The organism is Streptomyces sp. NPDC052101, from assembly GCF_040680235.1.
GTDB lineage: Bacteria > Actinomycetota > Actinomycetes > Streptomycetales > Streptomycetaceae > Streptomyces.
In genome coordinates this window covers 1-44,708 of the sequence record NZ_JBFAWH010000044.1, presented here as the reverse complement: position 1 = coordinate 44,708, position 44,708 = coordinate 1, and the positions used below count along the sequence as shown (strand labels likewise).

Sequence of the window (44,708 nt, the reverse complement as noted above, 5' to 3'; positions counted from 1 at the left end):
AGCGCCTCCACCAGAGCGGCCGTATCAGAGGCCACCACACTCGCCCGCGACTCGAAATGCGACCGATGACGAGCAGCCGTCACCGCCACCCGCGCGGGGGAACCGGAGCCACGGCGCCGGGTCCGATGACCATGAGCGAGCTGGCCGGGCGGATGAGCTGCGAACCGTCGAACGCCACCGTCGTGATCGACAAACTCGAGAGTCAGCAGCTGATCGAACGGCGCCCCCACCCCACCGACCGCCGGGCAAAGCAGCTGAACCTCACCCCTGAAGGCACCGAGCACCGGGAAAGGCTGCTGAAACTACTGCACCCACGCTGAAAGCCCCCAGACCTGAAACCTCCGGGACAGCAGGTCACACTGACGGGTACAACACGCTGACGTCACGCAACACACACGCCGGCGTCAGGCGTGCTCGCCTCCCCCGCTGAGGGGAGGCGAGCACTGTGCTGTGGGTGGATGCCTCCCATGCGGCAGTCTCGGCAGGATGACCGCATGAGGCGATCACTTGACTGCGGCACGCTCTATCGCAGCCCTTCACGGGCCGTCGTATGGACGGCAGTTGCGGGAGCTGCTGGAGCCTTCCCCTATGTGGCGATGAAGGTCTACTGGGCGTGGGGTGGGACGGCGGGCAAACCGGCTGGGATGAACCTCGCCGACGAGTTCGCCAGGAACGGGGCTCCCCGGGTGCTCGTGTGGCTGGAGCGGCACGGCATCGACTTCACCGCCGTCGGCATCGTTCTGGCCATCACTTTGCTCGGCGCCCTCACCCGGCCATGGGGCCAGGTCTTCCCGCGCTGGATGCCCATTCTCCGGGGCCGCGGGGTGCCGCGATGGCTCCCGTTGGCATTCGGCTGGGCCGCCGCGCTGACCCTCGGGCCCTACGGCAGTCTCGGCCTAGCGGTCATCGTGACCGGTGGGCTTGCGAAGGTGAACACCGCGGGGATGTCACCACTGGTGTTCGTCGTGGGGTTTCTCAACTTCTTCTCGATCGGGGTGTCCCTCGGCGTCTGCTCGCTGTCGTACCAGAGGCGGACCAGGCCAGGGAGCGCCTGACGCTCCAGCAGGACTTCGCCCCGGTGGCCCGGACTACGTGTGAACAATCCGTCCCGTTGGGCTTCGCGGGACGCCGGCTGGCCTGCCCAGGCCATCAAGCGCTCGACCATCCAGCGGCGGGGCAGGACGACGAACTCCCTGGCCTCCTTGGCCCGATCGACGAGCTGTCCGCCATGTACCCAAGGATGTTGCACAAGGCTCTGCCCTGGCAGGTCAGAGCCCGTGAACCCGGTTGTCTGCTCATGACGCGAGGGCCAGGTTGTGCATGTGTGAGCAGCGGTCCCAGCCGCTGGATGACACAGCAAACCGTTACACCGCGACCATCAGCACTCGCCCGGCCAGCGGCAAGGGCCACGGCCGACCGGCCGACCCTGAAGAGTGCCATTGCCACGCCGCTCCCGCACCACCTTCAACACAGGCGCGAAATGCGTCACCTGCAGCCCGGTGAACGCCTTGCCCTCACACCCGCGCAGCACGTAACACCCCGGCCATTCCAGGGAGATGTCCTGCCCACGCCCTTCTGCAACACCCTTTAGCCTGATGCATCCGTCAACTATTTGCACAGATGGAGCGACGCCATTTCGGGTGGTTGCCGTGCGAGCGAGTCGCGTTTTCAATGAATGGGGCTGTGAATGGGGCCGGCAGGGAGGGCACTTCCGGCCGGTGGGCCGTTTTTTGACTGGAAGGAGTTGGTCTGCCTCTTGCGGTTCTGGTCCGGCGAGGAGAGTATCTCGATGCTCAGCAATTCCCTTCGGTTCGATCTTCGAGGAGTTGCTCCATGAGGTTCCTGAACGTTCCGCTCGCGGTGGCCAGTGCTGGTGTGCTGGGCCTTTTGGCTCTCGGTGCCCCTGCCGCACATGCTCAAGAAAATCGCCCGGGTGCGCAGTCGGATAGCGGGTACAGTGTCCTGTCGAACGACTCCAGCCCTCAGCAGGTTCTCGACGCCTACGGGTTCGGCACCATCAGCGGGACTCCGGTTGTCACCTGGGCTGCCAACGGGGGGATCAACCAGAGATGGTCTTTGGCCGATCAGCCGGATGAGACCGTGGCCATTGTGGGCGCCCAGAGCGGAAAGTGCGTGGCTCCTTCCGGCTCGCACGGGGCTCTCATGCTGCAGGACTGCACTGCTGTGCAGTTCGGGCAGCGCTGGTACAAGGAACGGCGTCCCGGGGGCCGCATCATCTTCGAGAACGCCTTGTTCGAGGGGCAGTGCCTGGACATGGCGGGAAGCTACAGCCAGGCCGTCATCAGGGACTGCAACGGAAGTGCAAGCCAGAATTGGCGGCTTTTCGCTTCATAGACGCCACAGCCTTCGGCCTTGCGCCGGAGGCTATCGGGCACGGATCCCTGTCGGGTAGCTTTCTGTTTCCTGACCACCGGGAAAAGATGGTGAGTTCTACCTTCAGCAGGGATTTCATCTTCGTTGCTGCGACCGGCTGGTCACTGCAACGAAGAAACCGGTAGGTATTTTCGCCATACCCCCTGGTTCCCGGGCCCGATGGCCTGGGAACCAGAGGGCGTCTGAAAAGGGCGGCCAGCGGGGCACGCAACAAGCTACTGAACTTGCACTCGTGATGTCAGTCTTGCGGGCCCCACCCGTGTGGGACGGGGAATCCGTTCGCGTTCTGTGTGGCGGCGACCTGCGATCGTGAAGACGTACTCCTCAAGCGGGGCAGCCTGATGAGCCCCCGTAATCCGACCAGTAATCGACGGGAGACCGGCGTCTGGATCAGGTGGAACAAGGCCTGGATCGCGGGCTTGTGCGTGGGTAAGCTGCCCGTCCGGATGACCTTGACTTGCCGAGGTGACCGTCCTTGTCCCCCACATCAACGTCCTCTGCCGACTGACCAGGACGTTCACTCTGCGATCCGGACAACCTGCACCCCAATCGTCACACGGAAGACGCCCACGCATGAATACGCCACCACCGCCACCTGGAGCGAAGCCGGCTGACGGACCATCCGTCCAGATCGGCGCTCTCGTTCCGCTGACTCGGCCTGGCTGGGTCGAGGCGGGCCAACACTTGCTCGCTGGACTTGAACTGGCCGTTCGCGACGTCAACGACGCCGGCGGGATCGGCGGAAGACCACTCGAGCTGGTGGTCCGAGACACCGCTGCTGATCCCCAGAGGGCCGCGGCGGCCGTAGACGAACTGGCTCGCCTGGGCGTGGCCGCCTTGGCGGGGGAATATCACAGCGTCGTCGCTCGCGCCGTTGCCACCAGGGCTGACGCCCTCGGCCTTCCGTACCTCTGCTCGTCAGCGGTTCTCGACGGGCTCACCGAACAGCCGACGGAATGGGTCGCGCGCCTCTCCCCGCCGCAGTCCCGCGGCTGGCAGCTCTACGCAGACTTCCTCCTCAACGCGGGCCACAGACGAATAGCCGTAGCTGCCCAGCCGAGTGTCTACTGGGCAGCTGGGGCCCGCATCCTGCAGGACTACCTCGCTCCACGCGGCGGCAGCGTCATCCAACTCGACATGGGCGCGCTCGCCCCCACGGCCCTGTGTGACGCACTCGTCGACAATCGCGCGACAGCCCTCCTCCTTCTGGTCGGCCACCCGGAGCCGGCAGTGTCGATCGTCAAGTCCGTCCGCCGCGACCAGCGCCTCGCCCAGATGATGATCGGTGCTCCGGCCGGGCAACCGGAGTTCGCCGAATGGGCGACGTCGCTCGGCGACGACAGCGCCGCGATCCCGTTCCTTCGCTACCTGCCCGAGCGCCTCAGCCCACTCGGTGCACGAGTCGAGACGGCACTCCGCGAACGGCTGGCCGCAGCGCCCTCCTTCGTCGCCTTCGAGGGCTACGACACCATCGCCGTCCTCGCCGACGTACTGCGGTCTCACGGCACGGACCGGGCGAGCACTGCCGCATCCTGGCCTCGCGTCGCAGTCGAAGGCACCCGCGGGCAAATCCAGTTCTCCCGCACACCAGGCATCAGCGTTTGGCAATGGGCTGGGACGCCCATCCAAGTCGTTGACCGAGATCCAGCGGAACCCGATCGCTTTCGGATCCTTCACACCAGCTAGGAGAGCAACAAGGCCGTCAAGGAGGCTGCGTCCTGCCAGCCTGCCTGCTGGCGGACGTCGGCGCGCTGGGGGTCGGCATCGTGCTCGACCTCGATCCGCCCGACTGCGCCCAGTCCCGGAGGTCGGCCGCGGCGAGGTTGCGGATGTCGCCCTTATTCCGGCGGCCAGGTGGAGCTGGGCGGTGTCCCAGACCAACACGATCGGGCCGCCGCGTCGGATGCGGGAGCGGACGATCAGATCGTGGAAGTCCCGCCAGCTGAAGCCCTTCGGGCGTCCTCGCGGCCCCGGTACTCGGGGATCGCATAGATCAGACGGGACCACTCGCCGAGCTTGAAGCAGGCTCGGCAGCCTGCCGGGAAGCCGCCTGGATCCGAATCCCATTGCTCCTTCGCGGTCAGCCGCGCATCCTGCTGGGATGCGCTTCTCCATCAACATCCCCAACTTCGGTGACTTTGCTGACCCGCGAAACGTCGCGACCGTTGCGGCTGCCGCCGAACAGGCCGGCTGGGACGGGCTGTTCGTCTGGGACCACGTACTGCATCGGCAGCACCAGGGGCGTCCTTTCGGTGATCCATGGATGCTGCTGACCGCGGCCGCGTTGGCGACCTCACGGATCCGCCTGGGCACCCTGCTAACGCCGGTCCCCCGCTACCTCCCGCAACAACTCGCCCGCCAAGTGGCCACCCTGGACCAACTCAGCAACGGCCGAGTGATCTTTGCCGCCGGCCTGGGCGGTCCGGTCGAGGACGAATACCGCAGCTTCGGCGACGCCGCCGAGCCACGCCTCCTCGGCGAGAGGCTGGACGAGGGACTGGAGCTGTTGACGCGCTTCTGGTCCGGCGAACCGGTGAACCATGACGGCCAGAACTACAAGGTCCGGGATGTGACCCTGCTGCCTGCCACCGTGCAGCGGCCCGGCCCGCCGGTATGGATCGGCGGGTTCTGGCCGCGTCGCCCTCCCATGCGGCGGGCAGCGCGGTGGGATGGCGCGGTGCCGCTCTTCGAGACGGCCCGGCATGGGCATGTGCCGGACGTGGCGGAGGTACGGGACCTGGTCGGCTACGTACGCAAGCACCGTGCGGCCGGAGCCGAGCGCCCCTTCGAATTCGTGCTCGGCGGTGCCACGCCTCCGGCCCCGGCCAAGGCCAGGGACCTGATCGGTCCGCTGCACGACGCCGGCGCCACGTGGTGGGACGAGCGACAGGTGCAGACCGGCCCCGACCTGGACCGCCTGGCCCCGGTGCTGCGCCGCATCGACGCCGGGCCGCCGGTGGTCTGATGGGCCGATCGGGTGTGCGCCGGGCGCAGTCGCACACTCCTCGTGGGCGAGTGCTGTTCCCCGCAGGGGCGGGGAACACATCACGGAAACCATGGAGGCAACCATCCTCATAGGACCAACCCCGCGGGTACGGTGACCACTTCGCAGCGGAGTCCCCCTGCTACGGTGGGCCGATGGCATCGGTCAAGCAGTTCCAAGTCACCTTCGACTGCGCAGAACCTGAGCGCGTCGCTCGTTTTTGGTCCGAGGTGTTGGGGTACGTCGTACCGTCGCCGCCGGAGGGGTTTGCCACTTGGGACGATTTCAATCACTCGCTACCTCCTGAGGATCAGGATTCATGGTTCGCATGCAGTGATCCCTCAGGTGTGGGCCCGCGACTGTACTTCCAGCGTGTTCCCGAAGGCAAGGTCGTCAAGAATCGGGTGCATCTCGACGTGCGGGTCGGCACCGGACTCGTGGGTGAAGAGCGCCTGGCCACGCTTGAGGCCGAATGCGCACGACTGGTCGCGCTCGGCGCGGAACGCGTGCGACTACTGCCTGCCGATGACGAAAACGAGTCGTGCCTCGTGATGCAGGACATCGAGGGCAACGAGTTCTGCCTCGACTGACCAGCCTCCGAGACGGCGAGGCTGTGAAGTCCGGCGATGCCGAGCGAGGCCTGATCGAGTCCACCACTGCTGTGTTCGCAGCGGTGGACTCGACCCCTACCGCCACGCTGACCCGCTTCATCGACACCCACCGCAACCGGTTCGGCGTCGAACCGATCTGCCGCGCTATGGCCATCGCCGTCGCGACGGACTACGCGGCCAAGTGAGGGTCAGCTCTCCGATGCGCCATTCCACTCAAGAGTCACGGTGAAGTTCGCTTCGCTGGTGGCCTTGGCGACGACCACGCCCGCCTCAGCCGCAAGCTTGATCCCGAACTCGACGCTCACCTTGTCCGGACGGTGAACCATCTGGCGCACACTGCCCGCCATGGTGTCCAGCGCGGGGCGAATGTGGTCGAGGGCTTCCTGCAGAGTCTCGGCCGACGAACGCGCCAACCCGCCCGGGCCACGTCCGACACGGTCGAAGCCGCTCTCCCCGTCCGCCAGTTCCACTCGCACCGACGTTCCGTCACCAAGCTGCATGTCACCGACTGACGTCACCGCTGCCCCCACCGGCCTCAAAATGCACAGACTGCTAACTCGGCCCGCATAGTACGCCGTTGACGCACCTCCTGGGTACGCTGAGACACGGTGCACTGACCCGGCGGCAGCTTCTGAAGAAGGATCAATGGTCCAAGGAGAACCTGGAGCATCACTCAGAGATACCGGTCACCCTGAACCAACAGGAGGCTGCCATTGAACCCCGCACTGGGCCGGCTGGCGGCGAGCGTCGTGCGAGTCCGCTCTGTCACGGGTGAGGTAGCTGGTGCCGGGTTCGTGGTCGGTGACGGTCTGGTCTGCACCTGCGCGCATGTAGTAGCACACGCTCTGGGCATTGAGGGGCAGGAGGTGAGGGCCCCTGACGAAGCCGTTCGGGTCGATTTTCCACTGCTGGAGGAAGCCGGCGCGGTTGCGGCCCGCGTGCACCATTGGGAGCCGGTGAGGCCGGACGACAGTGGCGACATCGCCCTGCTCGAACTGGTCGAGCCCGTGCCGGGGGCCCTTCCGGCACCTCTCGTCGCTGGTGGCGATGTATGGAACCACGCCTTCCGGGTTTTGGGCTTCCCTCGCGATCGTGACCACGGCATCTGGGTGCAGGGCTCGCTGCGTGGCACGCAGGGGCTTGGGTGGCTTCAGATGGACACCGTGCCCGGAGCCCCTCGGATCGAGCGCGGCTTCAGCGGCTCGCCGGTTTGGGACGACGATCTCAACGGCGTTGTCGGGATGACCGTAGCCGCGGACGGGCCCGCCCGCCCCGGCACGGCCTACCTCATTCCGGCATCCGCACTGGGCGAGGTGGCGCCGCAGCAGTGGCCCAACCCGTACCGCGGACTGGAGCCCTTCAGCGAGGGCGATGGTGGGGTGTTCAAAGGCCGAGACGACGACATCGAAGAGCTTGTCTCAGCGATCCGCGGACGGGCCTTGGTGGCGGTGATCGGACCTTCAGGCTGCGGCAAGTCATCGCTGATACGGGCGGGTGTGCTGCCTCGGCTGCAGGCGTCCGGCATGACGGTGACCAGGCTCCGTCCGTTGCCAGGGGTCAGACCGGAGTTACTGCTGGCACAGGCGGTGCTGCCGCATCTAGAACCTGGCCTCGACGAAGTCGAGCGTCTGACGCATGCGCGTACGCTCGCTGATCTGTTCTCCGGCGAGGAGGTGGGCCTTCTCGCGGCGCGGTTGGTCGAAGGCCGGGACGTACAGCGAGGCGAAGGCGGGCACCTGCTGTTCCTCGACCAGTTCGAGGAAATCGTCGTCAGTGAACCCCAGGCTGCGAGGGAACTGCTGCGCATTCTGGCGGTGATGACTCGGGCGGTTTCAGGGCTGCGCGTGGTCATGACGCTGCGGTCCAAGTTCGTGGACGATCTGCTCACCTCTGACGTGGCACGCTTACTGCGGACCGTGCTTATCGCCCCTCTCGAGGGTGAACAGTTGAGGACGGCAATCACTGAGCCGACTGCTTCCGTACCAGGGTTGGTCTTTGAATCCGGCCTGGTGGAACGGCTTGTCGCGGACGCCGGTGAGGAGCCGGGGCGCTTGCCGCTCATCGAGTTCGCTCTCACCCGGCTGTTTGAGCACCAGGTCGCCGGGATGCTCACCCACGCCGCATACGATGCCATCGGCCGCGTGGGCGGGGCGCTGGCGGCCTACGCCGAAGACAGCTGGTTCAACCGGCTCACCCCACAGGAACGCCCAGTGGCGCGGCGGGCCTTCACTCAGCTGGCCCGCCCAGACGACCGCGGTGGCTTCGTGCGCCGTCCTGCGTCTGCAGACTCTTTCGACTCGCAGGCGTGGCAGCTCCTGCTGCGGCTGAGCGCTGAGACCCGCCTCGTGGTGGTCAGCCAGGGCGCGTCCGCCCAGGAACGGATTGTCGACCTCGCTCACGAGGCACTGATCCGCCAATGGGGGCGATTGCACGACTGGTTGGTGGAAGACCGGGACTTCAGAGCGTCGCAGGAGCAGCTGCGCGAGCGCATCGGCCAGTGGAACGAGACCGGCCAGGACCCGGGCGGCCTGCTGCGTGGCGCGGCGCTGGCCCAGGCCGCGGAGTGGCTCACTTCGCGCAGCGAGGACCTCGCACCGGCCGAGCGTCACTTCATCGTCATCAGCCGCCGTGCTGAGCAGCGTGGGATCCGGCGCTGGCGGGCGGTGACCGCCTTCGCGATCACCCTCGCCCTGGTAGCGGGCGCCCTGGCGGTACTCACGTTGCGCAGCAACAACGTCATCCACCGGCAGTTGCGCACCCAGGCTTCCCGCCTCATCGGGCAGGAGGCACAGCGTCAAGCGGGCGCGGCGCCCGCCACAGCGCTGCAACTGGCCCTCGCCGCTTGGCACAACGACCCCAGCACCGGGGAGGCGTACGCGGCTCTCCTGCAGCAGCAGCTCACGGCGGGGGCAGCGGAGAAGGTTCTGCCCGGCCTGTGGCCGGGAGGTTTCAAGCACTGGAATTCGTCTGCTGACGGCCAGACCGTCGTCGTCATATCCCTGCTGACCAACGGCAGAGAAGCCATGACGGTCTGGACCGGAATGCTCGGCGATCACCCGCGCCCCTGGCACGTTCCGGAAGGGTCGGGCGGCGTCTGGACGGCTCTGAGCCCCGACGGACGTACCCTGGCCGTGGCTCGGCGGGACGGCAGTGTGGGCCTGTGGGATGTGCCGGGCCGGCGCGGCCCCACCGTCCTTCAGCGGCCCGACGCGGAGCCAACGCCGTCGGTTATCGATACCGGAGTTCTGACCTTTTCCAGCGACGGAAGTCGACTGCTGCAATTCCGTTACGGGACCGAAGGCTATATTGCCCAAAAGCGCGGACCGGCCATACGGGTCTGGGACATGAAGCGCAGGCAGCCGGTGGCAGCCGGCGGTTCGCTCCTGACCCTGGGAGGCTCACCGGACCAGGTAGCCTTCGCACCAGGTGCCCAGTCGGTCCTGACGACGTATGGGCACCTCCCTCATCGCGTGGACATCGCCACCGGCAAGGAGGAGCATGCGATCGCCGAGAAGGACACCATCTCCATCGTCCGAGGCGGCCAGTCGCTGCTGACCTGCGGGTACGGCAAGGGCTTCTCCCCCACACTCAGAGTCGTGGATCTCGACTCGGGAGTCAGGCGCGAGATCGACGGGGTGACCAGCTGCCCGAACACCGCTGTGGAAGACCCTCAGTGGTTGGACGCCACGGGCCGGTTCCTTGTCACTGAATCGGAGGCGACCGGCGAGCGATATCAGCTGCTCGTCCTCAACGACCTCGCCACCGGGCGCGCTTATCAGACCACTGTCCCTTCCACAGACACCGCCCCCTCTCAAGGGATGGGGTCGAACTTGATCGTGCTTCCCCAGCGAGACGGACGCCCGGTGGTGCTCGCAGCCGTCGGCCCGGACCTGATGCGGCTGAGGGCGGCGCAAATCAGCACGCATACGCTTGAGGGAAGCCCTACTGCCATCACCTCGGCCGACACGGTGACCGAAGGGCTGACGCCGCTCAGCCCGAGCGGTCGCTATTGGGCGAGCGGGTTCAACAAGCAGCTGACGATCATCGATGCGCACTCACACCAACAGCTGAGCACCGAACCGGAGCCAGCCGGAACCGCCGATGACAGCCAGTTGGCCTTCAGCGGTGACAACGCGTCGCTCGGCCTGCTGTCCCGCCACACGCTGACCGTGTACAGCGTGCCGGAGCTGACCCGCCGCTTTCAGGTGCGCATCCCCGATCCTCCTCTGGCCGGGCAGGAAGACACCACCAGCGTGCAATCCATGTGGTACGACGGCATGATGCCGGGCGAAGGCAGCGAGTTGGTGGTGCTGCGTGGAGGGGCGTTCACCCGCTGGTACACGCGTACCGGCCACATGGCCGCCCCCCAGCTCACCGTCGCCCGCACCAGCACGGAGGCCAAGGACGTGGCGAGTCACGGCCGTGCCTTCCCGCGGCTCGGGCACCCCGGCCAATGGCTGCTCGCCATGCCGGACGGCACCGTACAGCTGTGGGATCTCCCACGCAGGCGGCTCCTGTCCCAGTTCCAAGTGGGCACCCATCTCGACGCGGGTCACGTGAACGAGCCGCTCGTGACCGACAGCACTGGCAAGCGTCTCGCCGTGGTCGGTACCACAGGCACCGTGACCGTCTGGGACATGAATGCTCGCCGTCCCTCCTACGAGCCGCTGCCCGTCAAGGGCATCACCAAAGTCGTCGGGTTCGGCCCCCCGGACACACTGTTCGTGCTCGCCGGCAGCAAAACCAACGACAACGGCGAACTGCAGATCTGGGACCTGCCTCACCACCGGCAGATCGCCACCGTCGACGCTCCCGACAGGGTGCACCACTGGATGATCCGCGACGGGCGACTGTACGCCTACCTCGCCAGAACCGAGATCATCACGGAACTGAATCCCGACAACTGGTTCCGCACCCTCTGCGCCGCCGCTGACCGCGGGTTCACACCCGACGAGCGCAAGCTACTCCCAGCAGGCACGGACACAGCGCCCCCCTGCGGGTCCTGACAGCCAAGCACCTCAAGGGCGTCAGCCTGCACACCAGGCAGGGACAGACGGTGCGCGAGCACGTCGTGCATCTCCCGAGTCCAGCTGCCCGGCAAAAGGTCGTGCTGCGATGCAACCTGCCTCCGAGCCCGTGCGTATTAGAGGCGATACCGCACCTCACACGGGGGAATCTCATGCATTTGGACCGTTCTGCCGGTCGGACCGCCGCCGGCCGTCTCGGTGCCGCTGTCACGGCCTGCATCGCTCTGCTCTCGGCCGTCGGCTGCTCGACGGACGCGGGGACCGGCATTCGTACGGCCGCCGACGCACCGGATACTCGGGCCTCCGCGACGGCGCGCGCGAAGGCCGAAGGCGGGGACAATGACGGCACGGGCAAGACATCCCACGCACGCCCGGCTCCGTCCATGCCAGAGCCCGCCATACTCGCGCAAGCGACGGTGCACATAACCGACGGGCAGACGGTCGGTGTGGGCATGCCGATATCCGTCACCTTCCCCCAGCCGGTTCCCGCCGCCGATCGCAAGCCCGTGGAGAACTGGCTGCGCGTACAGACCTCGTCCGGCACGACCGGCGCCTGGAGCTGGGTGAAGGGACACAACCTCCCGGACGGGCAGCGTGTCGACTTCCGCCCGAGTACCACCTACTGGCAGCCCGGCACCAAGATCACCCTCCGCCTCGGCTCGCACGGCGTCCGCCACTTCGCCATCGGCCGGTCACTGGTCGCCACGGTCGACGCCAGTACGCACGAGATGACCGTCCGGACCGGCGGGAAGACGCAGCGCATCCCGGTCACCACCGGGGCGCCGGGAACGGACACCTGGAACGGGACGATGATCGTCATGGACAAGCAGCCCAAGGTGCTCATGGACTCCCGCACTGTGGGCCTCGGTGACGAGTACCGCGGCGACTACTACTGGGCCGTGCACCTGACGACGTCGGGGACGTACGTGCACCAGAACCCACGGGCGGACACCGAGGCCGGGCACCGTAACGTCACCCATGGCTGTGTCGGCCTCGCCACCGACGGCACTGCCAAGCGCTTCTACGACCAGGTACAGGTCGGCGATGTCATTACGGTCATCGGGGCCAACAAGGACACCGTCGCGGCCGGCAACGGCTACGGCGACTGGAACCTGACCTGGCAGCAGTGGCTCGCGCACAGCGCCGCCGGCGCCACCACGACCGCATGACCGCTGCCCCGCCCACCACATGGCCCCCGCCGCACCGGCCCCTCATACGCGCCCTGCGCCGTAAGAAGAGAGCACGACAAGGTGACCGAGGATGAGTTCGACCTCTTCTACGCGGCTGCCTGCCCGCGTCTGGTCGGCCAGCTGTACGCCCTGACGGGCGACTACGCCGAAGCTCAGGACGTGGTCCAGGAGGCGTTCGCACGCGCCTGGGAGCGGCGTTCATCCGTCCTGGACGGCGACCGGGATCCGGAGGCGTGGATCCGCACGGTGGCACACCGTCTGGCGATGAGCCGCTGGCGGAGGGCACGCCGCTGGTGGGAGCTGGTCCGGGGCGAGTCCGAGCCGCGGCCGGTGCCCGAACCGAACCCGGACCATGTGGCGTTGGTCGCCGCTCTGCGGCGCCTGCCGGAGGCCCAGCGAACCGCGATCGTGCTGCATCACCTGTGCGATCTGAGTGTGGAGCAGATAGCCGCCGAGACCGATGCGGCCGTCGGCACCGTCAAGGCACGTCTGTCACGCGGCCGTTCAGCACTCGCCGCTCACCTGAGCGAGGACATCCACTCCACGGAGGAAGCCTGTGTCTGACCAGCCACCACCGCATCCCCTGATCGAGACAGAGCTGTCGGCCCGGCTCCGTGGCCTGGCCGCGCAGGGCGCGGCACCGGCCACAGGGGCACAGGCGAGGAGCCGGGCGCAACGCCGCCGCCGCCAGCGCGTTGTGCTCTCCACCACCGCGCTGGCGGCGGCCCTCACCGCCGTCACCTCCGGCGCCGTCGCCTCCGGCGCCCTCGGCTCCGCCACCGAGGCGGCCGCACCCCCTGCGGCGCCCGTGTCCCACACCCCGACACCCGCCTCGTCCCCGGCGCCCGTCCAGCGGGTGACGATCGACCTCGACGCCCACACACTGACCATCAAGGGCCGGAGGTTCCCCATCACCGGGCTGCAGGAAAACTGCCCGATCGGCGAGAGGGCGGTCACGGTCACCGCCAAGTACCCCGCCATCACACTGCCCCCCGACAAGTTCACCAAGTATGTGCCCCGCTTGCAGTGGGTGGTCACCTTCACCGACCGCCAGCACCACGAGCGGCCGCTGATGTGGGCGCTGGACCCCGCCGCCGGTCTCAACAGCATCGGTCACAACTCCGGCGCCGGGTCCATCGCCCTCGCGCCCCAGGCCGGGAAATGGGTGTACGACGCCATCAAGCCCGGCGCACGCGTGGAGATCAAGGGCTGGCAGGCCGCGAGCGCGGACCCGGACTCCGTGTGCTACGAGCGCGAGCCGGTCACCGGCAACCGCTGACGCCGAACCGGCAGCGTGGCGCGGGCAGGCCGACCGTACCGGTCCAAGGCTGCGCGAGTACCACGCCGTTGAGCGCCAGGCTATCGAAGCAAGCAAGAGGCCGCCGCCCCTCCGCCCGCACGCGCGCTGTCCCGACCGGACATGGTCGGCACCCAGTCCATGAATTCCGCCGTCCAAGGCCCCCACTCCTGAAAGCTTCGAACCTCAATGACCGACATAACTCTCAAGACACCCGAGAACACCTTCCTTCCCGGTGCCCGGCGCCGACACCGCAAACCCAGACAGAGTGGCACGAGAACGGGCCTGCGCCGGGCCGTCGTCCTCGCCATGGCCGTGCCCGTGGCGTCCGCCGCCGTGGCGGGTCCGTCCGCCTTCGCCGCCCAAAAGCGTGTCGGCACGACGACCAAGACCCACGACCTGGACACCGACGACCAGCACATGGCCAAGAACCTGGAGACACGGGTACTCGATCAGCGGCTCGGCCCGAACGTGAGCGACGTGGTCCTCAACGCGGCCTCGAACACCACCGTCTGGGGCCATAACGCCTCCACCGCACTGATGCCGGCGTCCAACGCCAAGCTCGCCACTTCGACCGCGGCCCTGACCGTACTCGGCCCACAGCACCGGTTCACCACGAAGGTCGTCTACGGCCACGGCACCCTGACCCTCGTCGGGGGCGGCGACCGCACCCTGACCACCGCCGACCTCGCGGAGTTGGCGAAGACCGCGATCGCCGGACTCAAGGCCGCGGGCCGGACCGCTGTGAAGGTCACCGTCGACGACAGCCTGTTTCCGCAGCCCACCCTGGCCAAGGGCTGGAACGACGGCTACTACCCCGACACCGTGGCCCCGGTCCGCGCGCTGGTCGTCGACGGGCACGGCGTCCAGGACACCTCCATCGACGCCGGGCAGGTCTTCGCCAAGCAACTCGCCGCAAACGGCATCATGGTCACCGGCGACGTCACCCACGCCACCGCGCGCCCGACGGATGTTCCGGTGGCCCAGCACAAGTCGGCGCCGCTCTCTGACATCGTCCACACAATGCTCAAGCACAGCGATAACAACATCGCCGAGACCCTGCTGCGGATGACAGCCCTGGGCGCCGGCCGCCCGGCAACCTTCGAGGGTGGCACTGAGGTCGTGCGCAGGGTGCTGAGCCGGGTGTACGGCGTTTCGCTCGGCAACTTCGAACTCTACGACGGCAGCGGCCTGTCCCGGGCCGACCGCATCCCGGCCACCACCCTTGCGCAGATCCTCGAACTCCTGACGCAGCCCCGCTACGCGCACACCCTCGGCTCCATCCTCGACGGCCTGCCCGTCTCCGGCGAGGCCGGCAGCACGCTCGGCCCGGAGTACGGCCGCTTCGACGACGCCGACTCCAAGTGCGCGGTGGGCAAGGTGCACGCGAAGACCGGTACCCTCACCGGCGCCATCGCACTGAGCGGTCTGACTCAGGGCAAGGACGGCAAGTGGAAGGTGTTCGCCTTCGTAGAGAACGGCGCCACGGCCGACCCGAACGCCATCAAGGACGCCATGGACGACCTCGTGGCAACCGTCAACGGCTGCTACGCGTAAGGGATTCAGCCCCGGGCGCCGGTGGGAGAAGCCATCAGGAGACGGAGGCTCAAGGGGTCTCGCCCCCGTAGTAGTACGTCGGGCTGGTGAAGTACGAAACGCCGTAGTACGTGCCGCGGCCCAGGCTGACCGGATTGGACCACACGGTCCCGCTCGGACCCGGGACGACCGCGCAGTTCCGGCTGCCGGGGACGACGTTCTGGTTGACGTCCACGATCTCCGCGCAGAGCGTGATGGAGGTGTTGTTGCTGCCCGAGGTGTCCGCGACGGAACGGTCTCCTCCGGCGTTGATGGCGGCTCCGGGTTTGGGGCCGCTGGACGTTCCCCGGACACATCGAGCGTTCGCTCCGTCGCCTGGGCCGGCCGCTGCCCGAGTTGACTTGCTGACCTTCGCCTTGGCGCTCCTTCACCGTGCCGAGGAGCTGAGCCGAGTAGCAGCGTCACCCACTGGCGGACGCTGCTACTCGAACGGCATCACTACGGGTGGTTCTGTGCGCTGCGGACTCCCGTACGATCGGTGGGGGTCAGAAGTTGCCTGTGCGCGCCACCTGGCTCCACCAGGCCGACGAGTCCACCAGGCCCCACGCGTATGACGTAACGTTGCGATCGTTCAGCATCCTGCTGTAGCACGAGTAAGCGCTGAGCGAGGAACTCCAGGTCAGCGTGTTCCCGCAGGCCTCGAAGGCCCCGTCTGTGTTTCGGACAACATAGCCGAGCCCATGGGAAATCGGAGAGACCAGTCGCGCCCACACGGTCCCGCACGATGTGCTGTACCGCAGTTGAATCGTCCCGACTTCCGTTCCGTCAGCGCGGTACACGGGTGCCGAGTTCACGGTGACGGCCGAACTGTTGCACCCCGTCACGATGGGATCTTGGCCGTCGTACGTAGCAGCCTGCGCGGAGCCGGTGCCGGCCAGTGCCACGGCGGTCAGGGCGGCCACTGCGGCGGCGCGACCGAGTACGCGTGCGAGTCTCATGTGTTGCCTCCTGCGACAGGGTTCAGGACGCGGTGGGGAGGTGACGGGCGCAGAGCAGCAGGTATGCGATGTCGAGTTCCTCGACCGGGTCGAACCACGCAGCCGGTCCAATCTCGCGACCACGAACCGACCCCCGCCGAGTCTTCCCCCGGTGCCCAGCCCGTGCTGGGACGCACACCAGAAACTACAGCGGTTGCCGACGGCGGCAAGGGCCTCATTGCACTGTGAGGCGGTCCCTCCGGTGCCGGAGTGCACAGCGAGCGGACATTCACCGACCCACGGCTCTGCGCGGCCATCCCTCCACTGGAGAAGTGGGACGGCCCCGCCCATGTGCGGCTGGGTCCGAGTTCGGTTCGAATCCCGCACGGCACCCCCGGTGAAGGGCTCCCGCCGGCGACCGTGTCCGCACGCCGGCGGAAGCGGGCAGGTACCCGTGCCACGCGACACTTCGACCGGGAGCGTGCGCATGACTGGCTGGGCGAACCACGCGCGCTGCAGTGAGTGACGGGACTCCAGCTCGTGGACGACCGGGCTGTCTCTTCACCGACATGAGAGCCCAGTCGGGCGAGCAACGCGAACACTTCCCCGATGAGAGGTCGTCAGCTCGCATAGGCCGACATGCCGCGCATGGCGTAATGATCCGCCCGGGCGTACTTCCCAGGTCACGTTGTGCACAGGCGATGGCCGGAATCGTGGCAGGAAGAGGTGGCGAACCGGACCATGAGCGAGGAGAGCGTGGACCGGTCGGAGGGCTTCGGCGAGCGATTGCTCGGCGCGCTGCTGGATCAGGCGCGGCTGATGCCGCCGCAGCTGATCGCGCCGCTGATCGCACAGGAGGTGGCCAGGATCGGAGGTCGTGACGTCTCCATCCTGCTCCAGGACTACGCGCAGGAGCTGCTGGTGCCACTGCCGGGCAGGAAGCTGCACGTCGGCCAGCCCGAGCCGGTGGCCGACTCCCCCGCCGGCCGGGCCTTCCTGCGCGCAGAGGCCGTCGAGGTGCCGAAGGCCCACGGCGTCCGGATGTACTTGCCTCTGCTGGACGGGAGCGACCAGGTAGGGGTGATGGCCCTGACACTGGACGCTGTGGGCGCCGATGAACGGCGCCTGCTGGGTCGGCTCGCCAACTTGGTGGCCGACGTGCTGGTCACCAAGAACGCCTATACGGACCAGTTCTTCCTGGCTCGGCGCCGAGAGCCGATGAGCGTATCCGCGGAGATCCAGTGGAGCCTGCTGCCGCCGCTGACGATGTCCGTTCCGCAGGTCAAGGTCGCCGGAATCCTGGAGCCCGCCTACCGCGTCGCCGGCGACAGCTTCGACTACGCTCTCAACGACAACATCCTGCACATGGCACTAATCGACGCGATGGGCCACGGCCTGGACGCCGCCGCGATGGCGACCATCGCCATCGGCGCCTATCGCCATGCCCGGCGCGTGTTCATCAGTCTGGCCGAGAAGTACGCGTTCATGGACGATGCCATCTCCCGGCAGTTCGGGCCCGACCACTTCGTCACCGCGCAACTGATGCACGTGAACATCAGCACCGGTGAGATGGAGCTGGTCAACGCGGGCCACCCCGCGCCGCTACTCATCCGCGACGGCCAGGTCGTGCGGCAACTGGAGAGCGCAACAACGTTGCCCGTCGGTTTCGGCGGTGAGGTGCCTCGGATCAGACAGCACACGCTTCAGCCGGGAGACCGGGTGTTGTGCTACACCGACGGCATCATCGAGGAGCACGTCGCCGGCGGGGAGCCGTTCGGTGAGGACCGCCTCATCCGCTGCGTCAACCGCCTGGGAGAGGAACCAACAGAGGGAGTACGAGCGGACCTGCGCCGACTCTCCCACACGCTGAAGGGCGAACGAGGCGGGCGTACCAGCGATGACGCCACCCTCTTCATGATCGAGTGGCACGGAGGCCCTGCCGACCACTTCGCGGTTCTTGACTGAGAACCTCGACCTCAACTGAGCCTGAACTGGACAGTCCCGCCCACGCGGAGCGGAAGCCGCCGTCGCGGCGCTGTCGCGGTCGCCGACACAGGCCGGGCCGCCAGTAGTGGTACACCGTCTGCCAGTACTGCAGGTCGTGCGGCAGCAGTCTCCAGGCACAACCGGCCCGCAGCCAGTGCGCGAGCGCATTGACGTTACTCACGCGCCGCCACCCTGCCACCCCGCCACCCCGCCACCCCGCCACCCCGCCACCCCGCCACCCCGCCACCCCGCCACCCCGCCACCCCGCCACCGGCACACATGCCCGGTGACCTGCCTCTTCAGTCGCCCTCTACCGAGCCTTCCTCCTCGAAGTCGGTACCGGCGGCGCCACGGGCTCGCTCACTCCTCGCCAGTGAGCGCTCAGCGCCTCCGTACGGTGATCGATAGAAGTGGGCCATTCGAGGGCGCTGGGCAGACACTCCGTGCAGAGGCCCACCTCACTCAAGTCTTCATCTTTTATACTTGCGCCGTCACTTAGCGTGAGGAACCATATGAAAAGCGTGATTGAAGCGCTGCGCAACCCGCGGCGTCCCCTTGTGCTCGGTGCAGTGCTGACCGTCGCGCTCGTCGTGCAGTCAGCCGTGCTCCTCGCCCAGCAAACGCAGATCGACGATCTCCAGACGCAGCCCATCGACCAACAGGAGCACCTCGAGTCCGGCCCTCCCGGTCCGTCCGGTCCCCCCGGCCCCCGCGGTCCGGCAGGCCCTGTCGGCCCGGCAGGTCACGACGGGAGAGACGGGAAGGACGGGAAGGACGGGAAGGACGGCAAGGACGGTCACGACGGCAAGGACGCTGTCGTCCCCGGCTAGACCCTCGGCCTCAGCGGGAATGCGGGGGCAGTGCCCTTCCGGGCGGCCCCTCCGTCACTCACTGGAAGGGGTTCGACCCCTGCATCGCCGGATGGGTGCAATCGCTGTCGCAGACAGCAACCCCCGGTGACCCATCCACGGGAGGCTTCGCTGCTCGACCGGGGGCGAGGCGGTGTCGGCCGACACCCAAGCCCCCGGCGCGCCGAAGTGCCGCCTTGAGTCAGCGAGTTCGATGCCACGTACTCGCTTGCGCTTCGCCGGCAACGTGCTTCAGCGCCTCCGCGCAGTGATCGGCGGGCTCGGACGTCCGAGGTCGCCCTGACACAGACGCTCAACGCGGCGGTCCACCTCCTCCAAGTCCGCTCTTTACAGTTTCGCCGTCACATAGAGTGAGGAATAGCGTGAGAAGCGTAAACGAGGTGTTGCGTAGCCCGCGGCGCCCCCTTGTGCTCGGCGCAGTGCTGACCGTCGCGCTCGTCGCGCAGTCAGCCGTGCTCGTCGCCCACCAGCAGCAGATCGACAGACTCCAAGCACGGCGCATCGCCCTCCAGGGGAAGGACATCGAGCACGGCCTGCACGGCGTGCCCGGCCCGCCCGGCCCCTCCGGCCCTGCCGGCCCGACAGGTAAGCCGGGGCGAAACGGTGAGAACGGCTATGACGGTAGGAGGGGCCATAACGGCAGGAGGGGCCATAACGGCAGGAACGGTCGTGTTATCGCCGCCGACCCATCGCCGGATGATGCGGAATAGATGACGGCTGAGGGTCGGCTGAGGGCTGTCTGCATGGGGTGTGGATTATCGGGTGCGGGCCAGTCCGTGTAGTCGGCAGATGCCGAGCAAGGGCGACGTACTGGCGCACGATCCTCACGTTGCGAACGACCGGCGTTGGCCGGAGTCTCGCGGAACAGATGCGACACCAACAAAGCCGACGAGGCGGTCCGGGGCAGGCGGCCGACTCTGATCTGTCAGAGCGCTATGTTCCCATTGCGTAGATATTCTGTGAAGTGTGATCGAGTCTGGACGGCCGCGGCTCCGTCGTCGCCACGGCCGGGGGAGGCTTGTGCGGCTGTCGCCGGTCATCCTGACCGTCGTCATCGCCAGCCTGGCATACACCACTCCCCCGGAAATGGCCTTCAGCCGCCTCCTGCCCGCAGCACCGGCCCTCGCCGCAGCTATGTGGCCGGTGCTCCCGACCGTCCTGCTGGGGACGGTCTGCCTTTTTCTGATGATCGGCCTCAGCATCGTGTTCCCCGGTCTGGGGACGTGGTGGACAGCTGCGGGGATCATCGCGGTCACCGTGGCGGCCGCGTATGGAAGTCATGTCCGGCTCCAGCGGGAGCGGACCCTCTTTCAGGTGCGACTCGTCGCCGACGCGGCGCAGCAGGTGGTCCTGAGTCCTATGCCGCGTCGCTTCGGGAGCGTCGAGATCGAGTCGCTGTATCTCGCGGCCGCAGCAGAGGCTCGTATCGGCGGGGACTTCTACGAGGTGGTCGACACGAGATACGGGGTCAGGCTGCTCATCGGTGATGTGCGCGGCAAGGGCCTGCCGGCAGTGGGAGCGGCCGCGGCGATCGTCAACGGCTTCCGGGAGGCGGCCTACGGCGAGGCCAACATGGTCAGCGTCGCGCGCCGACTGGACGCCAGCAGCACCCGTTACAACGCCGCGTTTCCCCCCGAGGTGCCGATGGAGCGCTTTGCCACCGCCCTTCTCGTCGAGATCCCGCACGGGGGCAGTCGTATCGAGATCCTCAACTGCGGACACCCCCCGCCGCTGCTCCTGAACCGCGGCAAACTCCACACCCTTGAGCCCACCACGCCCTCGCCACTGCTCAACCTCGCCGAGCTGATCGGCGATCACTACAACGTCGACACCTTCGACTTCACCCCTGGCGACCTGCTGCTTCTCTATACCGACGGGGTCGCCGAGGCTCGCGCCCGCGACGGCGAGTTCTTCCCACTGGTGGCCTGGATGCGCCGACAGCTTCCGACGTCGCCTCAGAAGCTACTCACGGCTCTCCACCGGGACCTCCTCCGATACAGCGGAGGACGCCTTGAGGACGACATCGCCGCCCTCGCCGTGCGCCTGGGTGAACCCTCGGAGTAAGCCCGGACCAGATCGCGGCGGGACTACGCCCTAGGTGATCGTTTCCAAGGGGGTGCCGGTGACTGTCTGACTGTCTGCTGGCGTTCCTGCGGTTCGAGTTGGTCAGGCTGGTCCGTAGATGGCACTGCCAGCCTTGCTGATGAGTGCCCAGTAGCGGTCGCCGTAAGACCAGTGCCACCACTCGGTGGGGTAGTTGACGAAGCCAGCGCCGCTCATGGCTCTGGCCAGGATGTCGCGATTGCGACGTGCTTGGTCTGACAGCCCCGAGGCGTCAAGCGGACAGTACTTCTCGTCTCCGGTGCGGTGGCCGTTCACAGCACCGCCCATGTCCAGCTCGACGCCATCGGCATCGACGAGCGTCAGATCGAGGGCCGCGCCGGCACAGTGTGGCGCCACTTCGACCGGGGAGACGAAGGCGCTGGCCTGGCGCCGCAGGTCGACGGGGTCGGTGATGCCGGAGCGGCGTAGGCGGTCCTCGTAGAGGGCAAACCGCCGCGCCTGCTCGATGCTGCTGCGATGCCCTTCTATGACGAGGAAGCTGACGCCGTCGGGAAGCATCTCCGATGCCGAGCACAAACGCTCAAGCACGCCGATCCGGACCCGGCCGTATGCCCCTGCCTCGTCTCGCTCCCGGGGGTCCAGCACAATCACCGGGACCGAGGCGATCTCAGCGAGAGGTTCGCCGCTGTCCTGCACCGGGATATTGAGCACCTTGGGATCACTCAGCAAGATCATGGATCCTGAGCCTAATACTCCAGCCGGACTTCTGTATTTCTGCTGGTCAACGGCTTGGCGGTGGGGAGTGTAGCGGGGGTGCGGCATGCGTGGGACGGTCTTGGGCAGGTCGTCCCACCAACGTGTGCCCGCGCCGCATGTAGTGACAGCGTCGGGCACGTGCCTGGTGACGACGGCGCCATCGTGACCAGTTCAGCACATGCTCGCGGCGTGCAGGACGGTGGCGGGGTTGAGTTGCCAGCAGACGACGGATCTCGGCTGGTGTGAGGTCCACAAGGTCGGGTGTGTCGGCCTCGGCACCCCCTTTTCACGCTCCTGCACGGCCATCACCGCGAGGAACGCGTGGGCGAGCATGGCGAGCGTGATGTGCCGGTGCCAGCCCACGTAGCGGCGGACTTCGTACTGGTCCAGGCCGCACTCGTTCTTCGCGCTCTGGAAACACTCCTCGATCTTCCAGCGGCAGCCGGCGACGCGGACCAGGTCGGCGACGGTTGCGTCCAGTGGAGCGCAGGCGAGGTAGTAGGCGATCTCGTCGGGCCTGCTGATGCTGCGGCGGGCCAGCACCCACCTCTGCCGTGTCGGCTCGTCGACGTCGGACTCGGTCACAGCGGGCAGACGGGCGGCGGCCCAGTCGTAGAACCGTTCCCCTTTGGCTCCCGGTCCCGCCGACACACGCTGCCACGCCTCGGGCGGGGCCTGGGCGATGAGATGGTCGATGCATGCGCGGGCTGTTGACCTGCTGTGACTTGGGGACGGCGAGCACGTAGGAAAGCTCGGCGTCCTCCAGGAAGCGCCGGAAGTGCGAGTCCTGTCCGTAGGCAGAATCCGCCGTCACCCAGGTGATGGGGAGCGGGGAGGCCAGAGTGCGCAGGATCATGTCGCGTGCCAGTTCGCCCTTGGTGGCGAAGATGCGCTCGTCGGGGATGCGGGCTGCTTGGCAGCGTTTTCGGTCCTCCAGCCAGGACTTGGGCAGGCAGAGCTCGCGGTCGACCAGAGCGTGGCCGCGGATGGTGGCGTAGGCGGCAAATACCCCGATCTGGCAATTCTCTGTCCGTCCAGCCGTGCCGGAGTATTGGCGCTGCACCCCGGCGGAGGTAATGCCCTTCTTCACGAAGCCGGTGTCGTCGAGGATCAACACGCCGTTCGGTGTGCCGAGTTGTTCTGCGATGTATGCCTGGAGGTCGTCGCGCAGGCCGTCAACGTCCCACCGGCTATGGGAAAGCAGGTGCTGCAGGCCGTGTGGAGTGGCATTGCCGGCGTACTCAGCGAGCTGCCAGCTGTTCTTTCGGCCGACCGGGCCGAGCAGCCCTCGGACGTAGTCCCGCATCCGCCGCCGGGACTCCACCCGGCAGAAGCGGGCTCCGGTCCGCAGGAAGAGTCCTTCGAGTTCCAGATCCCAAGCATTCGTTGGTACGTCGTGGATCACGAGAACGGACTGCTCGTCGCGCTGTCACTACATGCGGCGCGGACACACGTTGGTGGGACGACCTGCCCAAGAGCGTCCCACGCATGCCGCACCCCCGCTACACTCCCCACCGCCAAGCCGTTGACCAGCAGAAATACAGAAGTCCGGCTGGAGTACTAATACTCCAGCGCTAGATCGTGATCACGCTTGGGCTGCGGCTTGGCGGTGGTAGTTACTCGCTTGCGATCGGGCCTGGTGGAGGCGTCTCCAGTGGGACCAGCGGAGCCGGTGGGCCGCGTCGTGGACGCGCTGGGCAACGAGGGTGATGAACCAACGGGCGATCTCGTAGGATCCGACACGGCCTCAGCACCGCCCGATCTCCCAAGCGGTGCTGCGGTCTCGTCGCTCCCGCACTCGGCCCCGTGGATCTCCTCGCCCCTTCTTCAGCCGCCGACCGTCAGCAGGCCGTCCGGTCGCCAAGATCACGATCTACCGCCGGAGTACCTAACGTTGCGGACCCGCGACGTATCCCGGCTCACGTGCTGCCGGCACCCACCGGCTTCCGACCGCCGGGCCGACAAGTTCCAGCCGTAGCGCCTACAGGCAAGGACGTACTGGTTCCATTCATGAATGTCGAGAATCCCGGCATCAGATGTACGGCCCATCCGGAGGCGGCCCGCCGCTGCCGAAGTCGATGTTCACGAGAACGGGTTCTCGGGATGCCTTCGGAAGTCTCCCGAACATCAGCCGTCTCCACGGTGGTTGGGCTGAACGTCCCGGGCCCCGGAAGAGGTCGTGCTCCAGCTGAGGGAGCTGTTGTTCCCGTCGATCGCGAACATTGCGGTGCTGTCGGTAGACGTGAATATCGAGATAGTGCGCGTTGACGCGCAGTGCACCACGGTCGGCGCCGCCTACCCCAGGTGCGGGACCTGGACGAGCTGGCGCCCGGCTGGCTTCCGTCCTCGGCGTATCCGTCAGCCGGAGCACGGTCTTGCGCCTGGTCGACGCGCTGCCTGAGCCGGAGGTGCCTGCGCCGCGAGTGGTTGGTGTCGACGAGTACGCCACCGGCAAGGGCCGCCACTACGGCACCGTGCTGGTGGAGGAACTGTTCACCGGCAGTGGCAGAACCGGCCCTCGGTCCTCGATGACTACAAGCCGCACCTGGACGACCGTTGGAACGAGGGCTGCACCAACGGGTGGAAGCTGTGGGAGGAGATCGTCCCGCTCGGCTACAAGGGCAGCTACCAGCGCGTTCGCGCGTACCTGCACGACAAGCGCACCGCACCACAGCCAGTGACCGCCCGACTCCAGCTCAAGACCGTCCCGGGCTCACTGCCCGGAACTCGACCCGCTCACCAGGCACGTCTGCTCTTTCGCGACCATGCTCACCGGCGGACAGGGCGAGCGGCTGCCGGACTGGCTCGACGCCGTCCGACAGGACGATCTACCCAGCCTCCATACCCTCGCCGCAGGCATCGACCGCGATCGTGATGCCGTCGTCGTCGGCCTCACCCTGCCCTGGAACTCAGGTCCTGTCGAAGGCCATGTCAACTGGATCAAGATCCTCAAGCGCCAGATGTTCGGCCGTGCAGGTTTCGCCCTGCTCCGCAAACGTGTCCTGCTGTCCTGACAGTGCTGGAAGCTTCGGCTACAGGCCAACCGCTCGACGGTTGGGCAGTGCGCATGCCGCGGTGCCTCCTGGCATGCGATGACGGTTGTTTGCGACGAGTCGGTACACACCGTGGGCAGCCCACCGCATGGGAGGCAGCATGAGCAAGGCACCTGCCAGCGCCCACCCTCCGCCTGCGCTCAGCAGTGCCTTAGCAACAGCCTGGGCACCTCCATACACCACGCCTCTGGGAGTCACCCACAGAACTTCATGCTCGGCTCGCGTTGAGGTGACACCAAGAGCTTCCAAGTCCGCGAACTGCCAAGGAATGGTCTCGCAACAAGGCTGCAGGCGTCGCTCAGCGAACCTCACCGACGTAGAGCAAAAGCCGCAATCTCCATCAAAAACGAGTACCGGCCGATTCCGCATGATCCCATCATGCCGCGCCTACCGCAGGGTAATTACTCCGCGGACGAATACAGGCCACGGAGCGTCATCGAGCACGGAAGCTGGCTCTGTCGCTGATTTGGGGGTGTCAGCTGGTTGATCAAGGTGACAGGAGGATGCGGCGTCGTAGGAGGTCAAAGTCGGCCCGGCCGTACATCTGTCTCTTCAGCAGCTTGATTCTGGTGACGTTGCCCTCGACCGCTCCCGAGGTGAAAGTGGTGGTCAGGGCAGCGAGAACTGCTGCGCGGTCGCGCCGTATGCCGGCGGCCAGGGTGCGCAGTTCTCGTTGTCCGTCGAGGCGGACGTCGGCGAGCCAGACGTCGAGGGCCAGGTGCTCGCTGCGGCGCTCGCGCACCATCGCGGCCAGGCGCCGGGCGTATTCGGTGGTCGTGGCCAGGGCGGGACTGCGTTCGCACAGCTCACCGAGGCACTTGCGCTCGGTCTCGGTGAAGTTCTGGCCGGCGCGTGATCCAGTCCGTGACCCGGCGGACGGTCAGGTGGGGCAGCGGAGCGTCCGTGGGGATTGTCCCCGTGCGGTAGGGCCGCAGGTGGCGGCGGACGGTGTTGATGTCGCCGCGATAGCCCAGCTGCTGGATCTCCCGGGTGAGTGCGGGAGCGTTGGTGCAGCCCTCCATCCACCGGTGATGCAGAGAGAGCCGGTAGCCGTCGATCACGCTCGGGCGGTGGGTTGCCGCGACGAGAAGCTGCTCGACATCGGCGGCCCGGGCGAAGCGCAGGACGGTGCCGCGGCCGAGGCGGAGCTCACGGGCGATGGCTCGCAGGCTGTCGCCGCGTTCGATGCGTTCGTGGATCTGGTGGTGGCGTTCGCGGGTGCGGGCGACCAGCGGCCGCTGCCGTCCGTGCACGTCCAGTTCGCCCAGGGGGGTGGGGTGTTGGACGCCCGCTGGCGGGCGGGTGTCGTCCTGGTTGGCCAGCACGGTGAGGGGTTCGTGCAGGTCGGCACGGTGTCGTCCGACGACGCGCTCGACGGCCTCGGCGAGGTTGTGCAGCAGGTGCCAGGCATCGGCAACTTGCCGGGCCTGTGGTGCACCGGCGTGGGCGCCGTCGCGGAAGGAGCCGGCACGGTCGCGGCAGACAACCCTCACCTCGGGGTGTTCGCGCAGCCAGGCGGCGAAAGTGCACGCAGTGCGGTCCGTGAGGACGTCGACAGGGCGGCGGGTGTTCATGTCGACGAGGATCGTCGCGTAGGTACGACCTCGACGCACGGCGAACTCGTCCACGCCCAGACACGGGACAGACTCCGCTGCCGGGACGGGCAGTGTGCGAAGGAGTCGGAGCAAGGAGTCGGAGCAGGGTGTCCTTGCCGGTGGTGACGGCCATGCGTCCGTACAGACTGGCTCCGGCACGTCCGCCCAGAAACAGGGCGATGACCGCGAGTTGGGCGGTGAGGGCATTCGTACGGCGTGCGTGCCGACGCGTCAGGTCCGGTATTTGCTCGGCGAACGTCCGGCGCCCGCAACTGTCGTTGCCGCACACGAGACGACGTGCCCGCAGATCGAGTCGCACCTGTCGGCCGACGACGGGACGATCCGCCAGACACCGATGGTAGTAGCAGTGCACACGCGAGGATCTCCATCCGCATCCCGGGCAGGCGGCCGACCCTGCCGAGGAGCGCACAGCGAGTCGGACCTCAGTGTCCCCAAGAATCGCTCCTTCTACCGCCACTCCAACCCTCGGAAGAAGAAGGTCGGCCCCCGTCCCTGGCAGGCGTGGCTTGTAGGGCCGGGCCCCGTTGGTGAGGGTGGGGCGCGGGCCGGTGGGTTGCGGTCCGCGAGTCTTGATCGCTGCCGAGCCTGCTGATTGGCTGGCCGACATGACTGAACTCGGGCCCGTCGCCTGGCCACCTGCCCCGATCAGGACCGAGAGACTCGTGCTCCGTGAGCCCGAGGCCCGGGACCGTGCGGCGGTCATCGAGCTGCTGGCCTCGCCAGAGGTGGGCACCTACCTCGGTGGTCCTCAACCGCGTGACAAACTCGAGCGCGCGCTACCCGAGGCGCCCCGGCCTTTTCGTAGTCGATCTTGACGGAGCGATGATCGGCCAGATCACGCTCACCAGAGAGACGGGGCACCTTCGCCAGGCTGCTGGAAAGGCCGAACTTGGCTACCTGTTCCTGCCACAGACGTGGGGATACGGGTACGGCGCCGAGGCGTGCGAAGCGGCACTCGACTGGTTCGCGGGTGCGCTTCCCGGCGAACCGGTGGTACTCGCCACCCAGACCGCCAACGTCCGCTCAATGCGCCTCGCTGCGAAGCTGGGGTTCATCGAGGTAGAACGATTCGAAGCCTACGGCGCCGAGCAGTGGTTCGGCGAGTGGTCCTCGGTCACGACGTCCGATTGAGCTGGTGCTCGACAGCGCGGATCCGCAACTCGACGCAGTGCTAGGACGGAGTCCGGTGCTGCTGAACTCGTGAACATCTCACCTGGCGGAGACGGCCGAAAGCCTCCCGAAACGCTTAACATCGTCCGGCAGTAGGCGTCACTTCAGCCTGCGAGTGGGGGTAGAAGTCCACAACCCGGCGGCGTTTCTGGGTGCATCGGCGCAGCTTGCCGAAGCCGTTCATCCACGAGTGGGTCCGCTCGACCGCCCACCTCTTACCAGCCTGGAGGGGTCGGCGACGCCCTTGCGGGCGATCTCGCCGGTGAAGCCAAGCTCCGTGAGCGCAACGCCTCGGAGTCCACCGAGCGCTTCAGCCCCTGCTTGCCCCGGTCCGCCGGGGAGCGTCCTGCAGCCTCGCCGCCGCACAGGGCCTTGGTGATGCAGCCATCTGCGGACAGCTCGCCGAACTCCAGGCCGATCGTGCTGTCGTACGCCTGCAGTGCCAGCGCATGAACCTCATCAGACATTCCCAACTCAGCCCAGTGCCTGACGCGCCGTCGGATCATGTGGTCCGAACAGTCGGGCCTGCGACGCGCTCATATCCGGTGCCGTGCACCAGAACGGCGATCACATACTCAAAGACGACCCGGTCCGGGATGCGCAAGGGTCCGAGCAGGCATGACGGCAGGACAGACACGAGCCCTCCGGTGATCACTGAGCGTGGACAACTCCATGATCACCACCGCTCGCGCCTGCTCTTCATCCGGGGCGCCTTCCGACCACCCGTGCACCTCTACTGCCGGACGCTCTAAGTGTTCCGCGAGCCCTGCTGGCGCCCGGCCGGAGGTTCTGTGCGGTCGTCCGTGCCGGGTGAGCGGTCGAGGAGAAGCCTGCCGGCCCGGGCACGGACCTCGGCTTGGGTACGGCCGGGATGGTCGGCGGCGAGGAAGTGGCTGCCGATGGCCATGCAGAAGGCGAGCAGACTGCGGGCCTCGACCTCTTCCGGGTCGGGGCAGAATACGCTGATCGCGTCACGCAGCAGCTGCATGCGCCGGTTGTCCACGCGGCGCAGCCGGTCGGCGACCGCCAGGTCGCGGCGTGCCCAGTCGCGGACGGCGAGGTCGATGGGCAGCAGACGGTCGCCGGAGAAGGTGAGTTGCCCGGCGAGCCGCACCCTTTCCCCGGGGTCGTCGCTCTCCTGCTCGACCCGGTCGATGACGTCGTCGACGCTCTCTCGCTCCCAGGCGTCGAGCATCTCGGTCAACAGCGCCTCGCGGCTGGCGAAGTAGCCGTAGAAGCCTCCCCTGGTGACGCCGAGCGCCTTTGCCAGGGCCTCGATGCGTACGGCCTCCACGCCGCCCTTCGCCAGTGCGCGCAGTCCTTCTTCGATCCAGGTCTCGCGCGGTGTGCGCAGCGCACCCATCGTGTGGTCCACCTCATGCAGTAGCTGGTTGTACAGGGCTGTATAACGGGTCTAACCTCGCGTTGTACATAACTGTATAACGGACGTCGGGGGACGGGGACTTCGGCATTCCGGACGGACGGCTCCCGGGCGAACGACCCATCCCGTCCCCTCGTCCCCGTGGTCGTGAGAAACGGAGTACTCAGATGATCAAGTGGGCAGGTTGGATCATCACGCTGGCCGGTATCGGGCACACGCTGGGCAGCCTTGTCGAAACGGCTCCGGATTACGCCGGGACCTGGTTCGGCGGGGCGTGGAACCTCGGGGACTACCCCAAGATGAGCGACGCCACCGTCGCCTGGTGGTATTCGGTGTTCAGCTTCGGCCCGCCGCTTATCCTCATCGGCCTGACCGTGCTGTGGCTCGCCCGTCGCGGAATGACGCCGCCCGTGTTCGTCGCCTGGGCCATAGTGGCGTGGGTCGTCCTCGGTTTCGTAGTCGGCGGGCCCTCGCCCTTGTTGATCCTCCTTGTCGCGGCCTGCCTGCTGCTGGTCGGAGCCCGACGTGGCGAAGGCCAGGGGAACACGTCTTCCGACTGAGGCGGCGGCACCTGAGCGCTGAGCACCGTCCCGGCGACATCGTCCGCGGGCGCCGGGCCATCTGCGGATGCGGCACGGCCCGAGTGACGGACGGCGCCCGTCACCCTCGACCTCGGCCTGTACCTGTTGCCTGCCTTCCCGCTTCCGGTGGGCTCGCGTGGCTGAATCTGGCTCAGCCGGTCGCCCCGCGCGGCCACCTGGTGAAGCGCGCCGCAGCCAACCACCGTACGCCGCATCGGATATGACGCTCTCAGGTCCAGGGCAGGTCGCCTTCGACGATGACGTCGTGGACCGCGACGATGTTCGGATGGTCGCGCAGCCGGGCGGCATCGCGGGCCTTCCAGACCCGTTCGAATCCGCCCGAGCCTTGGACCTGTGTGATCTTGTGATCAACCAGTTGTCTTCAAGGGGGCGTTGATCGAGATCATCGAGGCACGGAGGTGGAGGCGGGAAGGTAGCTCTCAGGTGTCTTGTCGTATCGAGTCGCGATGCCCGGTCAGGCCTACAACTTGTTGATCAGGCGCTCGACGGTGTTCCGTTCTCCGGGATGACTGCCTTGATGTTGCGTCTGCGCAGGTAAGAGCCGTTGGCGCGAGAGGAATAGGCCCTGTCCGCGGCGACAGCGTCGGGCGGGTCCGGCGTCGGCCGACGGGAAGACGGATGCGCACCTTCCGCAGCACGGGGACGGACGAACTGCGGGCAATCGGCGGCCTGTCCTGCGATCAGCACGAGGGACAAGGGACGGCACTAGCGGACTGCAACGAGATGAACCTCGCTCGCCAGTCCACCGCGAGATCTGCCGAGCAAGGCAGTGGTGGAGCCCACACTGACCAGCGATAGGTCCGTCTGTCCCTGGCGGGCGGCCTCGGCGATCAGGCCTTCGAGCAGTGCGGTGAAGACGCCGGCGTCCCTCCACGCCCAGAAGCGGCCGTAGACAGTCGGCCGCGGGCTGAACTCGCCGGGCATCTCCCGCCACTGGCTGCTGGTGGGGAACGGCCAGATCACCCCCTCGAACTGATCCCGCGGCCGCTCGGGGTAGGGCCCGTACTCGCCTATCGGCATGAAGGACTCGATCAACTTCCATTGCTCGTCGGTGAGTTGCCCGCATGTCGCGATCGTCTTCCCACCGGATCCCCTTGCCGAGGGACCCGGATCGGCAAGATCGATCACGCCATCACACAAGCGCTGGCGTCGCGCCGTGGTGTGTATGCATCGTTCCGGTTGCGCACGGCCACGGGTTGCTTTCGGCATGCACGCGCAACCCCGTGGTCGCATCAAGTGCGGAGTCCGAAGGCACGCTCCGTACGTATTCCTGCCCACTCGTCTGCGATGAGCCCCGCTACGGGGACGCTATGGACACGGATCCGTCGGCCGTCCTAGATTCGTCCTAGTGCGAGGTCAGCCGCGGATTGGCGCTAATCGTCACGTGCCGGGGGAAGCATGAGGTTCGGCTTACTGGGGCCGTTACACGCGCAGATCACCGGGCGCGAGGTCCGGTTCAACGGACCGCGGCAGGCCAAGATGCTGGCCGCGCTTCTGGTCGACGCCAACAACATCGTCGCCATGGATCGGCTCGTCGCCGTGATGTGGGACGGGAACGCGCCCGCCACTGCGGTCCGTCAGGTCCAGGACGCCGTCTCCGGGCTGCGCCGCAACCTCGTGGCCTGCGGAGCACCAGGCTCCTTGATCAGTACGCGGCGCGGCGGCTACGAGATCCACCTGGCCCCGGATCAGCTCGACCTGCTGGAGTTCGACCACGAACGGCGCCTCGCCGAACAGCACACGGCCCCGTTCGAGTCAGCTGTCGCGCTGCGGCGGGCACTGGCCTGCTGGCGCGGAAACGCCCTGGTCGACATCTCCAGCCGGGTCCTGGAGATCGATGCGGCACGGCTGAACGAGAGACGCGCGGCCACGCACAAACAGTGCCTGGCCATCGAACTCGACCTGGGGCGTCATCGAGAGGTCATCGACGAACTGACCGCCCTGCTCCGCGAGCACCCCTACGACGAGGACGTCGCCGAACACTTGATAGTCGCCCTCTACCGGTGTCGGCGACAAGGCGAGGCGCTGCAGGTGTACGAGCGGCTGCGCCGGACACTGGCCGACGAACTCGGCGTCGATCCCACCCCGCCGCTCCAGACACTGCATCAGCGCATCCTGACCGCAGATCCCGCCCTGGTGGCTCCGGTCCCAGCAAGTGGTCCCTCGGACACACCACCGGAGAGACCTGACGTGCCGGCCGCCGAGCCGGCAATGGCGATGCCTGTGCGTCAACTGCCCCTCGACGTCTCCGACTTCGTGGGCCGGGCCGAGGCACTGGGCGAGATCGCCGGACTGCTCGACGCGTCGGCGCCGAACCGGGCCCCGGTGGCCGTCATCGTGGGCGGTCCCGGTGTCGGCAAGTCCTGCCTGGTTACGCACGCCGCGCGGCTGGCGAGTACCGCTTTCCCCGACGGCCAGCTCTACCTCAACCTCGCCGCGACATCGGACGAGCCGCGGGACCCGGGGCTGATGCTGGCCGAGGCGCTGCGCGCGCTCTCGATCGCCGGCAGCGCGATCCCGAACGGTCTGTTCGAGCGGGCCGCGCTCTACCGGTCGTTGCTGGTGGACCGCCGCATGCTGGTGGTGCTGGACGATGCCGGTCACGCCGATCAGGTGCTGCCGTTGCTGCCCGGGGCCGACGGCTGTGCCGTGTTGATCACCAGCCGCACTCTGCTGACGCAACTTCCCGGCGCCCGGCACATCGACCTGGACGTGCTGAGCCCGGCAGAGGCACGGGAGTTATTCACCGGCATTGTCGGGCGGCGCCGCGTCGAGCGGGAACCGGCGGAGGCCGACGCGATCCTCGACTGCTGCGGCAACCTGCCGCTGGCGATCCGGATCGCCAGCGGCAAGCTCACGGGCCGCCCGGCTTGGTCGCTGCGGGTGCTGCGGGAACGGATCGAGGATGAGTCCCGGCGGCTGGCCGAGCTGAGGATCGGAGACCTCAGCGTGCGAGCCAGCGTCGAACTGAGCTTACGGCTGCTGCCGGCCGACGCGGTGCGCGCACTGAGCCTGCTGGGTCTGCTCGGCGCCTACACCCTGCCCGGCTGGGTGGTCGGCCCACTGCTGGACCGCTCGGACGCAGAGGAGGTGTTGGACACCCTCGTCGATGCCAGCCTGGTTCGGCTGACCGCCACCGACGCCATCGGCCAGCCGCGCTACCGGCTGCACGACCTGATCAGGACCTGTGCCGTGGAGATCGCCGCCCCGCTGCCGGCGACGGACAAGCGGGACGCGATCATTCGAGTGCTGTCCGCCTGGCTCGAGCTGGTCGGGCGCGGCACCGATCGACTGCCGGCGGCCGGGCTGCTGGCCGCCGCGCCCGGTTCGGCACCGCGCCGGCCGCTGCCCGATGCGGTCGTGGACCGGCTGATGGCCGATCCGTTCGGCTGGTTCGACGCGGAGAGCGACAACCTGCTCGGCGCGGTGAAACTGGCCGTGGATTGGGGCCTGGACGAGTTGGCCTGGGAGCTGGCGGCCGGCACGGCGACCTACTACGACCACCGGTGTCTGTATCAGGACTGGCAGCACGGGCACCAGCTCGCGTTGGGCGCGACCGAGGCCGCCGACAACGTGCGCGGCACATCGGTGCTGCTGCGCGGTCTTGGCCAGCTGCACATCTACCGAGACGAGTTCGACCAGGCAACCCGTGCCCTGGAGTCCTCCGTCGGGCTGTGCCGGGATGGTGGGGACAAACGCGGCGAGGCGTTGTCCATGGCGATGCTGAGCACGGTCAGCCGGGTACAGGGCCGTGACGACGAAGCCCTCGAACGTGTCGAGCAGGCGCTGGCCATCGCGGTCGGTGAGGGCGACCGGCACATCGAAGCGCAGCTGTCCTGCTCAATGGCCGTGATGACGCTCATGCAGGGCAAACTCGAAGAGGCGGAACTCTGGTTCAACGGGGCCTTGAGCCAGGCCAGGGCGCTCGACGACGAGCATCGCGTGGCCGTCGTGCTGCGGCGGTTCAGCCGGCTGCATGATCGGCGCGGTGATCCGGACGAGGCACTGCGCTGCCTGTGGCAGGCGTTGGCCACCTTCGAGAAACTGGCCGACGAGCGGTGCGCCGGGTACACACTGCTGGAAGTCGGCCGCGTGTACGCCGGTCAACACGACCGGGACCGGGCGAGCCCGGCGTTGGAGCGCGCGGCGGGTCTGTTCCACCGGCACGGAGACCGCCAGGACGAGGCCGCGTGCTGGCAACTGATCGGCGACCTGGACGCCGCCGCCGGCGCCCACGACATGGCGCACCAACACCGAGGGCGGGCGCTGCGGCTGTGGCAGATGATCGGAGACATGAACCAGACGAAAGGTCTAGCGCGACCGTCGTCGCCGTGATGCGGGCCACGCACCCCTGCCCCGGCCTGCACAAGGTGTCAGAGTCAGTCTTCATCAGGGAAGTAGAAAGGGGCTTTCCCTGTGATCGTGGACACCGGTTGTCATGCGGGGTGGCCGGCGTAGTTGATCGCTGTTCGTAGGTGGTCGGGCTGATCTGGCCGAGGCGGGAGTGCCGGCGGCGGGTGTTGTCACGGGTCGCCCATCGGACGACAGACACGGCGCGGCCCAGGACGGCAGCGGCTTGCGCCGGACCTATGACCAGGCGCAGGCAGCCATGGACCGCGCCGGCCTCAACGCCTACCGGCCCGTATGGCTCCCGCGCTATCGCCACGAGCCGCCTCGCACACGCCCGGCCCGCCCAGGGCCACGCCGACGCCGCCACGGCCACCGCGACGGTGGGTCCCCGCCGACACCGCGACCCACCATGCCCAGGTAACACGCGTGCTGAAGCCGACCCCTCGGTCGGGGTGACCCCGGCTCCGATGACCGGCCGGTCCAGAGTGGACGCGATACCGGCCGTGTTGGTCACGAGCCCCCATCCGGCCGGTAGACGGGCAGTCCGGCCAGTCGACGGCCGGAACTCGCGCCGGTCAGGACCGCTATCCGGCGTTCTCCTCGCCATGCTGCGCCGCCCAGGGTGTGAAGTCAGCCCTGGTCGCGGAGGCCCCAAGGGGAACCGTACTCGGTAAGCAGGTCGAGGAACGGGCGTGGCGGCAGGGCTTCCGGTCCGAGGACGCCCTCGCCCGTCCAGGCGCCGGTGGCCAGCAGCTCCAGCGCGACGACGGGATTGACCGCCGTCTGCCACACGACGGCCTGCGAGCCGTATTCACGCATCGACCACTCGTTGTCGACGACGTGATACAGGTACACCTCGCGCGGCGCACCGTCCTTCGTGCCCTTGACCCAGGTGCCGGCGCAGGTCTTGCCCGTCATCCGGTCTCCCAGACCCGCCGGATCGGGTAGGCAGGCCGCGACGACGTCGCGTGGAGAGACGCCGACAGGCCCGTCCTGGCCGGGCACCGTCACCTTGGCGGTGGAGTCGAGACCCAGTTCGTGGAGGGTCTTCAGCTTGGCGATGAAGTCATTGCCGAGCCCGTACTTGAACGTGACGCGACGCGCGTCCACCCAGCGGGGGATCAGCAGCACCTCTTCGTGTTCGACGTTGACACACTCCACCGGACCGATGCCCTCAGGGAAGTCGAAGACCTCGGGCGCGCTGAACGGAGCCGTGGTGAACCAGCCGCGGTCCTTCTCGTAGACGACCGGCGGATTGAGGCACTCCTCGATGGTCGTCCAGATGCTGAAGGACGGTGCGAAGTCATAGCCCTCGACAGTGAGGTTGGCACCGTCCCGGATGCCGATCTCCTCGATGTCGTCGAAGAGTTCGTCGGCCGCATAGCGGGCGAAGACATCGGACAGACCGGGTTCGACGCCCATGCCGACCAATGCCAGCCGTCCGGCGTCCTCCCAGCGCTGGGCCAGCTGGAACTGTTCGTCGCCGAGTTTCACACCGCACTCCTCGTACGGCCGGGTGGCATGTGGTGCCGACAAGGACATCGCCATGTCCAGGTAGTGCGCGCCGGCCTCCAGGGCCGCCTGGAAGAGGGGCATCACGAACCTGGGGTCGGTGGCATTGAGCAGCACGTCACAACGTTGCTCGGTGAGGATTCGGCGCACCGCCTCCTGATCGGACGCGTCCACCCGTTGCGCGCTGAACCGGCTGCCCTCCTCCCCCAGTGCGGCGACGGCGGCTTCCGCACGGGCGAGGTTGTAATCGGCCACCACCATGTGTGTGAGGAAGTCCCTACGGGCGGCGATCCGGGTGACGGCGGTTCCGACGCCGCCCGCGCCCACGAGCAGTACACGCATGTCACACACCTTTCTTCCTGGAGGCGGGCGCCTCCGATGGGGACTGATGCAACGGGATGCCACAAGGTAAGGTCAACCGTGTTGGCATAAGGTCCAGGACGGACGAGGGCCGAAGTCGAGGGAGACAGCACACATGGCGAAGCCAGTGGTGCCGGAAACGGCACGTCAGCGTCGGCGGCCCACGCGCAACGGCACCGTTCTGTCCGAAGAGATCATCGTGGACACCGCCCTGCGCGTGCTGAGGGAACACGGAAGCACCGGGCTGACGGCCCGCCGACTCGGCGCCGCGCTGGGCGCCGATCCCAGCACCCTCTACCGCTATTTCGCCGGGATGGACGATCTGACCCGGGCCATCGGGGACGAGCTGATGGGCCGGGCGCTCGACAACTGGACGGCCACCGGGGACTGGCGCTCGGACCTACGGGCTCTGGGCCGAGCCATCTACGGCGCCTATCTCGCCCACCCGCAAGCTGCTCTCCTCACCGCCAGCCGGGTCACCGGCCGCCCCCGCGAGATCGCGGTCGACGAGACGATCCTCGGCATCCTGCGCGGCACCGGGCTGCCCGATCCGGCCGCCGTCCACGTCTACCACGCGTTCATCGACCAGAGCCTGGCCTTCGCAGCGCTGGACGCGGGCTCCCTCGCATTGGCCGCCGAAGCTCGTGCAGGGGATGAGGAGATGTGGAAGTCCACGTACTCACAGCTGCCGGCCGAGTCACATCCCCACATCGCCGCCACAGCGAACCTGCTCGCAAGGCGCATGCCCCACAGCGCCTATCCGGCCGCCCTGGAAATGCTGCTGGAACACACGGCGGCGCAGCTCGCTCGGGCAGGTGAGTGAGCCCGGCAGGCCGCCATCCTTACGCCAACACCATTGACCTTTCGGGGCGCCGCCGCGTTTCCTTGTCGGAACGGCGGGAAGCCCAGGAGCCGTGCGACATGTACCGACCGCCCGCCGGACCTCCCCGGAGCCATGCGACTGACCCCGGGCGATCCTCCGCGCACGAGGGGCGTCGCCGCATGTGCCGTCCGCGCCGGGAATGCCAGCAGCCCCCGAAGGGGGGAACACATGGTCGATCACGGCGCCCGGGAGATCCCCGTGAACCCGCAGCGCCGACCGGGCTCAACCCACAGGTGATCGGTTTCCTCTACTCCGTCGCCATCGGCCTGAACTCGACCTCCCCCTACTCGCCGGCCGCCGTGATCGCTCCTGGGTGTCGCAAGTCCTCGGGCCCACCACCAGCTGGCTCGGCGACTGACCCGTCACCATGACGGCGTGCTGGTCGTCGGCCCCCTCGGCGAGGTCAGGGTGCCCTTCGCTCAGCTGGCCACAGGGCTGGACGGGTGGGCCGGCGACGCCTGGGTCGTACGGCCGCTCACGGTCCCCGTCATCGTCGGGATGGCCGCGCTGTGTGTCGGCAGCAGTGAGTCCTCAGCGCGGCTGCATAACGTCGCCGTCCTCCTACAGATGGGGCGGGATTGCCGGCCTTCCCGCCCTGGTCACTGGGGCCTCCAGCGGTATCGGCCACGCCACCGCCCGCCCTGGAGCTTCCTGCGAGGGCGCCTCCGGGCCCTGGTCGGCCGAAGTGAGGACCGGCTCACCGACCTCGCCGCAGAAACACCGCTGCCGGTGGTCAGACCCGGGCACCCACTCGGCCGTTCCCCACCTGGTCAAGGCAGCCGCCGATGCACTGCGTCAGGTCGCCGACATCGTCAACATCGGTTCCCTCGCGGGCCGTGAAGCCTTCGCCATGTCCGCCGTGTACTGCGCCACCAAGTTCGGCGTAGGCGCCTTCAGTGAGTCGCTGCGCCAGGAACTGGCGCGTCGGCACGTTCGCGTCTCCGTCGTCCAGTCGGGCAGCGTCGACACTGCCAGCACTCCTCTCACGCGAGCCGAGCCCATAGTCCGTGTGTGCCTGGTGCTGGCACCGCCATCATCATCGTCGGCGCCATGCTGCACATAGTGAAGGGAGCCCGGGACACTCGAAGGGCCGCCGTTGCGGCAGGACGGGAGCGGCCGCCAAGAGGCCGCGCCCGGCTGTCGTCAACGCGTCCGTGGCAAGACGGCGCCGAGGATCACTTGTAGCTGGCCGATCAGGCGCGGCGGGTCGAACTTGCCGGGATCGGTGAGCGCGAGGCGGCCGAAGTGTTCCGCGCAGGCGACGAGTGCGTGGGCGAGGACTTGCGCATCGAGCTGCTGGGTGGCGGCCGTGCCGCTCCGGTGAGCCAGAGCGAGGGAGACCCATGCTTCGACCCGGAGCCGGAACCGCTCCCTGTCCGCCTCGATGCGGTCACGGACGACCGTGGGCATGTTGCCCGGGGGCAGCAGGATCAGCCGCCAGGTGTCCGGATCCTGGTGGAGCATCGCGGACATCCGGCGCACGGCTTCAGCCGCGAACGCGGCCGGGTCGCGCAGGTTCTCCGTGCTGGGGATCGTCTGGAGAAGGTGCTCGAAGGCGCGTGCCTGCTGCCGGTCGAGCAGGGCGGTCAGCAGGGAGTCGAGATTCTCGTAGGCGCTGTAGACCACCGACCGGGCGACATCTGCCCTCTTCGCGATGGCATCGATGGAGACCCGGTCGTAGCCGTCGTTCACGATCACGGCGAGGGCTGCGTCGAGCAGCTGCTCGCGGCGTTGCTCGATCGGGACGCGCGCGGCGTAGGGACGCCGCTTGCGTGGCCGGTCTTCCGAAGAGGGGGACGAAGAGGGGGACGCAGACACCTTGGCAGTTTACGACATGCGTGTCTTAATTTAAGACAGCAGTGTCGTAATTGAGGGCGGCGCACGCCGCGGACGCACGAGGAGCGGCTCCATGGCGAAGCTGAAGCACGGCGAGATCGAACCGCACGAGGACTACGGCTTCTTCGGTCCGGGCTCGGTGGTGTGGAAGGTCTGGAGCTATCCGACAGCGCCGACCGTGGGTTTCCAACGAGCCGTGGTGGTGGAGGAACTCGACCCGCCGCTGGTCGCCGCCGTCCACGCGACCCAGGGCATCTACCGGCGTTCCCGCACTCGCTACGACCGGACCCTGAAGTACTTCGCGATGGTGGCCTTCGCCGGTTCACGGGAGGTGTGCAAGGCCGCGGACATCCTGGTCAAGGTCCATTCCAAGGCGATAGGCCACCTGCCCTACGGCGGCGGGACCTACGATGCCAACGACCCTGCCTCGCAGCTGTGGATCCAGCTCACCGGCTGGCACTCGATCCTCTACGCGTACGAGAAGTACGGGCCCGGGAAGCTCTCCGCGCAGGAGGAGAAGGAGTACTGGGAGGCATGCGCTCTCGCCGCGGAACTGCAGACGTGCTCCCCCGACGACATACCCCGCAGCCGTGAAGGCGTCCAGGCGTACTTCGAACAGATGCGCCCGCAGCTGTCCGCCAGCCCGATCGCACGGCAGGCCATGAACCACCTGCTCAGGAGCGAACTGGTGCTGCCGCCGACGCCGCGCTGGGCGCAGCCGGCGAGTCTGGCCGTCGCGAAGGCACAGCGAATCGCCACGATCGCCACCATGCCACGCTGGATGCGCGAGATGGCCGGCATCCGGCAGTCACGCCTCCTCGACATCCTCATCGTGCCCGTCATGAAGGCAGCCTTCGCACTCGCGCACCTCAACCCCAAGGTCGAACTGCGCCTACTGGACAGGATCTCGCCCTCCACCGTCGCGGTGATTGCGCCGGTCAAGCTCGGCATTCCTCCTCGCAAGGAGGAAGTACTTACCCCCGCAGAAGCCCGTGCCCGCCACGGCTACGCCAAGCCCGCCCAAGCACATCTCGAATTCCGGGCCCGGCAAGCCGCACGCGTCTTCGGTGACGGTGAAGCCCCCAGCGAGCAGGGGCTCATCGAGTCCCAGGAGATCCTGGGACCGCTCTCATAACCAGGACCGATCTCGGGTGCTGCGTGGGGCGCTGCGGCTTGCGGGTGCAGGCACCTGGGCTGCCTCACGGACGAGCATGTCATGGTTCCAGAAGTTCCAGGGCTTCCTCCCAGCGGAAGCGGTCTGCGCCGCCGCCGGCCCTGGGCTGGTGCGGTTCGCAGGAGCCGATCAGGACGCCCATCCCCCGCAGCCGGTCCAGGCTCTGCTGGTAGGCGGGGTGGGCGGCCTGGGCTGAGTTCAGGTAGGGCAGTGCCACGGTCGGGATGCCCATGCCGTATGCCTCGCACAGGATGCCCAAAGCCAGGGTGTCGGATATCCCGGCGGCCCACTTGTTGATCGTGTTGAAGGAGGCCGGGGCGACCGCTATGGCGTCCGCGGGCGGCAGCGGGCGACGGTCGCCCGGTGAGCGCCAGGCGGAGCGGATCGGGTAGCCGGTCTGTGCCTCGATCGCGGCTGCGTCGATGAAGCCGAGGCCCTGCGGGGTGGCGACGACACCGACGTCCCAGTCCGCCTCCTGGGCAGCAGTGATCAGCTTGCCCACGTCACGGGCGACACCGGCCGCGCAGACGACGACGTACAGGAAGGGCTTCTTGTCCGGGGCGGTCGGTTCGGTCACGCGGGGACTCCCGGTCGGCGGCTGAAGTGGTGCAGTTCCGGCAGCGTACGACGGCGGTCGCGGGCGGCCATGTCGGCGACCAGGTTGCGGACGTCGGGGCGGCGGATGTCCTGGTACTTCAGGGAACGGCGGTCGTAGGAGCCGGTGAGCTGGTCTGCGGTGTGCCGGACGAGGGCGACGGCCTCGGTGGTGTGCTTCTCGCGGACCAGGACGTGGGCCTGGACACGGAGGCTGGAGGCGAGGCCCAACTGGTCCGGCGGGATGTTCAGTTCCTGGGCGATGGCGCAGAGCACGCGGATGTCCTCCGTGCCGCGACCGCTCTCCAGGCGGCTCACCTTTGACTGGTGATAGCCGAGCGATGCCGCCACCTCATGCTGTGAGCGCCGCTGTAACACCCGTGCCTGGCAGATCTGTTCGCCCATCTACCTTGCTTCCCCATGTGCAGAGGCCATATGTCACGGCTTCCTCCCCAGGCCTAGCACCGATCCCGCCGCGCGTCGCCATCGCCATCGCCATCGCCATCGGTCGGGCCAATTGTCTGTGGCCGGAGAGAAGCGTGATCAGTATTGAGGCATCCAATCCCGTTGCGCGAAGCGGCATTTCATGATTTCTTCCAGAGGCCGGTACGGTCGGATTCATGGAGTGGAATTTTCAGACGGCCGAAAAACTCGCGGCTGCCTTGCGTGCCGGTGAAGTGACCTCGGCGGAACTGACCGACGAGGCGATCGCCCGTATCGAGCGGGACGACAAGGCGATCAACGCGATGTGTGTGCCGGACTTCGACCGTGCACGGGCCGCCGCGCGCGATGCGGACCAGGCGCGCGCCCGCGGTGAGGACCGGCCGCTGCTCGGCATTCCGGTGACGGTCAAAGAGTCCTACAACATCGCCGGGCTGCCCACGACCTGGGGCATACCGCTGCACCGAGACTACATGCCGGCCGAGGACGCGGTGCAGGTGTCGCGACTCAAGGCCGCAGGCGCGGTGGTGCTCGGGAAGACCAATGTGCCGTTGGGGCTGCAAGATGTACAGAGCTTCAACGAGATCTACGGCACCACCAACAACCCGTGGGACCACCGTCGTACGTCGGGCGGATCCTCCGGCGGATCAGCGGCGGCCCTGGCGTCCGGATTCGGCGCGCTGTCCATCGGCTCCGACATCGGCGGTTCGTTGCGCACCCCCGCACATTTCTGCGGCATTTACGCGCACAAGCCGACACTCGGGCTGGCGGCGAGCCGCGGCATGGTCCCGCCACCCGGGCCGGCCCTGCCGGTCGAGCACGACCTCGCCGTCGTCGGTCCGATGGCGCGCACCGCTCGCGACCTCACGCTCCTGCTCGACGTCATGGCCGGACCGGACCCGCTGACGCTCGGTGTGGCGCACGAATTGACGCTGCCGCCCTCGCGCCACGAGCGGCTCTGCGACTTCCGGGTCTTGGTCCTCGACGAGCATCCGCTCATTCCGACCGGGTCCGCTGTGCGGGCGGGCGTGAACCGGGTGGCCGACGTGCTTGTCGACGGCGACGCCCGCGTCGAACGGCACAGCCCGCTGCTGCCCGATCTGACCGAAGCCGCGATGCTCTACACGCAGTTGCTGTTTTCGAGTTCCGTTGCACGTTTTCCCGTCGAAGCGTACGAGCAGCTGCGGACCCTCGCCGCCGGACTGAGCGCGGACGACCAGAGTCTCGATGCGGCGCGGCTGCGCGGCATGGTGTTCAGCCACCGGGACTGGATCGAGGCGAACAGCCGTCGCGAGCTCCACCGCCATGGCTGGCGGCAGTTCTTCGCCGAGTTCGACGCCGTGGTGTGTCCCATCACGCCCACTCCCGCGTTCCCGCACGACCACAACCCCGACCTGATGAAACGTCGGATCGACATCGACGGCGTCGAGTATCCGTACTTCGACCAGCTCGTCTGGGCCGGTCTGGCCACCATGCCCGGACTACCCGCCACCGCCGTACCAACGGGCCGGTCCCCCGAGGGTCTGCCGGTCGGAGTGCAGCTCATCGGTCCGATGTTCGAGGACCGCACCCCGCTGCGGCTGGCCGAACTGCTCGAGCAGAAGATCGGCGGCTTCCAGGCACCGAAGTAGGGCGTACTACCGGGTGTCCGTCGAGGACTGGGGGCGGGGGGCGGGGGCAGTCGCTGCCCGGAACGCGAATGTCACCCGCCTCCCACAACACGGCAGAAGGCCGCCGGTCCGTGCTGACACAACACGCGACAGCGAAGTCGATCGCAGATGCCCCGACCCCATCGCCGCAGAGGCAGCAACCAGCATCACGGACGCCGCACCCGGAGCCGACCACTTCGAACACAACACGAACCCCACCGCACACGGCGACCGCAGAGACAAGGCGCTCCTACGCCGCCACCACCTCGCTCTACCCCTCGGTGTCCTCCGACTTCCGCACCCGCACCCTGCGCCGAGTGCTCGACGGGACGACCAGCAAGGCTCTCGGCATCACCGGCAGAGGGGGCATCTGATGGTCCGGCGGCTGAGCCACCACTGACATCTGCGGCGGATCACGGCCGCCCACAACATCTGGAAGGCCACCGAGCCCATCCCGCTCCTGCGGGACCGCCGCATCAACCTGTCCACAGCCCAGATCTACCGCCTGGTCACCGACCGGACCCGAGCGCCCTGCCATTGCCGGTGCTCGCCGCACTTTGCGAAATCTCTCCGCTGCTCACTGGCCCCGCATGCAACCGTGCCTACTCTCAACCACTCCGTCGTCGCGTGAGGCCTTGCTGTACAAGCGCCCCGCACTCGAAACGGGTGACCTACGCTCCAGCCGACGGCAACGCACGAGTACGGCATACAGACGATTCCCAGGAGCGTGGAATGACGATACGGAAGAGATCCAGGGCCGGCGTGGTCGGTCTGGCAGCGGTCGCGATGGCGGCCACCGCCTTCACGGGTCCCGCCCGGCGGGACACGGCCTCCACGGCGGTCGACCACCAAGCGACACAACGCGCGATGGACGCGGCCGTGAAAGCCGGTGTCCCCGGCATCACCGCCGAAGCACGCGATTCCAACGGAGTCTGGAAGTCCGCATCGGGCGTAGGCAACCTGAAGACAGGTGCGCCGCGCGGCAAGAACGACCGGTTCCGCGTCGGCAGCATCACCAATACATTCGTGGCAACCGTCCTCCTTCACATGGAGGCGGAGAAGAAACTCAGCCTCGACGACACCGTGGAGCGTTACCTGCCCGGCCTGGTGACGGGCAACGGCAACGACGGCGGCAAGATCACCGTACGGCAGCTCCTCAACCACACCAGCGGACTGTTCGACTACCTGGCCGACAACGAGTACGACCAGACGTACGTGTTCGGCGACGGCTTCCTCCGGCACCGGGACGACACCCTGACACCCGAGCAGCGCGTGAAGGTGGCCCTCTCCCACGAGCCGCAGTTCGAGCCCGGTGCCAGGCAGTCGTTCTCCCACACCAACGACATCCTGGCCGCGCTGATCGTCGAGAAGATCAGCGGCAGGTCGTACAAGGACGAGGTGCGCGAGCGCATCATCGAACCCCTGGGGCTCAAGGCGACGTCCAACCCCGGGAACAGCATCCACCTGCCCCAGCCGAGCAGCCACGGCTACTCCAAGCTCTTCACCGCGCAGCCCGACCGCATCGACGACGTCACCGAGATGAACGGGTCACAGCTCTGGGGCGACGGCGACATCATCTCCAGCGCAGGCGATCTGAACCGGTTCTACCGGGCCCTGATGCGCGGGAATCTGCTGCCACCGCAGCAGCTGAAGGAGATGAAGACGACCATCGACGACCCCGATCTCCCGGGCTCGTCCTACGGACTCGGCATCGAACGGTTCACCCTCAGCTGCGGCACCACCATCTGGTACCACGACGGCGGTACGTTGGGGTGGATCTCCTTGGCCGCCTTCACTGAGGACGGCAGCCACCAACTCACGTTCAATTACAACAGCAACTGGGGAGCAGAGACCATCCTCCCCATCCTGAACGCCGAGTACTGCGACACACCAGCCCGCTCACGCTGACGCAGGCACGAGAGCGCGCCCTCCTGACCACGGCACCAGCACGCCACGGCCCGCACCTCAGGTACGGGCCGTGGCGGTCCGGCTCGTCCCATACGAGGGCGCTTTCGCATGCGGAGGGCGATGCTGCACGCGGTCGCCCGGGCATGCGAGTAATCCAGTACGTCGTCGGGCCGCTGCCAACTCATCTCAGCTGCACACCGAACAGCCCGACACGTCACTCCCCGGCCCCATCTGGGCCGTCGGAGACTCCACCGGCATCCGCGCACAGGGCGCCACCGGCCTCTTCGATCCCGATGAGCCAGAGGTGCCGCTGCGCGCCGACACCGTCTTCGACACCGCCAGCGTCACCAAGTTCCTCGCCGTCCGGAAAACCGTCTGGAGCAGCGGCGCCATCGGGTCTGTACGCTCACCGGTGTAATTGATGATCATGGAAGAGACATCAAGTGACTGACACCGTGACCGAGTCCGTGACCGTCGATGACCAGGCGG

Annotated in this window: 35 protein-coding genes and 9 pseudogenes; 26 read left to right on the top strand and 18 right to left on the bottom strand. The window is 67.6% G+C overall.

Annotated elements, in window-relative coordinates:
• Window positions 1-119 precede the first annotated feature (119 nt).
• Together AB0L75_RS39380 and AB0L75_RS39375 are read left to right on the top strand one after the other, a co-directional pair.
• Window positions 120-308, top strand: a pseudogene (locus AB0L75_RS39380) (MarR family transcriptional regulator); the annotation flags it as partial.
• 186 nt (window positions 309-494) lie between these two features.
• Window positions 495-1,055: a hypothetical protein gene (locus tag AB0L75_RS39375; protein WP_365191020.1), complete on the top strand. Its 561-nt coding sequence runs from the start codon at window positions 495-497 to the stop codon at window positions 1,053-1,055.
• Window positions 1,056-1,367: 312 nt separating this feature from the next.
• Here the strand turns inward: AB0L75_RS39375 and AB0L75_RS39370 are convergent.
• Window positions 1,368-1,547 (bottom strand): annotated as a pseudogene (locus tag AB0L75_RS39370) (IS5/IS1182 family transposase); the annotation flags it as partial.
• A gap of 286 nt (window positions 1,548-1,833) precedes the next feature.
• On the opposite strand from AB0L75_RS39370, the gene AB0L75_RS39365 reads away from it, so the two are divergent.
• The 5 genes from AB0L75_RS39365 to AB0L75_RS39345 all read left to right on the top strand — a co-directional run bounded on the left by AB0L75_RS39365 (window position 1,834) and on the right by AB0L75_RS39345 (window position 6,173).
• Window positions 1,834-2,355, top strand: coding sequence for an RICIN domain-containing protein (locus AB0L75_RS39365; protein WP_365191019.1), 522 nt, complete (start codon window positions 1,834-1,836; stop codon window positions 2,353-2,355).
• 612 nt (window positions 2,356-2,967) lie between these two features.
• Window positions 2,968-4,080 (top strand): ABC transporter substrate-binding protein, encoded by a 1,113-nt coding sequence (locus AB0L75_RS39360; protein WP_365191018.1) that lies wholly within the window; start codon window positions 2,968-2,970, stop codon window positions 4,078-4,080.
• A gap of 415 nt (window positions 4,081-4,495) precedes the next feature.
• Window positions 4,496-5,359, top strand: a complete 864-nt coding sequence (locus AB0L75_RS39355; protein WP_365191016.1) for an LLM class flavin-dependent oxidoreductase — start codon at window positions 4,496-4,498, stop codon at window positions 5,357-5,359.
• A gap of 173 nt (window positions 5,360-5,532) precedes the next feature.
• A complete protein-coding gene (locus tag AB0L75_RS39350; RefSeq protein ID WP_365191015.1) occupies window positions 5,533-5,967 on the top strand; it encodes a VOC family protein in 435 nt (144 codons plus the stop codon).
• Between the two features lie 23 nt (window positions 5,968-5,990).
• A complete protein-coding gene (locus AB0L75_RS39345) occupies window positions 5,991-6,173 on the top strand; it encodes a hypothetical protein (RefSeq protein ID WP_365191013.1) in 183 nt (60 codons plus the stop codon).
• Window positions 6,174-6,176: 3 nt separating this feature from the next.
• Here the strand turns inward: AB0L75_RS39345 and AB0L75_RS39340 are convergent, their stop codons facing one another.
• Window positions 6,177-6,488, bottom strand: coding sequence for a CU044_2847 family protein (locus tag AB0L75_RS39340; RefSeq protein ID WP_365191011.1), 312 nt, complete (start codon window positions 6,486-6,488; stop codon window positions 6,177-6,179).
• Between the two features lie 213 nt (window positions 6,489-6,701).
• Between AB0L75_RS39340 and AB0L75_RS39335 the strand changes: the two genes are divergently transcribed.
• The 5 genes from AB0L75_RS39335 to dacB all read left to right on the top strand — a co-directional run bounded on the left by AB0L75_RS39335 (window position 6,702) and on the right by dacB (window position 15,059).
• Window positions 6,702-10,994, top strand: a complete 4,293-nt coding sequence (locus AB0L75_RS39335; RefSeq protein WP_365191010.1) for a trypsin-like peptidase domain-containing protein — start codon at window positions 6,702-6,704, stop codon at window positions 10,992-10,994.
• A gap of 173 nt (window positions 10,995-11,167) precedes the next feature.
• A complete protein-coding gene (locus AB0L75_RS39330) occupies window positions 11,168-12,184 on the top strand; it encodes a L,D-transpeptidase (RefSeq protein WP_365191009.1) in 1,017 nt (338 codons plus the stop codon).
• An 81-nt stretch (window positions 12,185-12,265) separates the two neighbouring features.
• Window positions 12,266-12,769: a SigE family RNA polymerase sigma factor gene (locus AB0L75_RS39325; RefSeq protein WP_365191007.1), complete on the top strand. Its 504-nt coding sequence runs from the start codon at window positions 12,266-12,268 to the stop codon at window positions 12,767-12,769.
• Window positions 12,762-13,484: a hypothetical protein gene (locus AB0L75_RS39320; protein WP_365191006.1), complete on the top strand. Its 723-nt coding sequence runs from the start codon at window positions 12,762-12,764 to the stop codon at window positions 13,482-13,484. Before AB0L75_RS39325 ends, AB0L75_RS39320 begins: the two co-directional genes overlap by 8 nt.
• A 207-nt stretch (window positions 13,485-13,691) precedes the next feature.
• Entirely contained in the window at window positions 13,692-15,059 is a 1,368-nt protein-coding gene (gene dacB, locus AB0L75_RS39315; RefSeq protein WP_365191004.1) for a D-alanyl-D-alanine carboxypeptidase/D-alanyl-D-alanine-endopeptidase, read from the top strand.
• A gap of 49 nt (window positions 15,060-15,108) precedes the next feature.
• Here dacB and AB0L75_RS39310 read toward each other — a convergent pair whose 3' ends face one another.
• A complete protein-coding gene (locus AB0L75_RS39310; RefSeq protein ID WP_365191003.1) occupies window positions 15,109-15,273 on the bottom strand; it encodes a hypothetical protein in 165 nt (54 codons plus the stop codon).
• A gap of 310 nt (window positions 15,274-15,583) precedes the next feature.
• A complete protein-coding gene (locus AB0L75_RS39305) occupies window positions 15,584-16,036 on the bottom strand; it encodes a DUF2690 domain-containing protein (RefSeq protein ID WP_365191001.1) in 453 nt (150 codons plus the stop codon).
• Between the two features lie 720 nt (window positions 16,037-16,756).
• Between AB0L75_RS39305 and AB0L75_RS39300 the strand changes: the two genes are divergently transcribed.
• Window positions 16,757-17,980, top strand: coding sequence for a GAF domain-containing SpoIIE family protein phosphatase (locus tag AB0L75_RS39300; RefSeq protein WP_365190999.1), 1,224 nt, complete (start codon window positions 16,757-16,759; stop codon window positions 17,978-17,980).
• Window positions 17,981-18,080: 100 nt separating this feature from the next.
• On the opposite strand, the pseudogene AB0L75_RS39295 reads toward AB0L75_RS39300, so the two are convergent.
• A pseudogene (locus AB0L75_RS39295) lies at window positions 18,081-18,173 on the bottom strand (IS5/IS1182 family transposase); the annotation flags it as partial.
• Between the two features lie 349 nt (window positions 18,174-18,522).
• On the opposite strand from AB0L75_RS39295, the gene AB0L75_RS39290 reads away from it, so the two are divergent.
• The 3 genes from AB0L75_RS39290 to AB0L75_RS39280 all read left to right on the top strand — a co-directional run bounded on the left by AB0L75_RS39290 (window position 18,523) and on the right by AB0L75_RS39280 (window position 20,934).
• Window positions 18,523-18,831 carry a hypothetical protein gene (locus tag AB0L75_RS39290; protein WP_365190997.1) on the top strand — a complete coding sequence of 103 codons (309 nt, stop codon included), beginning with the start codon at window positions 18,523-18,525 and terminating at the stop codon, window positions 18,829-18,831.
• 458 nt (window positions 18,832-19,289) lie between these two features.
• Window positions 19,290-19,580 (top strand): hypothetical protein, encoded by a 291-nt coding sequence (locus AB0L75_RS39285; protein WP_365190996.1) that lies wholly within the window; start codon window positions 19,290-19,292, stop codon window positions 19,578-19,580.
• 310 nt (window positions 19,581-19,890) lie between these two features.
• Window positions 19,891-20,934, top strand: coding sequence for a PP2C family protein-serine/threonine phosphatase (locus AB0L75_RS39280; protein ID WP_365190994.1), 1,044 nt, complete (start codon window positions 19,891-19,893; stop codon window positions 20,932-20,934).
• Between the two features lie 102 nt (window positions 20,935-21,036).
• Here the strand turns inward: AB0L75_RS39280 and AB0L75_RS39275 are convergent, their stop codons facing one another.
• From AB0L75_RS39275 to AB0L75_RS39265, 3 genes and pseudogenes are all read right to left on the bottom strand, one after another.
• Window positions 21,037-21,669 (bottom strand): M15 family metallopeptidase, encoded by a 633-nt coding sequence (locus tag AB0L75_RS39275; protein WP_365190993.1) that lies wholly within the window; start codon window positions 21,667-21,669, stop codon window positions 21,037-21,039.
• 192 nt (window positions 21,670-21,861) lie between these two features.
• Window positions 21,862-23,062, bottom strand: a pseudogene (locus AB0L75_RS39270) (IS701 family transposase).
• Between the two features lie 213 nt (window positions 23,063-23,275).
• Window positions 23,276-23,419: pseudogene (locus AB0L75_RS39265) on the bottom strand (IS701 family transposase); the annotation flags it as partial.
• Window positions 23,420-24,455: 1,036 nt separating this feature from the next.
• Between AB0L75_RS39265 and AB0L75_RS39260 the strand changes: the two are divergent.
• Window positions 24,456-24,704: a transposase gene (locus AB0L75_RS39260; protein ID WP_365190991.1), complete on the top strand. Its 249-nt coding sequence runs from the start codon at window positions 24,456-24,458 to the stop codon at window positions 24,702-24,704.
• Between the two features lie 18 nt (window positions 24,705-24,722).
• Here the strand turns inward: AB0L75_RS39260 and AB0L75_RS39255 are convergent, their stop codons facing one another.
• The 3 genes from AB0L75_RS39255 to AB0L75_RS39245 form a co-directional block, all read right to left on the bottom strand.
• Window positions 24,723-25,112, bottom strand: a complete 390-nt coding sequence (locus tag AB0L75_RS39255; RefSeq protein ID WP_365190989.1) for a DUF393 domain-containing protein — start codon at window positions 25,110-25,112, stop codon at window positions 24,723-24,725.
• A gap of 118 nt (window positions 25,113-25,230) precedes the next feature.
• Window positions 25,231-25,548, bottom strand: coding sequence for a transposase (locus tag AB0L75_RS39250; RefSeq protein WP_365191023.1), 318 nt, complete (start codon window positions 25,546-25,548; stop codon window positions 25,231-25,233).
• Between the two features lies 1 nt (window position 25,549).
• A complete protein-coding gene (locus tag AB0L75_RS39245) occupies window positions 25,550-26,371 on the bottom strand; it encodes a transposase (RefSeq protein ID WP_365190988.1) in 822 nt (273 codons plus the stop codon).
• Window positions 26,372-26,964: 593 nt separating this feature from the next.
• Here AB0L75_RS39245 and AB0L75_RS39240 point away from each other — a divergent pair.
• A pseudogene (locus AB0L75_RS39240) lies at window positions 26,965-27,490 on the top strand (GNAT family N-acetyltransferase).
• Window positions 27,491-27,650: 160 nt separating this feature from the next.
• Here AB0L75_RS39240 and AB0L75_RS39235 read toward each other — a convergent pair.
• Both AB0L75_RS39235 and AB0L75_RS39230 read right to left on the bottom strand, forming a co-directional pair.
• A pseudogene (locus AB0L75_RS39235) lies at window positions 27,651-28,130 on the bottom strand (IS5/IS1182 family transposase); the annotation flags it as partial.
• Window positions 28,131-28,277: 147 nt separating this feature from the next.
• Entirely contained in the window at window positions 28,278-28,892 is a 615-nt protein-coding gene (locus tag AB0L75_RS39230; protein WP_365191022.1) for a TetR/AcrR family transcriptional regulator, read from the bottom strand.
• Between the two features lie 185 nt (window positions 28,893-29,077).
• On the opposite strand from AB0L75_RS39230, the gene AB0L75_RS39225 reads away from it, so the two are divergent.
• Window positions 29,078-29,470, top strand: a complete 393-nt coding sequence (locus AB0L75_RS39225) for a DUF6463 family protein (protein ID WP_365190986.1) — start codon at window positions 29,078-29,080, stop codon at window positions 29,468-29,470.
• A 389-nt stretch (window positions 29,471-29,859) separates the two neighbouring features.
• Here the strand turns inward: AB0L75_RS39225 and AB0L75_RS39220 are convergent.
• Window positions 29,860-30,532: pseudogene (locus AB0L75_RS39220) on the bottom strand (IS5 family transposase).
• 378 nt (window positions 30,533-30,910) lie between these two features.
• Between AB0L75_RS39220 and AB0L75_RS39215 the strand changes: the two are divergent.
• Window positions 30,911-33,847 (top strand): BTAD domain-containing putative transcriptional regulator, encoded by a 2,937-nt coding sequence (locus tag AB0L75_RS39215; RefSeq protein WP_365190984.1) that lies wholly within the window; start codon window positions 30,911-30,913, stop codon window positions 33,845-33,847.
• A 645-nt stretch (window positions 33,848-34,492) separates the two neighbouring features.
• On the opposite strand, the gene AB0L75_RS39210 is transcribed toward AB0L75_RS39215, so the two are convergent.
• Complete coding sequence (locus AB0L75_RS39210; protein WP_365190982.1) at window positions 34,493-35,716, bottom strand: saccharopine dehydrogenase C-terminal domain-containing protein; 1,224 nt, start codon at window positions 35,714-35,716, stop codon at window positions 34,493-34,495.
• Between the two features lie 133 nt (window positions 35,717-35,849).
• Between AB0L75_RS39210 and AB0L75_RS39205 the strand changes: the two genes are divergently transcribed.
• Window positions 35,850-36,557 carry a TetR/AcrR family transcriptional regulator gene (locus AB0L75_RS39205; RefSeq protein ID WP_365190980.1) on the top strand — a complete coding sequence of 236 codons (708 nt, stop codon included), beginning with the start codon at window positions 35,850-35,852 and terminating at the stop codon, window positions 36,555-36,557.
• Between the two features lie 427 nt (window positions 36,558-36,984).
• Window positions 36,985-37,680 (top strand): SDR family NAD(P)-dependent oxidoreductase, encoded by a 696-nt coding sequence (locus AB0L75_RS39200; RefSeq protein WP_365190978.1) that lies wholly within the window; start codon window positions 36,985-36,987, stop codon window positions 37,678-37,680.
• Between the two features lie 80 nt (window positions 37,681-37,760).
• On the opposite strand, the gene AB0L75_RS39195 is transcribed toward AB0L75_RS39200, so the two are convergent.
• Window positions 37,761-38,435, bottom strand: coding sequence for a TetR/AcrR family transcriptional regulator (locus AB0L75_RS39195; RefSeq protein ID WP_365190977.1), 675 nt, complete (start codon window positions 38,433-38,435; stop codon window positions 37,761-37,763).
• A 91-nt stretch (window positions 38,436-38,526) separates the two neighbouring features.
• Here AB0L75_RS39195 and AB0L75_RS39190 point away from each other — a divergent pair, with 91 nt between their 5' ends.
• Window positions 38,527-39,588: an oxygenase MpaB family protein gene (locus AB0L75_RS39190; RefSeq protein WP_365190975.1), complete on the top strand. Its 1,062-nt coding sequence runs from the start codon at window positions 38,527-38,529 to the stop codon at window positions 39,586-39,588.
• Between the two features lie 79 nt (window positions 39,589-39,667).
• Here AB0L75_RS39190 and AB0L75_RS39185 read toward each other — a convergent pair whose 3' ends face one another.
• On the bottom strand, window positions 39,668-40,204 hold the full coding sequence (locus AB0L75_RS39185) for a flavoprotein (RefSeq protein WP_365190973.1): 537 nt from the start codon (window positions 40,202-40,204) through the stop codon (window positions 39,668-39,670).
• Window positions 40,201-40,626 carry a helix-turn-helix transcriptional regulator gene (locus AB0L75_RS39180; RefSeq protein ID WP_365190971.1) on the bottom strand — a complete coding sequence of 142 codons (426 nt, stop codon included), beginning with the start codon at window positions 40,624-40,626 and terminating at the stop codon, window positions 40,201-40,203. The genes AB0L75_RS39185 and AB0L75_RS39180 overlap by 4 nt, the downstream gene beginning before the upstream one ends.
• A 215-nt stretch (window positions 40,627-40,841) precedes the next feature.
• Here AB0L75_RS39180 and AB0L75_RS39175 point away from each other — a divergent pair, with 215 nt between their 5' ends.
• The 3 genes and pseudogenes from AB0L75_RS39175 to AB0L75_RS39165 all read left to right on the top strand — a co-directional run.
• The gene (locus AB0L75_RS39175) at window positions 40,842-42,293 is read left to right on the top strand and encodes an amidase (protein WP_365190969.1); all 1,452 of its coding nucleotides are present in this window, start codon (window positions 40,842-40,844) and stop codon (window positions 42,291-42,293) included.
• 750 nt (window positions 42,294-43,043) lie between these two features.
• Window positions 43,044-44,219, top strand: a complete 1,176-nt coding sequence (locus AB0L75_RS39170; RefSeq protein WP_365190967.1) for a serine hydrolase domain-containing protein — start codon at window positions 43,044-43,046, stop codon at window positions 44,217-44,219.
• Window positions 44,220-44,439: 220 nt separating this feature from the next.
• Window positions 44,440-44,604: pseudogene (locus tag AB0L75_RS39165) on the top strand (serine hydrolase); the annotation flags it as partial.
• Window positions 44,605-44,708: the final 104 nt, after the last annotated feature.

Excerpts from the sequence above, each read along its gene's own strand:
- AB0L75_RS39210 (WP_365190982.1), bottom strand. The coding sequence starts at position 35,716 with ATGCGTGTACTGCTCGTGGGCGCGGGCGGCGTCGGAACCGCCGTCACC.
- AB0L75_RS39175 (WP_365190969.1), top strand. The coding sequence starts at position 40,842 with ATGGAGTGGAATTTTCAGACGGCCGAAAAACTCGCGGCTGCCTTGCGT.
- dacB (WP_365191004.1), top strand. The coding sequence starts at position 13,692 with ATGACCGACATAACTCTCAAGACACCCGAGAACACCTTCCTTCCCGGT.
- AB0L75_RS39215 (WP_365190984.1), top strand. The coding sequence starts at position 30,911 with ATGAGGTTCGGCTTACTGGGGCCGTTACACGCGCAGATCACCGGGCGC.
- AB0L75_RS39330 (WP_365191009.1), top strand. The coding sequence starts at position 11,168 with ATGCATTTGGACCGTTCTGCCGGTCGGACCGCCGCCGGCCGTCTCGGT.
- AB0L75_RS39200 (WP_365190978.1), top strand. The coding sequence starts at position 36,985 with ATGACGGCGTGCTGGTCGTCGGCCCCCTCGGCGAGGTCAGGGTGCCCT.
- AB0L75_RS39360 (WP_365191018.1), top strand. The coding sequence starts at position 2,968 with ATGAATACGCCACCACCGCCACCTGGAGCGAAGCCGGCTGACGGACCA.
- AB0L75_RS39190 (WP_365190975.1), top strand. The coding sequence starts at position 38,527 with ATGGCGAAGCTGAAGCACGGCGAGATCGAACCGCACGAGGACTACGGC.
- AB0L75_RS39170 (WP_365190967.1), top strand. The coding sequence starts at position 43,044 with ATGACGATACGGAAGAGATCCAGGGCCGGCGTGGTCGGTCTGGCAGCG.
- AB0L75_RS39365 (WP_365191019.1), top strand. The coding sequence starts at position 1,834 with ATGAGGTTCCTGAACGTTCCGCTCGCGGTGGCCAGTGCTGGTGTGCTG.
- AB0L75_RS39350 (WP_365191015.1), top strand. The coding sequence starts at position 5,533 with ATGGCATCGGTCAAGCAGTTCCAAGTCACCTTCGACTGCGCAGAACCT.
- AB0L75_RS39225 (WP_365190986.1), top strand. The coding sequence starts at position 29,078 with ATGATCAAGTGGGCAGGTTGGATCATCACGCTGGCCGGTATCGGGCAC.
- AB0L75_RS39180 (WP_365190971.1), bottom strand. The coding sequence starts at position 40,626 with ATGGGCGAACAGATCTGCCAGGCACGGGTGTTACAGCGGCGCTCACAG.
- AB0L75_RS39300 (WP_365190999.1), top strand. The coding sequence starts at position 16,757 with ATGAGCGAGGAGAGCGTGGACCGGTCGGAGGGCTTCGGCGAGCGATTG.
- AB0L75_RS39355 (WP_365191016.1), top strand. The coding sequence starts at position 4,496 with ATGCGCTTCTCCATCAACATCCCCAACTTCGGTGACTTTGCTGACCCG.
- AB0L75_RS39205 (WP_365190980.1), top strand. The coding sequence starts at position 35,850 with ATGGCGAAGCCAGTGGTGCCGGAAACGGCACGTCAGCGTCGGCGGCCC.
- AB0L75_RS39260 (WP_365190991.1), top strand. The coding sequence starts at position 24,456 with ATGCTCACCGGCGGACAGGGCGAGCGGCTGCCGGACTGGCTCGACGCC.
- AB0L75_RS39275 (WP_365190993.1), bottom strand. The coding sequence starts at position 21,669 with ATGATCTTGCTGAGTGATCCCAAGGTGCTCAATATCCCGGTGCAGGAC.
- AB0L75_RS39255 (WP_365190989.1), bottom strand. The coding sequence starts at position 25,112 with ATGCGGAATCGGCCGGTACTCGTTTTTGATGGAGATTGCGGCTTTTGC.
- AB0L75_RS39340 (WP_365191011.1), bottom strand. The coding sequence starts at position 6,488 with ATGCAGCTTGGTGACGGAACGTCGGTGCGAGTGGAACTGGCGGACGGG.
- AB0L75_RS39305 (WP_365191001.1), bottom strand. The coding sequence starts at position 16,036 with ATGAGACTCGCACGCGTACTCGGTCGCGCCGCCGCAGTGGCCGCCCTG.
- AB0L75_RS39230 (WP_365191022.1), bottom strand. The coding sequence starts at position 28,892 with ATGGGTGCGCTGCGCACACCGCGCGAGACCTGGATCGAAGAAGGACTG.
- AB0L75_RS39375 (WP_365191020.1), top strand. The coding sequence starts at position 495 with ATGAGGCGATCACTTGACTGCGGCACGCTCTATCGCAGCCCTTCACGG.